47 protein-coding genes and 1 tRNA gene (1 of these 48 running past the window's edge) are annotated in these 57,671 nt (G+C 70.8%); 16 read left to right on the top strand and 32 right to left on the bottom strand.

Annotation, left to right across the window (positions count from 1 at the left end; all coding sequences use genetic code 11):
* Nucleotides 1-952: lytic transglycosylase domain-containing protein (locus G3I60_RS33835; protein ID WP_164608114.1), on the bottom strand; the 952-nt coding region annotated here is incomplete at its 3' end.
* Between the two features lie 138 nt (nt 953-1,090).
* Here G3I60_RS33835 and G3I60_RS33840 point away from each other — a divergent pair.
* Nucleotides 1,091-1,954: a DUF4184 family protein gene (locus G3I60_RS33840; protein WP_164608116.1), complete on the top strand. Its 864-nt coding sequence runs from the start codon at nt 1,091-1,093 to the stop codon at nt 1,952-1,954.
* Here the strand turns inward: G3I60_RS33840 and polA are convergent.
* Nucleotides 1,885-4,623 (bottom strand): DNA polymerase I, encoded by a 2,739-nt coding sequence (polA, locus tag G3I60_RS33845; RefSeq protein ID WP_164296093.1) that lies wholly within the window; start codon nt 4,621-4,623, stop codon nt 1,885-1,887. The genes G3I60_RS33840 and polA overlap by 70 nt on opposite strands.
* Before the next feature lie 113 nt (nt 4,624-4,736).
* Here polA and G3I60_RS33850 point away from each other — a divergent pair, with 113 nt between their 5' ends.
* The 8 genes from G3I60_RS33850 to G3I60_RS33885 all read left to right on the top strand — a co-directional run bounded on the left by G3I60_RS33850 (nt 4,737) and on the right by G3I60_RS33885 (nt 14,427).
* The gene (locus tag G3I60_RS33850) at nt 4,737-7,025 is read left to right on the top strand and encodes an FdhF/YdeP family oxidoreductase (protein WP_164296091.1); all 2,289 of its coding nucleotides are present in this window, start codon (nt 4,737-4,739) and stop codon (nt 7,023-7,025) included.
* Nucleotides 7,026-7,108: 83 nt separating this feature from the next.
* A complete protein-coding gene (locus tag G3I60_RS33855) occupies nt 7,109-7,582 on the top strand; it encodes a PaaI family thioesterase (protein ID WP_138359385.1) in 474 nt (157 codons plus the stop codon).
* 183 nt (nt 7,583-7,765) lie between these two features.
* Nucleotides 7,766-8,434 (top strand): hypothetical protein, encoded by a 669-nt coding sequence (locus G3I60_RS33860; protein ID WP_164296089.1) that lies wholly within the window; start codon nt 7,766-7,768, stop codon nt 8,432-8,434.
* Nucleotides 8,435-8,722: 288 nt separating this feature from the next.
* A complete protein-coding gene (locus G3I60_RS33865; protein WP_164296101.1) occupies nt 8,723-9,943 on the top strand; it encodes a branched-chain amino acid ABC transporter substrate-binding protein in 1,221 nt (406 codons plus the stop codon).
* Between the two features lie 117 nt (nt 9,944-10,060).
* Nucleotides 10,061-10,990 carry a branched-chain amino acid ABC transporter permease gene (locus G3I60_RS33870; protein WP_138359063.1) on the top strand — a complete coding sequence of 310 codons (930 nt, stop codon included), beginning with the start codon at nt 10,061-10,063 and terminating at the stop codon, nt 10,988-10,990.
* Nucleotides 10,991-10,994: 4 nt separating this feature from the next.
* Nucleotides 10,995-12,836, top strand: a complete 1,842-nt coding sequence (locus G3I60_RS33875; protein WP_164296087.1) for a branched-chain amino acid ABC transporter permease — start codon at nt 10,995-10,997, stop codon at nt 12,834-12,836.
* Nucleotides 12,837-12,844: 8 nt separating this feature from the next.
* Nucleotides 12,845-13,714: an ABC transporter ATP-binding protein gene (locus tag G3I60_RS33880; RefSeq protein WP_164296085.1), complete on the top strand. Its 870-nt coding sequence runs from the start codon at nt 12,845-12,847 to the stop codon at nt 13,712-13,714.
* Nucleotides 13,711-14,427 carry an ABC transporter ATP-binding protein gene (locus G3I60_RS33885; RefSeq protein WP_138359069.1) on the top strand — a complete coding sequence of 239 codons (717 nt, stop codon included), beginning with the start codon at nt 13,711-13,713 and terminating at the stop codon, nt 14,425-14,427. The genes G3I60_RS33880 and G3I60_RS33885 overlap by 4 nt, the downstream gene beginning before the upstream one ends.
* A gap of 63 nt (nt 14,428-14,490) precedes the next feature.
* Here the strand turns inward: G3I60_RS33885 and G3I60_RS33890 are convergent, their stop codons facing one another.
* A complete protein-coding gene (locus G3I60_RS33890) occupies nt 14,491-15,066 on the bottom strand; it encodes an ANTAR domain-containing response regulator (protein ID WP_232484844.1) in 576 nt (191 codons plus the stop codon).
* Nucleotides 15,067-15,204: 138 nt separating this feature from the next.
* Here G3I60_RS33890 and G3I60_RS33895 point away from each other — a divergent pair.
* Both G3I60_RS33895 and G3I60_RS33900 read left to right on the top strand, forming a co-directional pair.
* A tRNA-Leu gene (locus G3I60_RS33895) sits at nt 15,205-15,287 on the top strand.
* Between the two features lie 111 nt (nt 15,288-15,398).
* Nucleotides 15,399-16,181: a helix-turn-helix domain-containing protein gene (locus tag G3I60_RS33900; RefSeq protein WP_164296081.1), complete on the top strand. Its 783-nt coding sequence runs from the start codon at nt 15,399-15,401 to the stop codon at nt 16,179-16,181.
* A 19-nt stretch (nt 16,182-16,200) separates the two neighbouring features.
* Here the strand turns inward: G3I60_RS33900 and pyk are convergent, their stop codons facing one another.
* Both pyk and G3I60_RS33910 read right to left on the bottom strand, forming a co-directional pair.
* Nucleotides 16,201-17,634: a pyruvate kinase gene (pyk, locus tag G3I60_RS33905; protein WP_138359075.1), complete on the bottom strand. Its 1,434-nt coding sequence runs from the start codon at nt 17,632-17,634 to the stop codon at nt 16,201-16,203.
* Nucleotides 17,635-17,794: 160 nt separating this feature from the next.
* Complete coding sequence (locus G3I60_RS33910) at nt 17,795-18,508, bottom strand: SIMPL domain-containing protein (RefSeq protein WP_164296079.1); 714 nt, start codon at nt 18,506-18,508, stop codon at nt 17,795-17,797.
* Between the two features lie 130 nt (nt 18,509-18,638).
* On the opposite strand from G3I60_RS33910, the gene G3I60_RS33915 reads away from it, so the two are divergent.
* Nucleotides 18,639-20,468, top strand: a complete 1,830-nt coding sequence (locus G3I60_RS33915; RefSeq protein ID WP_164296076.1) for a bifunctional UDP-sugar hydrolase/5'-nucleotidase — start codon at nt 18,639-18,641, stop codon at nt 20,466-20,468.
* Here the strand turns inward: G3I60_RS33915 and G3I60_RS33920 are convergent.
* The 7 genes from G3I60_RS33920 to G3I60_RS33950 all read right to left on the bottom strand — a co-directional run bounded on the left by G3I60_RS33920 (nt 20,440) and on the right by G3I60_RS33950 (nt 32,208).
* The gene (locus tag G3I60_RS33920; RefSeq protein ID WP_164296075.1) at nt 20,440-21,858 is read right to left on the bottom strand and encodes a lysine N(6)-hydroxylase/L-ornithine N(5)-oxygenase family protein; all 1,419 of its coding nucleotides are present in this window, start codon (nt 21,856-21,858) and stop codon (nt 20,440-20,442) included. The genes G3I60_RS33915 and G3I60_RS33920 overlap by 29 nt on opposite strands.
* Nucleotides 21,855-23,243, bottom strand: coding sequence for an aminotransferase class V-fold PLP-dependent enzyme (locus tag G3I60_RS33925; protein WP_164296073.1), 1,389 nt, complete (start codon nt 23,241-23,243; stop codon nt 21,855-21,857). Before G3I60_RS33925 ends, G3I60_RS33920 begins: the two co-directional genes overlap by 4 nt.
* 245 nt (nt 23,244-23,488) lie before the next feature.
* Nucleotides 23,489-26,008, bottom strand: a complete 2,520-nt coding sequence (gene pepN, locus G3I60_RS33930) for an aminopeptidase N (RefSeq protein WP_164296071.1) — start codon at nt 26,006-26,008, stop codon at nt 23,489-23,491.
* Nucleotides 26,009-26,040: 32 nt separating this feature from the next.
* Complete coding sequence (locus G3I60_RS33935; protein WP_164296099.1) at nt 26,041-26,934, bottom strand: AraC family transcriptional regulator; 894 nt, start codon at nt 26,932-26,934, stop codon at nt 26,041-26,043.
* A gap of 82 nt (nt 26,935-27,016) precedes the next feature.
* The gene (locus tag G3I60_RS33940) at nt 27,017-30,115 is read right to left on the bottom strand and encodes an endo-alpha-N-acetylgalactosaminidase family protein (protein WP_164296069.1); all 3,099 of its coding nucleotides are present in this window, start codon (nt 30,113-30,115) and stop codon (nt 27,017-27,019) included.
* 267 nt (nt 30,116-30,382) lie between these two features.
* Entirely contained in the window at nt 30,383-31,528 is a 1,146-nt protein-coding gene (locus G3I60_RS33945) for a sensor histidine kinase (RefSeq protein WP_307811231.1), read from the bottom strand.
* Nucleotides 31,525-32,208, bottom strand: a complete 684-nt coding sequence (locus G3I60_RS33950) for a response regulator transcription factor (RefSeq protein WP_138358665.1) — start codon at nt 32,206-32,208, stop codon at nt 31,525-31,527. The genes G3I60_RS33945 and G3I60_RS33950 overlap by 4 nt, the downstream gene beginning before the upstream one ends.
* A gap of 208 nt (nt 32,209-32,416) precedes the next feature.
* On the opposite strand from G3I60_RS33950, the gene G3I60_RS33955 reads away from it, so the two are divergent.
* Entirely contained in the window at nt 32,417-33,319 is a 903-nt protein-coding gene (locus G3I60_RS33955; protein WP_138358666.1) for a hypothetical protein, read from the top strand.
* Nucleotides 33,320-33,433: 114 nt separating this feature from the next.
* Here the strand turns inward: G3I60_RS33955 and G3I60_RS33960 are convergent, their stop codons facing one another.
* From G3I60_RS33960 to G3I60_RS34010, 12 genes are all read right to left on the bottom strand, one after another.
* Nucleotides 33,434-34,894: a glutamate synthase subunit beta gene (locus tag G3I60_RS33960; protein WP_138358668.1), complete on the bottom strand. Its 1,461-nt coding sequence runs from the start codon at nt 34,892-34,894 to the stop codon at nt 33,434-33,436.
* The gene (gltB, locus tag G3I60_RS33965) at nt 34,887-39,425 is read right to left on the bottom strand and encodes a glutamate synthase large subunit (protein ID WP_164296068.1); all 4,539 of its coding nucleotides are present in this window, start codon (nt 39,423-39,425) and stop codon (nt 34,887-34,889) included. Before gltB ends, G3I60_RS33960 begins: the two co-directional genes overlap by 8 nt.
* Before the next feature lie 305 nt (nt 39,426-39,730).
* A complete protein-coding gene (locus G3I60_RS33970; protein ID WP_164296066.1) occupies nt 39,731-40,465 on the bottom strand; it encodes a VIT1/CCC1 transporter family protein in 735 nt (244 codons plus the stop codon).
* Between the two features lie 171 nt (nt 40,466-40,636).
* The gene (lgt, locus tag G3I60_RS33975) at nt 40,637-41,614 is read right to left on the bottom strand and encodes a prolipoprotein diacylglyceryl transferase (protein ID WP_164296065.1); all 978 of its coding nucleotides are present in this window, start codon (nt 41,612-41,614) and stop codon (nt 40,637-40,639) included.
* 109 nt (nt 41,615-41,723) lie between these two features.
* Nucleotides 41,724-42,530: a thioredoxin domain-containing protein gene (locus G3I60_RS33980; protein WP_164296064.1), complete on the bottom strand. Its 807-nt coding sequence runs from the start codon at nt 42,528-42,530 to the stop codon at nt 41,724-41,726.
* Nucleotides 42,531-42,612: 82 nt separating this feature from the next.
* Nucleotides 42,613-43,449 carry a tryptophan synthase subunit alpha gene (trpA, locus tag G3I60_RS33985; protein WP_164296062.1) on the bottom strand — a complete coding sequence of 279 codons (837 nt, stop codon included), beginning with the start codon at nt 43,447-43,449 and terminating at the stop codon, nt 42,613-42,615.
* Nucleotides 43,446-44,693 carry a tryptophan synthase subunit beta gene (trpB, locus tag G3I60_RS33990; RefSeq protein ID WP_138358677.1) on the bottom strand — a complete coding sequence of 416 codons (1,248 nt, stop codon included), beginning with the start codon at nt 44,691-44,693 and terminating at the stop codon, nt 43,446-43,448. The genes trpA and trpB overlap by 4 nt, the downstream gene beginning before the upstream one ends.
* 57 nt (nt 44,694-44,750) lie before the next feature.
* Nucleotides 44,751-44,894: a tryptophan biosynthesis modulator TrpM gene (trpM, locus tag G3I60_RS47135; RefSeq protein ID WP_368860168.1), complete on the bottom strand. Its 144-nt coding sequence runs from the start codon at nt 44,892-44,894 to the stop codon at nt 44,751-44,753.
* A 4-nt stretch (nt 44,895-44,898) separates the two neighbouring features.
* On the bottom strand, nt 44,899-45,708 hold the full coding sequence (gene trpC / locus G3I60_RS33995) for an indole-3-glycerol phosphate synthase TrpC (protein ID WP_138358678.1): 810 nt from the start codon (nt 45,706-45,708) through the stop codon (nt 44,899-44,901).
* A 304-nt stretch (nt 45,709-46,012) separates the two neighbouring features.
* Nucleotides 46,013-46,402, bottom strand: a complete 390-nt coding sequence (locus tag G3I60_RS34000; RefSeq protein WP_239070603.1) for a DUF2752 domain-containing protein — start codon at nt 46,400-46,402, stop codon at nt 46,013-46,015.
* A 191-nt stretch (nt 46,403-46,593) separates the two neighbouring features.
* Nucleotides 46,594-46,803 (bottom strand): HGxxPAAW family protein, encoded by a 210-nt coding sequence (locus G3I60_RS34005; RefSeq protein ID WP_138358680.1) that lies wholly within the window; start codon nt 46,801-46,803, stop codon nt 46,594-46,596.
* Nucleotides 46,804-46,938: 135 nt separating this feature from the next.
* Nucleotides 46,939-47,562, bottom strand: a complete 624-nt coding sequence (locus G3I60_RS34010; RefSeq protein ID WP_343241467.1) for a TIGR02234 family membrane protein — start codon at nt 47,560-47,562, stop codon at nt 46,939-46,941.
* A gap of 403 nt (nt 47,563-47,965) precedes the next feature.
* Here G3I60_RS34010 and G3I60_RS34015 point away from each other — a divergent pair, with 403 nt between their 5' ends.
* Nucleotides 47,966-49,276 (top strand): peptidase S8, encoded by a 1,311-nt coding sequence (locus G3I60_RS34015; protein ID WP_164296060.1) that lies wholly within the window; start codon nt 47,966-47,968, stop codon nt 49,274-49,276.
* Nucleotides 49,277-49,352: 76 nt separating this feature from the next.
* Here the strand turns inward: G3I60_RS34015 and G3I60_RS34020 are convergent, their stop codons facing one another.
* The 7 genes from G3I60_RS34020 to hisI form a co-directional block, all read right to left on the bottom strand.
* A complete protein-coding gene (locus tag G3I60_RS34020) occupies nt 49,353-50,876 on the bottom strand; it encodes an anthranilate synthase component I (protein WP_138356917.1) in 1,524 nt (507 codons plus the stop codon).
* 36 nt (nt 50,877-50,912) lie between these two features.
* Nucleotides 50,913-51,596, bottom strand: a complete 684-nt coding sequence (locus tag G3I60_RS34025) for an enhanced serine sensitivity protein SseB C-terminal domain-containing protein (RefSeq protein ID WP_138356918.1) — start codon at nt 51,594-51,596, stop codon at nt 50,913-50,915.
* Nucleotides 51,593-51,946 carry a hypothetical protein gene (locus G3I60_RS34030; RefSeq protein WP_138356919.1) on the bottom strand — a complete coding sequence of 118 codons (354 nt, stop codon included), beginning with the start codon at nt 51,944-51,946 and terminating at the stop codon, nt 51,593-51,595. Before G3I60_RS34030 ends, G3I60_RS34025 begins: the two co-directional genes overlap by 4 nt.
* 8 nt (nt 51,947-51,954) lie before the next feature.
* Nucleotides 51,955-53,778 (bottom strand): putative T7SS-secreted protein, encoded by a 1,824-nt coding sequence (locus tag G3I60_RS34035; protein ID WP_164296059.1) that lies wholly within the window; start codon nt 53,776-53,778, stop codon nt 51,955-51,957.
* Nucleotides 53,775-54,425 carry a hypothetical protein gene (locus G3I60_RS34040; RefSeq protein ID WP_164296058.1) on the bottom strand — a complete coding sequence of 217 codons (651 nt, stop codon included), beginning with the start codon at nt 54,423-54,425 and terminating at the stop codon, nt 53,775-53,777. Before G3I60_RS34040 ends, G3I60_RS34035 begins: the two co-directional genes overlap by 4 nt.
* On the bottom strand, nt 54,422-54,721 hold the full coding sequence (locus G3I60_RS34045) for a hypothetical protein (protein WP_138356922.1): 300 nt from the start codon (nt 54,719-54,721) through the stop codon (nt 54,422-54,424). The genes G3I60_RS34040 and G3I60_RS34045 overlap by 4 nt, the downstream gene beginning before the upstream one ends.
* Nucleotides 54,722-54,862: 141 nt before the next feature.
* Complete coding sequence (gene hisI / locus G3I60_RS34050) at nt 54,863-55,246, bottom strand: phosphoribosyl-AMP cyclohydrolase (protein WP_164296057.1); 384 nt, start codon at nt 55,244-55,246, stop codon at nt 54,863-54,865.
* 351 nt (nt 55,247-55,597) lie between these two features.
* Here hisI and G3I60_RS34055 point away from each other — a divergent pair, with 351 nt between their 5' ends.
* The gene (locus G3I60_RS34055; protein ID WP_138356924.1) at nt 55,598-56,278 is read left to right on the top strand and encodes a hypothetical protein; all 681 of its coding nucleotides are present in this window, start codon (nt 55,598-55,600) and stop codon (nt 56,276-56,278) included.
* Between the two features lie 33 nt (nt 56,279-56,311).
* On the top strand, nt 56,312-56,944 hold the full coding sequence (locus tag G3I60_RS34060) for a TIGR03085 family metal-binding protein (RefSeq protein WP_164296056.1): 633 nt from the start codon (nt 56,312-56,314) through the stop codon (nt 56,942-56,944).
* 40 nt (nt 56,945-56,984) lie between these two features.
* On the opposite strand, the gene G3I60_RS34065 is transcribed toward G3I60_RS34060, so the two are convergent.
* Nucleotides 56,985-57,671, bottom strand: the 3' portion of a protein-coding gene (locus G3I60_RS34065; protein ID WP_164296055.1) for a LysR family transcriptional regulator. It continues 201 nt past the right edge of the window; 687 of the gene's 888 nt are visible here — the last part of the coding sequence; its start codon lies off the right edge, out of view; it ends in the stop codon at nt 56,985-56,987.

The raw sequence follows: 57,671 nt of genomic DNA on the forward strand, positions 1-57,671 counted from the left end.
TCGGCCGGCCGGCGGTGGTCGGCGCCGGCGAGACGGTGCCGGTGGCCGTCGCGGACGGGCTGGCGCCCGGCTTCGGCACGCCGGTGGCCGGCGGCGAAGTCCTCGGGCCGACGCCGGCGCCGGGTGTGCGGCCGCTGTCCGGGACCGCGACGGCTCCCTGGTCCTTGAAGTGCTGGAACCAGGCCCGGACGGTGTGCAGGTACTCCTGCGAGTGGTTGTAGCCGAGGATCGCGCGGTCGATGTCCGCGGAGACCGAAAGGTCGCGGTTGTCGGCGCACAGGTAGTGGCCGGCGGCGAGGGCGGCGTCGTAGATGTTGTTCGGGTCCTTCACGCCGTCCGCGTTGCCGTCGGCTCCCCAACTGGCCCAGGTCGACGGGATGAACTGCATCGGCCCCACCGCGCGGTCGTGGACGGCGTCCCCGTCGTAGGTACCACCGTCGGTGTCCGAGATGTTCGCGAAACCGGCGCCGTTCAGCACCGGTCCCAGGATCGGCTTGTACGTGGTGCCCTTCGCGTCGACGGCACCGCCGCCGGCCTGACCGGATTCGACCTGCCCGATCGCGGCGAGCAGTTCCCAGGGCAGTTTGCAGCCCTGGTCGGAGGTGGCGATGGCCAGCTGCGCCCTGCGGTAGGCGTCCAGCACCGTGCCGGGCAGGCCCGTGCCGCCGGTGTCGATGCCCGTGCCGGTGCCGCCGGTGGGCGTGGGGGCCGAAGTGCCGCCGACGGCCAGGCCGCTGGAGCCGTCCTCGGGCGGCAGCGCGCTGTAGAACGGCGACCCGCCGTCGATCTGCGGGCCGGGCGGCGGCTTGGGGACGGCATTGCGGGCCCGCTCCGCCTGGGCGAAACCGGGTGCCTGCGAGGCGCTGAGCGCCGCGACCGCCAGGGCCGCGACCGCCGTGCCCGCCGCCCCCCTGCGCATCGCGCGTATCCGCCGTCCGTATCGCGCTGCCATGTCCGCGGTCCCTCCCACGTGCGAGCTGAGCGCGTTACCGCGCCGCAACCCCACGGACCCTACGGGAACTTCCGGCGCGCATCCACCGTGCGGTACTCCGCATACTGGTCGGAAAGGATCACTTCATGAGGGGGTTTGATGCCGTTCACCCTGAGCCACGCGGCAGCGGTCCTGCCGGGGCTGCGCCGGGACGGATCCGCCCGCGGGCCGCTGGTCGCGGCGGCGCTCGTCGCGGGTTCCTTCGCCCCCGACATCCCGTACTTCGCCGCGTCGGTGGTGTCCGGTGTCTTCCGGTTCGGTCACGTCACGCACTCGCCGGCGGCGGTCCCGACCCTCGATCCGCTGATCGCCGCGGGCCTGGTGGGCGGCTGGCTGTTCCTGCGCGATCCGCTGCTGGCGCTGCTGCCCGAGGGGTGGCAGGGGCGCGCCGCGACGCTGTTCAGCGGGGACCGGCGGCCGTGGTCGGCGCGCACGGCGGGCTGGTTCTGGCTCTCCGCGACCATCGGCGCGACCACCCACGTCGGATGGGACACTTTCACCCATTACGGGCGCTGGGGGGTGCGGATGCTGCCGGTGCTGAACACCGTGGTGCACGGGCAGCAGCTGTACCAGTGGCTGCAGTACGGCAGTTCGGCGGCGGCGCTGCTGGTGCTGGCCGCGTTCACCGCCCGCGCGCTGCGCGCCGCCCCGAAGGAGCCGCCGCCCGCCCGGCTGCCGCGGCTGACGCCCCGCGGGCGCGGCGGCGTGGTCACACTGCTGGCCGGCTGCGCGGTGGCCGGCTCCGTCGTCCGCTGTCTGCGGGAGTACGCCGTCAGGGCCCCGTCATCGCTCGGCGACGTCGTGCCCACGGCGGCCTTCGGCGCGGGGGCCGGGCTGGCGGGCGGCGCGCTGCTGTACGCGGCCGCCGCCCGTCTGCGCCGCAGGCGGCGCCGTCAGTGGGCCGCGGACTCCCAGTCCTTGCCGACGCCCACCGAGACATCGAGCGGGGCCCGCAGCGGGTAGGCGCCGGCCATCTCGCGGCGCACCAGCTCCTCGACGCGCTTGCGCTCGCCGGGCGCGATCTCCACCACGATTTCGTCGTGCACCTGCAGGAGCATCCGCGAGGCCAGCTTCTCCTCGGTGAGCGCCTCGCCGACCCGGAGCATCGCGAGCTTGACGATGTCGGCGGCCGAGCCCTGGATCGGCGCGTTCAGCGCCATCCGCTCCGCCATCTCGCGGCGCTGCCGGTTGTCGCTGTTGAGGTCGGGCAGATAGCGGCGGCGGCCGAGCAGCGTCTCGGTGTAGCCGGTGCCGCGGGCCTCCTCCACAACGCGCTGCAGATAGTCCCGCACCCCGCCGAACCGCTCGAAGTAGGTGTCCATCAGCGCGCCCGCCTCACCCGGGGAGATCCCCAGCTGCTGCGACAGGCCGAACGCGGACAGCCCGTAGGCCAGGCCGTACGACATGGCCTTGATCTTGCGGCGCATCTCGGCGTCCACCGCGTCCTTGGGGACGCTGAACACGTGCGAGCCGACGGTGGTGTGCAGGTCCTCGCCGGTGTTGAACGCGTCGATCAGGCCCGCGTCCTCCGACAGGTGGGCCATCACCCGCAGTTCGATCTGGCTGTAGTCCGCCGTCAGCAGCGACTCGAAGCCCTCGCCGACGACGAAGCCCCGCCGGATCTCCCGGCCCTCGTCGGTGCGGACCGGCACGTTCTGCAGATTGGGGTCGGTGGACGACAGCCGGCCGGTGGCGGCCACGGTCTGGCTGAACGTGGTGTGGATGCGTCCGTCGGGCGCGATCGTCTTGATCAGGCCCTCGACCGTCACCCGCAGCTTGGCCTGCTCCCGGTGGCGCAGCATGATCACCGGCAGCTCGTGGTCGGTCTGCGCGGCCAGCCACGCCAGGGCGTCGGCGTCCGTGGTGAACCCGGTCTTGGTCTTCTTGGTCTTCGGCAGGCCCAGCTCCCCGAACAGCACCTCCTGGAGCTGCTTGGGCGAGCCGAGGTTGAACTCGTGGCCCACCGCGGCGTGCGCCTCGGCCACCGCCTGCTGCACGGCGTCGGCGAAGCGCTGCTCCAGGCCCTCGAGGTGCTCGCGGTCGGCCGCGATCCCGGACCGCTCCATCCGGGCGAGCAGCGCCGACGTCGGCAGCTCCACATCCCGCAGCAGCCCCGTCGCGCCGTCCTGCTCCAGCCGGCCGGTGAACGCCGTGCCGAGGTCCAGGACGGTGCGCGCCTGCGCCATCAGGGCGTCCAGCGCGGCGGAGTCCTCCTGCTCCTCGCCGAACGCCAGCTGCCCGCTCTCGGCGCCGGCCGGTGCCAGCTCACGGCCCAGGTACTCCACCGACAGCGCGTCCAGGGCGAAGGAACGGCGGCCGGGCTTGATCAGATAGGCCGCGAGCGCGGTGTCCATGCTGACGCCGGCCACCGTCCAGCCGTGCTCGGCGAAGACCCGCATCACGTTCTTCGCGTTGTGCAGCACCTTGGGGCGGGCGGCGTCCGCGATCCAGGCCGCGAACACCTTTTCGTCCGCCTCGCCCAGCTGCGCGGGGTCGAACCACACCGCGGGGCCCTCGGCCCCGGCCAGCGCGACCTGGGTGACGGTGCCGCCGCCCAGCGCCCACGTGTCGACGGTGGCCATGCCGAGCGGCGCGCTGCCGTGCCCCTCCAGCCACTCCTGCAGGCCGCCCTCGGCGAGCTGCGCGCCCTCGACGGCGACGCCCTCGGCGACCTGGGCCTCTTCCTCCCGCGCGCCCGGATCCACCGCGAACAGCCGGTCCCGGAAGTTCTGGTTACGGAACTCCAGGGTGTCCAGCACGATGTGCAGCGCGTCGCGGTCGTACGACGCGCGCTCCAGCTCCACCGGGCCGCACGGCAGCTCCACGTCGCGCACCATCTCGGTCAGCCGGCGGTTGAGCTTGACCGCGTCCAGGTGCGCGCGCAGGTTCTCCCCCGCCTTGCCCTTGACCTCGTCGGCCCGCTCCATCAGCGCCGCGAACGACCCGAACTGGGTGATCCACTTGGTGGCGGTCTTCTCCCCCACCCCGGGGATCCCCGGCAGGTTGTCCGACGGGTCGCCGCGCAGCGCCGCGAAGTCCGGGTACTGCGACGGCGACAGGCCGTACTTCTCCTCGACCTTCGCCGGGGTGAACCGCGTCAGCTCCGAGACGCCCTTGGTCGGGTACAGCACCGTCGTGTGCTCGCTGACGAGCTGGAACGCGTCCCGGTCACCGGTCACGATGAGGACGTCGAACCCCGCGGCCTCCGCCTGGGTGGCCAGCGTGGCGATGATGTCGTCCGCCTCGTACTTCTCCACCGCGAACCGCTTGACGCCCATCGCGTCCAGCAGCTCGCCGATCAGCTCCACCTGGCTGCGGAACTCGTCGGGGGTCTTCGAACGGGTCGCCTTGTACTCGGGGAACTCGTCGAACCGCCACGTCTTGCGCGAGACGTCGAAGGCGACGCCCAGATGCGTCGGCTTCTCGTCACGCAACGTGTTCGCCAGCATCGACGTGAAGCCGTACACGGCGTTCGTCGGCTGGCCGGTGGCGGTGTTGAAGTTCTCCACCGGCAGGGCGTAGAACGCCCGGTACGCCAGGGAGTGTCCGTCGAGCAGGAGCAGCCGCGGCCGGTCTCCCGCCGTGGATGCCGTGCCGGTCGCTGCGCTCGTCTTCGATGCCTTTGCTGCCACGTTCTCGATACTCCCATGCCCCACTGACAACCCCGGCCAACCCCCGCCAACGCCCGGCGGCCGACCGGGACGCGCCGGAGCGGCCGCCCCTCCCGCGTGGCAGGATCGGAGACATGGCAGCGAAACCCCCCGCGGGCGACCCCGTACAGGACGCACCCGACGTCACAGCCCCGCAGCACGCCGCCGCAGGGCTTCCCGCGGTCGCGCACAGCCTGCGCATGGCCCAGCAGCAGATGGGAGTGCGCCGCACCGCGCTCACCCTGCTCAAGGTCAACCAGAAGGACGGCTTCGACTGCCCCGGCTGCGCCTGGCCCGAGCCCGAGCACCGTCACAAGGCGGAGTTCTGCGAGAACGGCGCCAAGGCCGTCGCCGAGGAGGCGACGCTGCGCCGGGTCACACCCGACTTCTTCGCCGAGCACCCTGTCTCCGACCTGGCACGGCGCAGCGGCTACTGGCTGGGCCAGCAGGGCCGGCTCACCCAGCCGATGTATCTGGCGGAAGGCGCCGACCACTACGTGCCGGTGCCCTGGGAGCGAGCCTTCGACATCGTCGCGCAGGAGCTGCACGCGCTCGCGTCGCCCGACGAGGCGGTGTTCTACACCTCGGGGCGCACCAGCAACGAAGCCGCCTTCCTGTACCAGCTCTTCGCCCGCCGGCTGGGCACCAACAACCTGCCGGACTGCTCCAACATGTGCCACGAGTCCTCGGGCTCCGCGCTCACCGAGACCATCGGCGTCGGCAAGGGCAGCGTGCTGCTGGAGGACCTGTACCGCGCCGACCTGATCATCGTCGCCGGGCAGAACCCGGGCACCAACCACCCCCGGATGCTCTCCGCCCTGGAGAAGGCCAAGCAGCAGGGCGCGCGGATCGTCACCATCAACCCGCTGCCCGAAGCGGGCCTGGAGCGCTTCAAGAACCCGCAGAACGCCCGCGGCCTGGCCGGCTCCGGCACCGCGCTGACCGATCTGTTCCTGCAGATCCGGCTCGGCGGGGACCAGGCGCTCTTCCGCGCCCTGAACCGGCTGCTGGTCGAGGCCGACGCCGTCGACCGGCCCTTCATCGACGAGCACACGCACGGCTACGAGGAGTTCGCCGCCGCCGCGCGCACCACCGACTGGGACGAGGTGCTGCGCGCCACCGGCCTGGAGCGCGCGGAGATCGACCGGCTGCTCGCCATGGTCCTGGACGCGAAGAGCGTCGTGGTGTGCTGGGCGATGGGCCTGACCCAGCACAAGCACGCCGTCCCCACCATCAAGGAAGTCGTCAACTTCCTGCTGCTGCGCGGCAACATCGGCCGCCCCGGCGCCGGGGTGTGCCCGGTGCGCGGCCACAGCAACGTGCAGGGCGACCGCACCATGGGCATCTTCGAACGCCCCGCCCCCGCCTTCCTCGACGCCCTGGAGAAGGAGTTCGGGTTCGCCCCGCCGCGCGAGCACGGCCTCGACGTCGTACGCGCCATCCGCGCGCTGCGCGACGGCACCGCGAAGGTCTTCTTCGCCATGGGCGGCAACTTCGTGGCCGCCTCCCCCGACACCGCCGTCACCGAGGCCGCGATGCGCAACGCGGCACTGACCGTGCACGTGTCGACGAAGCTCAACCGTTCGCACGTCATCACCGGATCGCGCGCCCTGATCCTGCCCACCCTGGGACGCACCGAGAAGGACACCCAGGCGGGCGGCGACCAGTTCGTCACCGTCGAGGACTCCATGGGCATGGTGCACGCCTCGCACGGCGCCCTGCGGCCCGCCTCCCCGCACCTGCTGTCGGAGACCGCGATCGTCTGCCGGCTGGCCCGCGCCGTCTTCGGCGACGACACCGCCGTCCCGTGGGCCGCGCTCGAAGCCGACTACGACCTGGTGCGCGACCGGATCTCCCGCGTCGTGCCCGGCTTCGACGACTTCAACACCAAGGTCCGGCACCCCGGCGGCTTCACCCTGCCGCACGCCCCGCGCGACAGCCGCACCTTCCCCACCGCCACCGGCAAGGCCAACTTCACCGCGTCGCCGGTCGAGTACCCGGCCGTCCCCGAGGGCCGGCTGCTGCTGCAGACACTGCGCTCGCACGACCAGTACAACACCACGATCTACGGCCTCGACGACCGCTACCGGGGCATCAAGGGCGGCCGCCGCGTCGTCATGGTCAACCCCGCCGACGCGGAAGCCCTCGGCCTGCCCGACGGCTCCTACGCCGACCTCATCGGCGAGTGGACCGACGGCACGGAACGCCGCGCCGACGGCTTCCGGGTGGTGCACTACCCGACCCCGCGCGGCTGCGCCGCCGCCTACTACCCGGAGACGAACGTCCTCGTTCCGCTCGACCACACGGCGGACACCAGCAACACCCCGGCGTCGAAGTCGGTGGTCGTCCGCCTGGAGCGGACGGCCCCGGTGCACGGATCGTGACTACCGTCAGGTAGAAAGCTGACCAGTACACCGATTCACTGATCCACCGACACCACCGAACGATGACGATCGGAGCCGGCCGCATGGGCGAGCAGACGAGCACGCAGTTCCCGCAGGAGATCCTGGCGCAGTGGTCCGGCCTCGGCCTCGACCTGCCCGCCCTGTTCTCGGCCGGCCACCTCGGTGACCGTATGAGCATCCAGATCACCGAGGCGTCCCCCGAGCGGGTGGTCGGCACCATGCCCGTCGAGGGCAACACCCAGCCCTACGGCCTGCTGCACGGCGGCGCCTCCGCCGTCCTCGCCGAGACGCTGGGCTCCGTCGGCGCCATGCTGCACGGCGGTCCCGGCAAGCTCGCCGTCGGCGTGGACCTGAACGCCACGCACCACCGCGGCATCCGCTCCGGCAACGTCACCGGCGTCGCCACCCCCGTCCACCGCGGCCGCTCCTCGGCCACCTACGAGGTCGTCATCACCGACGAGAACGGCAAGCGGGTCTGTACCGCCCGCCTCACCTGCATGCTGCGCCCCGCCAGCCCCGGCGCCACCACGGTCTGACCCACCGGCCGGGCCCGCACCGTTGTCGCGCGGGCCCGGAGGCCCTAGCGTTTTCGGCAGGGGGGCGGCCATGGCGGCAGCACGGATCCGGCACGTGCGGCGCCTCTGCGCGCCCGCCCACGCCCCCACTCCCGTCCACCGGCCCGACCCCGCTCCGGCCGGCCGCACCGGGGTCCTGGCGCGGTGAGCGGCATCGGCCCGGTGGAGGGTCCCGCCGGCGGAACACCCAGCGTCAACTCCCTCCACCCGCCGGTCCATTGGATGGACCGCTGGACCGACGGCCGGGTCGGGCGCTGGGCCGGCCGCTGGCAGGTGCGCCGGGCCGCACTGTCCGACCGGGGGCGCCGTACGGTCCTGGCCGCCACCGCGGCCCTCGCCACCGTCGCGGTCCTCTGCCTGGGCCACGCGATGCGCACCCCGGAGCCGGTGCCGGACCCCGGCCCGTGGCCTGCACAGGTCACCTACATCGCCTACGAGTCGGGACATCTGCAGCCCATGTCCGCACCCGCGTCGGGGGTGTTCGGATTCGTGGTCAGCGTGCGGGACGGAACTCCGGTGACGATTCTCCGCGTTACTCCCTCATTCGAGGGACTCGGTGCCGAAATCGACCCCTCGACACCATTAACGGTGAAGCAGGGAACTACCCGGCACATCACGATAAAGATGATCGTGCGCAAATGCGCGGGACTGCCACTCGACGTCGATCTGCCCGTGATCGACGTAACGCTGCGTAACACGCGCGCAATACAGAATCAGAGCTTCATCTTCGGCGGCGGCTACCCCCGCGACCTCTCGGCTTTCCTGCACCGAATCTGCCGCCCAACCCCCACCAGCGGCTCTTCCACCCCGTAGCGGAAGTGCGGGTTCTCGCTATCCGGACATCGCCATAAAACATGCGGACAGGGTGACAGATCTACGCAAATACCTCACCGAACCTCAACAAAACCTCAAGAGTTTCCATCCGGCATAACAAGACAGTCACACTCTTCCCGCACCGCTGCCCGAGTTCCCCACACAGGCCTAGAGTCACGGCCAGTCACCGCGCCACCGGATTTGTCAGTTCGGGTTCCAGCGCACGACTCGGCCTCTCACCAGAGCAGGCCGCGCCAGGGGAAAGGACTGATCGTGCGACACCGTTCCTTGCTGATACTGACCTCCGTGCTCACCACTGGGGCCCTCACACTTACCGCCTGCGGGTCCCGCAGCGACGACGGCAAGAAGGACGACGGCGCGACCACCACCGTCGTCATCGGAGTCGACGCCCCGCTCACCGGCGCGAACTCGGCGACCGGCCTCGGCATCCAGTACGGCGTGCAGATCGCGGTCGACGACGCCAACGCCAAGAAGCTCGTGCCCGGCGTGACGTTCAAGGTCAAGGCCCTCGACGACAAGGCCCTGCCCGCCTCCGGCCAGCAGAACGCCACCGCACTCGTCGCCGACAAGAGCGTCATCGGCGTGGTCGGCCCCCTGAACTCCGGCGTCGCCCAGTCGATGCAGCAGGTGTTCAGCACGGCGAACATGGTCGAGATCTCGCCGTCCAACACCAACCCCACGCTGACGCAGGGCAAGACCTGGGCGACCGGCGACAAGGTCCGCCCGTTCAAGACGTACTTCCGTACCGCCACCACGGACGCCCTGCAGGGCGGCTTCGCCGCCGACTACGCCTTCAACACGCTGCACAAGCAGAAGGCGTACATCGTCGACGACAAGCAGACCTACGGTGCCGGCCTCGCCGGCATCTTCAAGGGCAAGTTCACCGCGCTCGGCGGCAAGTCCGCCGGCGAGGACCACGTCAACACCGGTGACACGGACTACTCCACCCTCGTCACCAAGATCAAGAACTCCGGCGCCGACATCCTCTACTACGGCGGCCAGTACGACGAGTCCGAGCTGATCACCAAGCAGCTCAAGGCCGCCGGCGTCAAGATCCCGCTGATGGGCGGTGACGGAATGTTCTCCGACACCTACATCAAGACCGCCGGCGCGGCGGCCGAGGGCGACCTGTCCACCTCCGTCGGTGTCCCGGTCACCACCCTCCAGGGCGCCAAGGACTTCATCGCCACGTACAAGTCCAAGGGCTACCCGGGCGACTACGGCACCTACGGCGGCTACTCCTACGACGCCGCGACCGCCATCATCAAGGGCGTCAAGGCCGTCATGGACGCCAACAGCGGCAAGCTCCCCGCCATGGACGACGCCCGCGGCAAGCTCGTCGAAGCCGTCCAGAAGACCGACTTCGACGGCATCGCCGGACACGTGTCCTTCGACCAGTTCGGCGACACCACCAACAAGCAGCTCACCGTGTACCAGGTCAAGAGCGGCAAGTGGGAGCCCGTGAAGAGCGGCACCTACACCGGCTGACCGTCTCTCGCACCACCCGGGCCGCGCGGCTGGTCACCACCGACCGCGCGGCCCGCGCATACCCGGACCCACCTTCTGTTATCCCCCTGCTCCCCTCAGCGACATGGAGGCCATGCGGTGAACACCCTGCCGCAACAGCTGGCCAACGGGCTGTTCCTCGGCTCGATGTACGGGCTCATCGCCATCGGCTACACGATGGTGTACGGCATCGTCCAGCTCATCAACTTCGCCCACGGCGAGATCTTCATGACCGGCGGGTTCGGCGCCCTCACGGTCTACACGAGCCTCCCCGACGGCACATCCATCTGGGTCGCGCTGCCACTGATGGTGATCGGCGGCTCCCTCGTCGCCGTCCTCATCGCCATCGGCGCGGAACGCTTCGCCTACCGACCGCTGCGCGGAGCCCCACGACTCGCACCACTGATCACCGCCATCGGACTCTCCCTCGCACTCCAGCAGGCAGTCTTCAACTGGTACCCGAAGGCCGACAACGCCCTGTCCTTCCCCCAGCTGCCCGGCGGCCCGTTCCACGTCGGCTCCATCAGCATCCAGAGCGGTGACATCTTCCTCGTCGTCGTCGCCGTGATCTGCATGTCCGGCCTCGCCGCCTTCGTCCGCACCAGCCGCACCGGCCGCGCCATGCAGGCCACCGCGCAGGACCCGGACACCGCGCAGCTCATGGGCATCGACACCAACCGCATCATCGTCATCGCCTTCGCGATCGGCGGACTCTTCGCCGCCGTCGCAGCCGTCGCCTCCGGCCTCAAGTACGGCCAGGTCAAGTACGACATGGGCTTCCAGGCCGGCCTCAAGGCGTTCACCGCGGCCGTCCTCGGCGGCATCGGCAACATCTACGGCGCCATGCTCGGCGGACTCGTCCTCGGCATCGCCGAATCCTGCGCCTCCGCCTACATCTCCAACATCCCCGGAATGGAACAGCTCGGCGGCGGCAGCTGGGCCAACGTCTGGGCCTTCGTCCTCCTCATCGTCGTGCTGCTCGTCCGTCCCCAGGGCCTGCTCGGCGAACGCGTCGCGGACAGGGCGTGATCGTATGACCGACATCTCCCTCACCGCCGTGGACACCCTCCCGGCCGCGAAATCCAGGACCGCCCGGCTCATCCCGCTCCCCCTCGGCGCGGCACGAGCCGTCACCCTGGCCGGCGCCGTCATCAGCGCCGTCTCCACCTTCCTGTCCTGGACCTACACCACCGCCTTCCCCGGCGACCTCACCGTCACCGGCTACCCCGGCGGACTCCAGGTGCTCACCCTCGCCGGAGCCCTGCTCACCACGCTCTTCGCACTCTCCGCGTTCGGCGTCAAGGGCCTCGGCTGGCTGAACCCCAGCCACTCGCAGAACTCCGTACTGCTCCTCGCGCTCGGCACCTTCGTCACCACCTGGTACACGGTGATCGCCATCGCCTACGAGCTGAAGGGCCTCGCCAACCTCGACCCCGGCGGCGTCATCGCCGCCGTCGGCACCCTGGTGCTCGTGATCGGCGCCCTCGGCCTGCCCCTCGACCGGCAGCCCGCGCTGCCCGCCGACGGCGAGTTCTACGAACTGGGCCGGTTCGCCGAGAACGCGGCCGTCCGCCGCGGCTACCGGGCCCTGCGCGACCTGCGCCTCGCCCACAGCGACCGCCCCGTCAACGACCCGCGTACCCTCCCCGGCTGGGTCCAGCGCCTCATCATCACCCTCGCCGCGGCCATCGGCCTCAGCCTGCTCACCTTCGCCATCGGCACCGAGTACTCCGAGATCTTCATCGGCCTCCTCATCCTCATCGCCTTCGGCGCCTGGGGCCTGGGCGCCTCCGGACTCGTCCGGCAGTTCTCGCAGCTCACCGCCGAACACCGCAGCTTCGCCTCCGCGATGGGCTTCACCGCCGCCCTGGCCTACCCGTTCGTCCAGAACGACGAGCACTACGCCAACCTCGGCGTCAACATCCTCATCTTCGGCACCGTCGCCCTCGGCCTGAACATCGTCGTCGGCCTCACCGGCCTCCTCGACCTCGGCTACGTCGCCTTCCTCGGCGTCGGCGCCTACGCCGCGGCACTCGTCTCCGGCTCCCAGTTCTCCATCTGGTCCGGCGTCCAGTTCCCGTTCTGGGCCGCCGCCCTCACCGGCATGGCAGCCTCACTCGTCTTCGGCGTCCTCATCGGCGCACCAACCCTGCGACTGCGCGGCGACTACCTGGCCATCGTCACCCTCGGCTTCGGTGAAATCTTCCGCCTCGCCGTCAACAGCCTCGACGGTGTCTCAGGACCGAAGATCACCAACGGCCCCAACGGCATCGCCCAGATCCCCGACCTGGAGCTGTTCGGCTACAACCTCGGCGACGCCCACGACATCGGCGGCTTCACCCTCGGCCGGTACGCCAACTACTACCTGCTGATGCTCCTGATCACCGTCATCGTGGTCCTCGTCTTCACCCGCTCCGCCAACTCCCGGATCGGCCGCGCCTGGGTCGCCATCCGCGAGGACGAGACCGCCGCCACCGCCATGGGCATCAACGGCTTCCGCGTCAAGCTCATCGCCTTCGCCCTCGGCGCCTCACTCGCCGGCCTCGCCGGAACGGTCAGCGCACACGTCACCTACAACGTCGTGCCCAGCCCGTACCAGTTCGCCGGCGCCGCACCCCCCAACTCCGCCTTCCTCCTCGCCGCCGTCGTCCTCGGCGGCATGGGTACCGTCAGCGGCCCGATCCTCGGCGCCTCACTGCTCTACCTCATCCCCGAGAAGCTCGGCTTCCTGCAGAACTACGAGCTGTTCGCGTTCGGCATCGCCCTGATCCTCCTCATGCGATTCCGCCCCGAGGGCCTCATCGCCAACCGGCGCCGCCAGCTCGAATTCCACGCGGACGACGCACTGGTCCTCCCCGGCAAGGCAGGGGCGTGAAAGACACCATGACCACGACCACCCAAGCCCCCGCCGGGACCCCGCTCCTCGAAGCCAGCGGCGTCATCATGCGCTTCGGCGGCCTCACCGCCGTCCGCGACGTCGACCTCACCGTCAACACCGGTGAGATCGTCGGCCTCATCGGCCCCAACGGCGCCGGCAAGACCACCTTCTTCAACTGCCTCACCGGTCTCTACGTGCCCACCGAAGGCACCGTGAAGTACCAGGGCAACGTCCTGCCGCCCAAGCCCCACCTCGTCACCAAGGCCGGCATCGCCCGCACCTTCCAGAACATCCGGCTCTTCGCCAACATGACCGTCCTGGAGAACGTGCTCGTCGGCCGCCACACCCGCACCAAGGAAGGCCTGCTCTCCGCCCTCATCCGCGGACCCGGCTACCACCGCGCCGAAGCGAGATCCCGCGCACGCGCCATGGAACTCCTCGAGTTCACCGGACTCGCCGACAAGGCCGAGCACCTCGCCCGCAACCTGCCCTACGGCGAACAGCGCAAGCTCGAAATCGCCCGCGCCCTCGCCAGCGAACCCGGACTGCTGCTCCTCGACGAACCCACCGCGGGCATGAACCCCCAGGAGACCCGGGCGACCGAAGAACTCGTCTTCGCCGTCCGCGACCAGGGCATCTCCGTACTCGTCATCGAGCACGACATGCGCTTCATCTTCAACCTCTGCGACCGCGTCTCCGTCCTCGTCCAGGGCGAGAAACTCGTCGAAGGCACCAGCGAGGTCGTCCAGCGCGACGACCGCGTCATCGCCGCGTACCTCGGCGAACCCTTCGAAGGCGCACCCGAGGACGAAGCCGGCGCCGAGATCGAAGCCGCGGAAGCGCGCAACATCAGCAAGACGGAGGACGACCAATGACCGCACTTCTCGAAGTCGAGGACCTGCGCGTCGCCTACGGCAAGATCGAGGCCGTCAAGGGCATCTCGTTCAGCGTCGAGGCCGGCCAGATCGTCACCCTGATCGGCACCAACGGCGCGGGCAAGACCACCACGCTCCGGACCCTGTCCGGGCTGATCAAGCCCGTCGCCGGCCGTATCGTCTTCGACGGCCAGCCGCTCGCCCGGGTACCGGCGCACAAGATCGTCTCCCTCGGGCTCGCACACTCCCCCGAAGGCCGGCACATCTTCCCGCGCCTCACCATCGAGCAGAACCTGCAACTCGGCGCGTTCCTCCGCAAGGACTCCGCCGGCATCACCAAGGACATCCAGCGCGCCTACGAGCTCTTCCCCATCCTCGGGGAACGGCAGAAGCAGGCCGCCGGCACCCTCTCCGGCGGTGAACAGCAGATGCTCGCCATGGGCCGGGCCCTGATGTGCCAGCCCAAGCTGCTCATGCTCGACGAGCCCTCCATGGGCCTCTCCCCGATCATGATGCAGAAGATCATGCACACCATCGTGGAACTCAAGGCCCAGGGCACCACGATCCTGCTCGTCGAACAGAACGCGCAGGCCGCGCTCTCGCTCGCCGACCAGGGCCACGTCATGGAGATCGGCAAGATCGTCCTGTCGGGCACCGGGTCCAACCTCCTGCACGACGAATCCGTGCGGAAGGCGTACCTCGGCGAGGACTGACCCGCCACGACGAAGGGCCCGCACCGGGAAACGGTGCGGGCCCTTCGCCATGTCCAGCGCGCGCTACTTCTCCGGAACCTCGTCGATCACGGCCTGCGCGACCTGCTGCATCGACATCCGGCGATCCATCGACGTCTTCTGGATCCAGCGGAACGCCGCCGGCTCGGACAGCCCGTACTTCGTCTGCAACACACTCTTCGCCCGGTCCACCAGCTTCCGGGTCTCCAGCCGCAACGACAGATCCGCGACCTCGAGCTCCAGCGCCCGCAGCTCCTGGAAACGGCTCACCGCCATCTCTATGGCCGGCACCAGATCGCTCTTGCTGAACGGCTTCACGAGATACGCCATCGCCCCGGCATCCCGGGCCCGCTCCACGAGCTCCCGCTGGGAGAACGCGGTCAGCATCAGCACCGGCGCGATCTTCGCCTTCGCGATCAGCTCGGCGGCGGAGATCCCGTCCAGGACGGGCATCTTCACATCCAGGATCACCAGATCCGGCCGGTGCTCCTCGGCCAGCTTGACGGCGGTCTCACCGTCGCCGCAGTCGCCGACGACGGAGTAGCCCTCTTCCTCCAGCATCTCCTTGAGATCGAGCCGGATCAGTGCCTCGTCCTCGGCGATGACGACGCGCGTCGTCATCGGCGGTACGTGCGACTGCTCGTCTATGGGCTCGGCGGCGCTCAACGGGACTCCTCGATCATGGCGGGGTAATGCACCCATGAGCCTACCTAGCGACACCCGCGCGCGCCGACCCGGTACACTCCTGACCATCACCTAGCCGGGTTGGTGGAAGGGTATACACGGAGGTCTCAAACACCTCTGCCCGAGAGGGCTTGCGGGTTCGAATCCCGCACCCGGTACAAGTATCGCCTTTGATTCCAAGGTAAGCATTTCTTTGTAAAGAACGCTGCAGATGGTGAACCGTTACCTAAACGGCCCCTTTGTTCCTGCGCGAAGCCCATGCTCGGCATATGCACGATCTCGCGATTCGTCATCAGGCCGTCAATCTGGTCCGCTCCGGCATCACCAACGCCGAGGTCGGCCGCCGCCTCAGCGTTCCACTGGGCACCGTCAGCTACTGGGTGCATATGGACCGCGCCAAGCGCGGCGAATGCCCGGGGTCCCACAATCCGCTCTGCCCGCGCTGCGACGGGCGCGAGTTGGACGAGGCGGCGTACTCGTACCTGCTGGGTCTCTATCTCGGAGACGGCCATGTGATTCAGTACTCGGAGCACCGGGTGCCGAGCCTCATGATCACCTGCGGCGACGGCTGGCCCGGCCTCATGGACGCCGCCGAGGAGGCCATGCAGGCCGTCTTCCCCGACAACAAGACCTGCCGCGTCCGCAGGACGGGCTGCCACAACGTGAAGGTCTATTCGAAGCACCTGTGGTGCATGTTTCCCCAGCACGGGAAAGGCCACAAACACGAGAGGCGCATCGTCCTCGAACCCTGGCAGCAGGAGATCGTCGACGCCCACCCCTGGGCGTTCATCCGGGGGCTCATCCACTCCGACGGGTGCCGGATCACCAACTGGACCACCCGGATCGTCGGCGGCGAGCAGAAGCGCTACGAGTACCCGCGGTACTTCTTCACCAACAAGTCGGACGACATCCGCGCCCTGTTCAGCGACACCCTCGACAAGGTCGGCGTCGAATGGAAAGTCACCCGTCGCGGCAAGGACCCGTACAACGTTTCCGTCGCGCGCCGCGCGTCCGTCGCGTTGATGGACCTGCATGTGGGGCCCAAGTACTGAGCCCCACGGAGTGGTCCGGCTACTTCGGGGAGTCGTCCTCGCCGATGTGGTGCACGCGCACCATGTTCGTCGTGCCGGGCACGCCCGGCGGGGAGCCGGCGGTGATGACCACGACGTCGCCCTTGCGGCACTTGCCGATGCGGAGCAGCGCTTCGTCGACCTGGTCCACCATTTCGTCGGTGGTCTGGACCATGGGGCCGAGGAGGGTTTCGACGCCCCAGGTGAGGTTGAGCTGGGATCGGGTGGCGGGTTCGGGGGTGAAGGCGAGGAGGGGGATCGGGGAGCGGTAGCGGCTGAGGCGGCGGACGGTGTCGCCTGATTGGGTGAAGGCGACGAGGTACTTGGCGCCGAGGAAGTCACCCATTTCGGCGGCGGCGCGGGCGACGGCGCCGCCCTGGGTGCGGGGCTTGTTGCGTTCGGTGAGCGGGGGGAGGCCGGAGGAGAGGATCTCTTCCTCGGAGGCGCAGATGATGCGGCCCATGACCTTGACGGTTTCGATGGGGTGTTTGCCGACGCTGGTTTCGCCGGAGAGCATGACGGCGTCGGTGCCGTCCATGATGGCGTTGGCGACGTCGGAGGCTTCGGCGCGGGTGGGGCGGGATGCGTCGATCATGGAGTCGAGCATCTGGGTGGCGACGATGACCGGTTTGGCGTTGCGCTTGGCGAGTTTGATGGCGCGCTTCTGGACCATGGGGACGGCTTCGAGGGGCATTTCGACGCCGAGGTCGCCGCGGGCGACCATGATGCCGTCGAAGGCGTCGACGATCTCTTCGAGGTTGTCGACGGCCTGCGGCTTCTCGATCTTGGCGATGACGGGGACGCGGCGTCCCTCTTCCTTCATGATGCGGTGGACGTCGATGACGTCCTGGGCGCTGCGGACGAAGGAGAGGGCGATGATGTCGGCGCCGATGCGCAGGGCCCAGCGGAGGTCTTCGATGTCTTTTTCGGAGAGGGCGGGGACGGAGACCGCGACGCCGGGGAGGTTGAGTCCCTTGTTGTCGGAGACCATGCCGCCTTCGATGACGATGGTGTGGACGCGGGAGCCCTGGACTTCGGTGACTTCGAGGGTGACGCGGCCGTCGTCGACGAGGATGCGTTCGCCTTTGGTGACGTCGGCGGCGAGTCCTTTGTAGGTGGTGCCGCAGCGCTGGCGGTCGCCTTCGACGTCTTCGACGGTGATGGTGAATTCGTCGCCGCGTTCAAGGAGTACGGGGCCTTCGGTGAAGCGGCCGAGGCGGATCTTCGGGCCCTGAAGGTCGGCGAGGACGCCGACGCTGCGTCCGGTCTCTTCCGAGGCTTTGCGTACGCGGTGGTAGCGGTCCTCGTGGTCGGGGTAGGAGCCGTGGCTCAGGTTGAGGCGGGCGACGTCCATTCCGGCTTCGACGAGTGCCTTGATCTGGTCGTAGCTGTCGGTGGCGGGGCCCAGGGTGCAGACAATTTTTGCTCGGCGCATGTTTCGAGCCTATGACTTACTGACGGGTAGGCAGATGGGTGGAGGCGACTGTCCAACGTCGGCTGGATTAACGGTTGTTGACAAGTGTCGAACGTGCATGGCAGTGCTCATGTGAGCAGCGTGGCGGGTCCCGGTGGGGGCCGGGTGGTGGGCCGCCGGGTCAGCCGAGCGGGGGCGGGGTCATGGTGAAGTGTGCGGTGACGTGTGCGGAGACGTTCTGCCGTTCGGGTTCGAGGTCGAGGGACTGCGGGGCGAAGTCGGCCATGCCGGGGCCGCCGGCGGCGCGGGAGCTCATGGCGCCGAAGGCCTGTCGGGGGTAGGGGGTGGCCTGCTGGACGCCTTCGTCGGCGAGTTCGATGAGGGCGGTGAGGGTGGAGCCGAGGGCTTCGGCGTATTCGCGGGCGCGTTGGACGGCGTCGTGGACGGCTTGCCTGCGGGCTTCGCGGTAGACGGTCGACTGGGGGCGCAGCGACCACCAGGGGCCGTCGACGGAGGTGAGTTCGAGGTCGGCGAGGCGGGTGGTGAGTTCGCCGAGGGCGGTGAAGTCGGTGAGGGTGGCGCCGATGCGTACGACGCCGTGGTAGGCGCGGATCTTCTCGCCGCGGTCGCGGCCTTTTTCGCGGAGTTCCGGGGTGAGGCCGAAGGTGCCGGTTTCGATCTTCTCGACGGCTTCGCCGTAGCTCTTGATGAGGTCGAGGGCCTGGGTGTTGCGGCGGGTGAGGTCGTCGAGGGTGTGGCGGCGGTCGGCGCCGCGGGATCTGACGGTGACGGCGATGCGGGCGAGTTCGGGTTCGACCTCGAGGGTGGCTTCGCCGCGGACGCCGACGTGCGGGGCTTCGGCGGTCGGGTGGGTCCTGTCCGTTTCTGTGACCATGTGCCCCACTGTCGCAGGCGGGGCATTCTCCGGCGGGACATCTGATGGAAACGCCTGGGGGGTGTTGCGGGGTGGTGTTCCTACGCCAGAATCTACGCGCGTTACATCACCGGACAGACCAGGAGCCGACATGCCGCTCAACCGAAGGACCTTCCTCAACCGTTCCGCCGCCACGGGTGCGGGGGTGGCGCTCGCGGGCGCCACGGGGGCCGTTGCCGGCGCCGCGCCGGCGCAGGCGCACGACGAGGGGCGTGGGCACGGGCACGGCCCGAAGACGTACTCGCTGCGGGTGCTGGGCACGACGGATCTGCACGGCCATGTCTTCAACTGGGACTACTTCACGGACAAGGAGTACGACGACAGCACCCACAACGACGTGGGTCTGGCGAAGATCTCCACGCTGGTGGAGCAGGCGCGTGCCGAGAAGGGCTGCGACCGCACCCTGTTGATCGACGCGGGCGACATCATCCAGGGCACGCAGTTGTCGTACTACTACGCGCGGGTGGACCCGATCACCGGCACCGCCGGCAAGCGCGCACCGGTGCACCCGATGGCGCTGGCGATGAACCACATGCGGTACGACGCGGCGGCGCTGGGCAACCATGAGTTCAACTACGGCATTCCGGTGCTGCGCAAATTCCAGGAGCAGTGCGACTTCCCGCTGCTGGCGGCGAACGCGGTGGACGCGAAGACGCTGAAGCCGGCGTTCCCCCCGTACACGATCAAGCGGATCAGGGTGCACGGCGGGCAGGACATCAAGGTCGGGATCCTGGGGCTGACGAATCCGGGGATCGCGATCTGGGACAAGGCCAATGTGCAGGGGAAGATGGCGTTCCCGGGTCTGGTGGAGCAGGCGAAGATCTATGTGCCGAAGCTGCGGGCGCTGGGCTGTGACGTGGTGATCTGTACGGATCACTCGGGTCTTGACGGCAGTACGTCGTACGGGGACGCGCTGCCGTATCCGGAGAACGCGTCGTCGCTGGTGGCGGAGCAGGTGCCGGGGATCGACGCGATCCTGGTGGGGCACACGCACAAGGAGGTCGCGTCGCGCACGGTCGTCAACACGGTGTCCGGTAAGAACGTGGTGCTGTCGGAGCCGCTGATGTGGGGGATGCGGCTGAGTGTCTTCGACATCGGGCTGGAGTTCTCGCGGGGCCGCTGGTCGGTGACGTCGGTGGTGGCGGAGGTCCGCAACGCGAACGCGGTGGCGGAGGACCCGCATGTGGTGAAGCTGGTGAAGGCGGAGCACGACAAGGTCGTGGCGTATGTGAACCAGGTGGTCGGTACGTGCACGGTCGCGATGGCGGCGACCGAGGCGCCGTACAAGGACACGCCGATCATCGACTTCATCAACGCGGTGCAGAGCCAGACGGTGAAGGCCGCGTTGGCGGGGACGGCGTACGCGGCGCTGCCGGTGCTGTCGCAGGCGGCGTGTTTCTCGCGGACGGCGGCGATTCCGGCGGGTCAGGTGTCGTTGCGGGATGTGGCGGGTCTGTATGTGTACGAGAACACGCTGGACGCGCGGGTGCTCACGGGTGCGCAGGTGAAGGACTATCTGGAGTTCTCGGCGAAGTACTTCGTGCAGACCGCGGCGGGTGCGGTGGTGGATGTGTCGAAGCTGACGAACGCGGACAGCACTCCGGACTACAACTACGACGTGGTGGGCGGGGTGTCGTACGAGATCGACATCGCGAAGCCGGTGGGTTCGCGGATCACCAATCTGACGTTCCAGGGCGCGCCGCTGGATCCGGCGGCGAAGTTCGTGCTGGCGGTGAACAACTACCGGGCGAACGGTGGCGGCAATTTCCCGCATGTGGCGGCGACGCCGTCGGTGTGGGCGAATTCGGACGAGATCCGGAACACGATCATCGCGTGGGTGAAGGCGAACGGTTCGATCGATCCGTCCGCCTTCGGCGGTGACAGCTGGAAGCTCACCCGCGACGGAGTGCCGCTGTTCTAGTCGGCACGTTGGAGGCGGCCGTCCCGTCGAGGCCGAAGGTGGTGAACGACGTTCTGGCCGGCAGGGGGTAGGGCTCCTTGCCGGTCAGTGCGTTGAGGATGACGGCGGAGCGCCAGGCGACGAGGCCGAGGTCGGGGGCGCCGACGCCGTGGGTGTGGCGGTTGGCGTTCTGGATGTGGACGGCGCCGCTGATGGACGGGTCGAGGGCGAGCCGGTGGTCGGCGTCGATGCGGGGCCGGCCGGCGGCGTCGCGGCGCAGGTAGGGGTGGAGCGGGGCGAGCAGTTGGTCGATGGAGCGTTCGCGGTAGCCGGTGGCGAGGATGACGGCGCTGGTCTGCAGGCGGCTGCGGGTGCCTTGTTGTTCGTGTTCGAGGTGGAGTTCGATGCCGGTGCTGCCGAGGCGTCCCGCGGTGCGGACGGTGACGCCGGGGGTGAGGGTGGCGTCGGGCCAGCCGCCGTCGAGGGTGCGGCGGTAGAGCTCGTCGTGGATGGCGTTGATGGTGTCGTGGTCGATGCCTTTGTGGAGTTGCCACTGCTGGGGGACGAGCTGGTCGCGGACGGGTTCGGCGAGGCCGTGGAAGTAGCGGGTGTAGTCGGGGGTGAACTGTTCGAGGCCGAGTTTGCTGTACTCCATGGGTGCGAAGGCGGGGGTGCGGGCGATCCAGGTGAGGCGTTCGCGGCCGGCGGGGCGGGCGCGCAGCAGGTCGAGGAAGACTTCGGCGCCGGACTGTCCTGATCCGACGACGGTGATGTGGTCGGTGGCGAGGAGCCGGGCGCGCTGGTTGACGTAGTCGCTGGAGTGGATGACGGGGACGGTGGGGGCTTCGGCGAGGGGGCGCAGGGGTTCGGGGACGTAGGGGCTGGTGCCGATGCCGATGACGAGGTTGCGGGCGTGGGTGCGGCCGAGGGCTTCGGCTTCGCCGTTGCGGTCGAGGTGGGTGTGGTCGACCTCGAACAGGGCGCGGCCGGGGTTCCAGCGGACGGTGTCGACCTGTTGGCCGAAGTGGGTGGTGGTCAGGGTGTCGGCGACCCAGCGGCAGTAGGCGTCGTATTCGGCGCGGTGGATGTGGAAGCGCTCGGCGAAGTAGAAGGGGAAGAGGCGTTCGCGGGTTTTGAGGTAGGAGAGGAACGACCAGCGGCTGGTGGGGTCGGCGAGGGTGACGAGGTCGGCGAGGAACGGGACCTGGAGGGTGGCGCCGTCGATGAGCAGGCCAGGGTGCCATTGGAAGGAGGGCCGTTGGTCGTAGAAGGCGGCGGTGAGGTGGGGGATGCCGTCGGCGAGGGCGGCGAGGGAGAGGTTGAAGGGGCCGATGCCGATGCCGAGGAGGTCGAGGGGTTCTTCGGGGGTGGCGGGTTCGGTGGGTTCCGGGGTGGGGGGCGCTGTCGTCATCGGGCCGTGGTGCCTTCCGTGGTGAGGTGCAGGAGCGCTGTGAGGTCGGCGGGCCGGGTGTGCGGGTTGAGCAGGGTGGCTTTGAGCCAGAGGCGTCCGTCGGCGTGGGCGCGGCCGAGTACGGCGTGGCCTTCGTGCAGGAGGCGGCGGCGGATGGCGGCGACGTGGGTGTCGTCGGCGTGGGTGGGGCGGAACAGGACGGTGCTGATCTCGGGGCGGCCGCGCAGGGTGAGGGCGGGGTGGGCGTCGATGAGGTCGGCGAGGTGCTGGGCCTGGTCGCAGACGGTGTCGACGAGGGCGCCGAGTCCTTCGCGGCCCAGTGCGCGGAGGGTGACGGCGATCTTGAACACGTCGGGGCGGCGGGTGGTGCGCAGGGAGCGGCCGAGGAGGTCGGGGAGGCCCGCTTCGGTGTCGTCGTCGGCGTTGAGGTAGTCGGCCTGGTGGGCGAGCGGCCGCAGGGCGGTGGTGTCGCGTACGGCGAGCAGGCCGGCGGCGATGGGCTGCCAGCCGAGTTTGTGCAGGTCGAGGGTGACGGAGTCGGCGAACGGCAGGCCGTCGAGGCGGTGTGCCGCGCGGTCGCTGAACAGCAGGGGTCCGCCGTAGGCGGCGTCGATGTGGAGTTCGGCGCCGTGGGCGGCGGTGTGGTGGGCGATCTCGGGGAGCGGGTCGATGGCGCCGGTGTCGGTGGTTCCGGCGGTCGCGACGACGAGGACGGGGCCGGGGTCGCGGAGCTCGCCGAGGGCGGTGTGGAGGGTGGCCGGATCGAGGGTGCCGGCGGGGGTGGGCAGGACGTGGGCCGGTGGCAGGCCCAGGAGCCAGATGGCGCGCTGGATGCTGTGGTGGGCGTTGGCTCCGCACACGACCCGCAGGGCCGGTCCGCCGGGGTGGCGTTCGCGGGCGAGCAGCAGGGCGAGGTGGTTGGACTCGGTGCCGCCGCTGGTGACGAGGGCGTCGGGGGCGCGGTGGCCGGGGTAGACGAGGGCGGCGAGGGCGGCGGTGGTCTCGGCTTCGAGGGCGCTGGCGGCGGGTGCCTGGTCCCAGGAGTCGAGGGACTGGTTGAGGGCGCTCGCGGCGAGGTCCGCGGCGACGGCGAGGGCCAGCGGCGGGCAGTGCAGATGGGCGACGCAGCGCGGGTGCGCGGGGTCGGCGGCTCCGGCGGCGAGGGCGTGGACGAGGGTGCGCAGCGCGTGTTCCGCGCCGGTTCCGGTGTGTGGGATGACGGGGGCGCACGCGTCGCGTACGTGCCGGGCGACGGTGTCGGGGCCGCCGGCGGGGAGGGGTCCGCCGCGGGCGGTGGCGCCGGCGGTCAGTGCGTCGAGGACGGTGTCCAGCAGGGGGCGCAGGTGGCCGGGTCCTGTGATCCCTCCGGCGAGCTGGGGTGGCATGGGGTGGCCCCTTCGCGGTCGCTGCCTGTCGGGCGGGCGGTTCCGCCCGGTGTGCTCAACGAGAGCCACCGGTCAGGGGTATTGCGGGGCCGGTGCGGAGGATCGGATTCCGGCCGTGCGGGGGGGGTGGTCGGGGCGGTGTGATCGGGCAGGTCGGACGGTTCGCGGCAGGGTTTGGCGCAGGGTGCCCGCCCGGCCGGCGGGCACCCTGGTGGAACGGTCCTGGGCCGTGGCCTCGCCGTGGCCTAGCCGCGGACGGTGTCGTCGGCCGGCTCGGGGTATGTCGCCCGGATCTTCAACGCCCTTTGCAGGTCGTGGAGTTGGTCGGCGAGCTGGCGGCGCAGGGCCGGCAGCGGGTGCGCGTCGCGCAGGCATTCGCCGCCGACCCGCAGGGTGGACATGTCGGTGGCCGTGGTGGGGAAGGCGTGCCGGCCGGCGGCGGTGGCGAGCGCGGGTCCGCGGCGGGCGGCGACGGCGGTGGCCGCCGCGAAGTAGTGCGGTACGTATCCGTGCAGCAGATGGTGCTGTTCCGGCTGCCAGAAGCCCTGGGCGGTGGCGGTGAACAGATAGACCGACAGGGAGTCGTCGCCGAACATCGAGGTCCACGCGGCGTGTTTGGCCTGCGGGTCGGGGAGGGCGGCGCGGCAGCGGGCCGCGCCCTCCTCGCCGGAGGCGCTGGGGTCGCGGGCGAGTTCCGCGGCGATGTCCCCAGGGGTGGCGGCGCCGAGGACGGTGAGGCGGAGCAGCAGCTGCCAGCGCAGTTCGGGGTCGAGGGCGGGTCCGTCGGTGATCCGGCCGGCGGTGAGCCAGTCCCGCAGCCGTGCGGTGTCGGATCCGGTGACGGCGCAGTCGATGAGGGTGCGGGCGGCGCTGAGGTGCAGGGCGGTGTCGGCTGCGTACAGAAAGGTGCGGCAGACACCGGCGAGCAGGGTGAGGTCGGCGGTGCGGCGGGCGGGGCCGCGGTAGCGGTCGATGAGCTGGCCGCGGGTGAAGGCGAGGACGCCCTGGACGATGGCGGGGTCGGTCTCGGCGGGCAGGTGCCGCAGCACGAGCTCGAAGTAGTCGCCGGGCGGCAGTTCGCCGTCGCGTACCAGGTCGCGGGCGGCGTTCCAGACCACGGCGCGGGAGAGCGGGTCGGGCAGGCCGCTGAGGCATTCGGTGACGGTGGTCCACGACTGGTCGTCGAAGCGGATCTTGGTGTAGCTGAGGTCGCCGTCGTTGAGCAGCACCAGGTCGGGGCGGACGGGGCGGCCTTCGGGCAGCAGCGGGACGCGGGGGGCGGCGAGGTCCGCTGCGAGGCGTTCGCGCAGGACGAGCCGGCACGGGTCGGTCACGGCGCGGTCGTACAGGCCGACGCCGATGCGGTGCGGGCGGCTGCCGGTGCGGGCGATGAACGGTGCGGCGGGGCCGTCGAAGTGCGGCTGGAGGGTGTCGACGCCGGTGGTGCGCAGCCACTGCGCGGCCCATTTGCGGACGTCGCGGTCGGTGGCGCCGGCGAGGGACTCGATGAAGTCGTCGAGGGTGGCGTTGCCGAAGCGGTGCCGGGCCATGTGGTCGTTGACGCCCGCGAGGAAGTCCCTGGTGCCGAGCCAGGCGACGAGCTGCCGCAGTGCGGAGGCGCCCTTCGCGTAGGAGATGCCGTCGAAGTTCAGCATCGCGGAGGCGGTGTCGGGGACGGCTTCCGGGGCGACGGGATGGGTGGAGGGGCGCTGGTCGGCGTCGTAGCCGTAGATCTTGCGGGCGATGGCGAAGTCGGTCCAGGTGCTGGTGAAGCCGGTGGCTTCGGCGAGCACCTGGTAGCCGAGGTACTCGGCGAAGGACTCGTTGAGCCAGATGTCGTCCCACCAGCGCAGGGTGACGAGGTCGCCGAACCACATGTGGGCCATTTCGTGGGCGATGACGACGGCCCGGCTCTGGCGTTCGGTGTGGGTGACGGCGGAGCGGTAGACGTATTCGTCGCGGAGGGTGACGAGGCCGGGGTTCTCCATGGCGCCCCAGTTGAGCTCCGGGACGAACGCCTGGTCGTAGGAGTCGAAGGCGTAGGGCTCGTCGAAGATCTCGTGGTACCGGTCGAAGCAGCGGCGGGTGGTGTCGAGGAGCTCGGCCGCGTTGCTCTCCAGGTGCGGTCCCAGGCTCTTGCGGGCGTGCAGGCCGAAGGGCAGTCCGGCGTGTTCGGTGCGGATGCTGTACCAGGGGCCCGCGGCGACCGCGAGGAGGTAGGTGCTGATGGGCGGTGTCGTGGCGAGCTGCCAGTGCCCTTCGCCGGCGCGGGTGCGCTGCGCTATGCCGTTGCCGAGGACGGTCCAGGCGGGCGGGGCGGTGACGGTGACGTCGAAGACGGCCTTGAGGTCGGGCTGGTCGAACGTGGCGGCGAACGCGGGGCTGTGGTCGAGGCCGAGCTGGGAGTACGTGTAGACCTCGCCGTCGGCGGGGTCGGTGAAGCGGTGCATGCCTTCGCCGGTGCGGGAGTAGTGCATGTCCGCGTCGATCCGCAGTTCGTTGTCGGCCCGCAGCCCGGTGAGCGGGAGCCGGCCGTCGTCCAGGGTGCCGGGGTCGAGCGCGTGGCCGTTGAGTGCGGCGCTGTGCAGTGCGGCGGGCCTGAGGTCGATGAAGGTGGCGGCGCCGGCTTCACGCGCGCTGAAGCGGATCACCGTGGTGGAGCGGAAGGTCGCGTCGCCGCGGGTGAGGTCCAGGTGGATCGCGTAATGGTGAACGTCGATCAGGCGGGCGCGGGTCTCGGCCTCGGCGCGAGTCAGGGCTGGCATGCCGGACATGCTGCCGTACGGGGTGGTCCAGGTCACGGCCCGGGGTGATCTGCGGCCTGCCGGGTGATCCTCCGGGGGTCGAGGTGGTCGGTGGACCAGCCGCCGGGGACGGTGCGGTACTGCTGTTCGCGGAAGCGTACGGGGGCGGCGCCGACCCGGCGGGTGAACAGCCGGCTGAAGTAGGCGGGGTCCTCGTAGCCGACGCGGCGGGCGACGGCGGCGACCGGCAGGTCGGTGGCGGCGAGGAGTTCCTTGGCGCGGCCGAGCCGGATGCCGAGCAGGTAGTCCTTGGGGCTGCAGTCGGCGCTGCGGCGGACCGCGGCGCGCAGTTCGGCCAGCGTCATGCCGTGCCGGGCGGCGTGTTCCGCGATGGTCAGCGGCAGGAACGCGTCGCGGGCGAGGGCGTCGAGCACCCGGTCGCCGTCGCCGGTGGTGTCGGCGCGGGCGCGGCGCAGGGCGACGAGGAGTTCATGGACGGCTGCGGAGCTCTCGACTTCCAGGAGCGGGTTTCCGGGGCGGGCCGCGCGGGCGATGCGGGCGATGACGGCGCGCGGTCCCGTGGTGTCGCTGAGCGGGACGATGGGCCGGTCGGGCTCGATGTAGCCGAGTTCGGTGTAGGTGGCGGCGGCCGGTCCGGTGAAGTCGACGAAGCTCTCGTCCCAGCCGCTGCCGGGGTGCGGCGCGTAGTGGTGTTCGGCGTCGGGTGTGAGCCACAGCAGGGTGGGCGCGGTGATCTCCACGGCGTCGCCGCCGCGGTGCCGGAACCAGCCGGAGCCGGCGCTGATGACGACGGCGACGTGGTGGTCGATGGTGCGCGGCCCGACGGTGGGCAGCGCTCCGTGCTGCATGCCGACGCCGAGGCATACCAGGCCGAGCCGGTGGTGGACCGGGTTCGGGGAGAAGTAGCGCATCCATGTGTGGAACATCGAGGACTGATCTTGGCTCATGGAGTGCGGTGCTGGCCAGGGGGTCGGGGCCACGCCCCCGGCCCCCTGGCGGTTTGGGGTGTTATGCAGGACCGAGGTCCGTGACGGTGAAGGTGTCGAGGGAGAACTCGGCGGTGCCGCTGTCGCCGGCCTTGCGCAGCCCCACCCAGGCGTCGCCGTCGGCGGGGGTGGTGAACTCGTAGCTGTGGGTGGCGGGCGTCCGGGCGGCGGGCAGCAGCGTACGGGACAGTTCGGTGGTTTCCGGGCGGTCGGTGGCGGTGATCCAGGCGTACTGGCCGGCTTCCTCGTTCTCGTAGCGGAACGTGACGCGGTAGCGGCGGCCGGGGGCGAAGCGGGCGGTGTGCGGGACGGTCCGGTAGATCAGCCCGTCGTTCTCGCCGCGGGACTTGAGGGACTGGGTGCCGTCGATGATGTCGTCGATCACCTTGCCGTTCCAGCCGGCCTGGGTGAACGGGGAGTGCCGCTGCGCGATGTGGGTGCGGGGGTCGGTGACGTCGCCTGCGTCGCCCTTGACGAAGGCGCCCCAGCCCTGGGGGACGTTCTCGAAGTCCTCGTGGACGAGGGCGCCGGGGCTGCGGGTGGGGAGGGCGGCGACGACGCGGACGTTGTCGAAGGTGACGCGGGCCGCTCCCTCGTCGGCGCGCAGGGCGAGGGTGACCGGGCCGCCGCCTTCGGGGACGGTGAACCAGGTGAACATCCGCTGCATGCGGGAGCCGTGCTTGCGGTCGGCGGCGACGTAGTTGCCCGCGGTGGAGGTGTCGGTCCAGTTGACGGCGGTGACGCCGTCGGCGGTGCGGACCTCCAGGGCCGCCCTGCGCCACTCCCCCGCGGTGGCGCCGACCTCGACCTGGACGGAGGCCGCGTAGCTGCCGGGCCGCAGCCGCGACAGGCGCTGGCCGACGAAGGCGGCGGGGCCGGCGCCGATGACGAGTTCGTAGTCGCCGATGGGGTTGCGGACGACGGTCGCCGGCCCGTTGACGTGCCAGTCGTCGAGCCGGCCGGAGTGGAAGCCGGGGTCGTGGATCACGGTGCCCTCGCCCCAGCCGGGGGCGGCCTGGCGGGGCGCCCGGTCGCGGTACACGACGTAGGGCTGTCCGGCCTCGGCGGTCACGGTGACGGAGCCGGACCGGATTGGCAGGTCGCCTTCGAAGCGGCGGCCCTGGTCGGTGAGGCGGTAGAGGCTGACGGTGCGGGCCGCCGCCCAGCCGGCGGGCAGCCGCCAGGTGGAGGCGCCGCCCGCCGGGTTGTAGTGGTAGAGCTTCGGCGGGTTCTTGGCCTGCCGCGGCTCCCAGGGCAGCAGGTAGCTGCCGCCGCGGTAGACGGTGCGGCCGTCGGTGGTGATGGTCTTCGTGCCGTCGGCGTCGGTCACCGAGGTGGCGGTGGGTCCGGAGAAGGTGATCTCGTGGTCGGTCCAGGTGCTGATCGGGTACGCCTGGAGGTACTTGGCGGGCAGGTTCTCCGTCCAGACGGTGCGGTAGAAGGCGTTCCAGTCGGTCTTGCCGACCCAGCCCTCGAAGGTGCCGAGCTTGGCGGTGCCCAGCAGCGGCCACTTGTCGGCGAAGACGTCCTTCTGGTGGTGCCGCACCATGCGGATGAGCTGCGAGTTGATGCCGCGCGAGGTGTCGCCGCCGTAGTCGGTCTCGTTCGCCCAGTGCGACCACAGGGAGGAGCGCTCCAGGCCGTGGCCCCATTCGCTGGTGACGTTCCAGCCCTGGGCGCGCAGATGGCGCTGGAGCCGGTCGGAGGTCCAGCCCGACTCGCGGAACACGTCGAGGTAGATCGTGTTGAGCGCCGGGTGGGTCTCGTCGCGCAGCTGCTGGAAGCGGGCGGCGATGTCGCCGCTGATCAGGTCGCGGCGGGCGTTGATGCGATAGGACTGGTCGAGCCAGTCCCACTGCTGGTCGGTCTTGTCGACGAGCTGGTCGGAGAAGGCGTTGGCCACCGGGTAGGACTCGGTGGCGTTGACGTGGACGGCGAAGTCGCTGTTCCAGCGGGCGCCGCGGGCGACGAGGGTGTTGAGGTCGGCGAGGCCGCCCGCACGCCGGTTGTAGTTGCCGCCGTAGTCGGGGTGCGCGGAGTCGTGGCCCTCGGACTGGTAGCCCTTGAGGAGGGTGAACTGCCGCAGCCCGTCGGTGGCCAGGGAGATCCGCTTGACGTTGTCGAGGGTGGCCAGGAACGGGTTGGTGGCCTGGCTGGCGAAGTTGAACGGGATGTGCGGGACGACCCGCAGGTGCTGGGTGTCGGCGCCGAGCGGGGTGACGGCGATGTCCCGCAGTGCGATCGCCGCGTCCTGCCAGTCGGTCTTCCCGTCGCCGTTGCGGTCCCGGGTGACGATGACCTTGGCGTACGGCAGCGGCTCGGTGTCGGTGGTGGCGGCGCCGGCGGCCCGGTACGTCCACTGGCCGGGCGCCAGCCCGGATTCGATCCAGCCGTCGCCGGCCAGGGTCTGCCGCCAGAAGCGGCCGTTCTCCCAGGTGGTGCCCTGCGCGCCGACCGGCTTGTCGTAGACGGTGTTGCTCTCGATCGCGGCGCCGAGCGCGTCGGTGGCGACGACCGCGTACGCGCAGCCGGTGGCCGCCGCCTCGGCGGGCGTGGTGGCGGTGACGCGGACCAGGGTGTCGCCGCTGGTGGCCTTGTCGAGCTGCAGCTTCGCGGCGAGCAGGGTGGCCCCCGGCTGGTCGCTGCGCACGCTCAGCAGCCGCAGTCCGGGGATCTGCAGGGTGCCCACGCGCAGACTGTCGGTGTCGGCGATGGCGGTGACACGGAATTCGGCGGTCCAGCCGTCGACGGCGATCTGCGCTTCGATGCGCGTCCCGCCGTCGAAGGTGAGGGTGTACGCGATGCGGTCGGCGCGGACCGCGCTGGTGACCTGCGGGGTGTGGACGGCGCCGTCGATGAGGACGGTGCTCGCGGGGGCGGGCGCGCCGTGGATGACGGCGCCGGTGCCGCGGTCGGTGTAGGAGGCGATGCCGGGGAAGGCGGTGTGGACGCGGACGTCCAGCTGCGCCGAGCGGATCACCGCTCGGCCCGCGGCGGCCGTCGCGGCGGCGGCGCTGCCCTGTCCGGGGACGAGCGCCGCGGCCAGTCCGGCGGCTGCGGTGGAGAGCACCACCGCGCGGCGGCTGGGACCGGCTTCCATGCTGGTGTCGGGGGCGGACATCGCACTCCTCACTACGGCATAACTACGGCATCGCCACGGCATGGCGGTGCTGCTGGACGCACCGCCGGTTGCCGTGGGCGGCACAGCCGGTGACCACCGGCTGTACAGCTGCTTCACAGGTCGATCGCCCTACACCTTGCGTCGCGGGGACCCGGCGCGCCCATGGACAAAGGTGGGCCGCTGTTGGACTCATGGGTCGGGCCGGAATCGACTGCCCGCGCATCCGCCGGGTGCACGCTTCCGGCCGGGTCCACGCGGCCGGCGGGTTCACGCGTCGAGTGACAGCGTCGCCAGGATCTGCCAGCCGCCCTCGGGGGCCGGGCCCGCGGTGAGTTCGCCGCCCAGCGCCTCGGCACGCTCCTGGAGCCCGACCAGGCCGTAGCCGCCGCCGAACGCCTGCGCGGAGAGGCGGGCGGCGCCGGTGCCGTCGTCGGTGATGCGCAGTTCGAGCCCCGCGGGCACGGAGCGCAGGCCGATGCGGACGGCGGTGGCGTCGGCGGCGTGCTTGCGGATGTTGGTGAGCGCCTCGCGGACGATGCGGTGCACCCCGGCGGCGACGTCCGAGGGGATCCGTTCGTCCAGACCCCGCTCCACGTACAGCACGACGGGCGGCCCGACCTCGGAGAAGGCCTCGGCCAGCTCCCTGACCTGGACGATGCCGGCGACCGGCGTGGTCTCGGCGGCGCCTTCGCGCAGCACCCGCACCAGCCGCCGCATCGCCGCGAGCGCCTCGCCCGAGGAGTTCTCGATACGGGCGAAGGTGGCGTCCGCCTGCTCGCCCGACACCCCCGTGTAGCGGGCGGCGCGCGCCTGGACGGCGATGCCGGTGACGTGGTGCGCGACGAGGTCGTGCAGTTCGCGGGCGAGTTCCAGGCGCTCGGCTGAGCGGACGGCGGCGAGGTCGTTGACACGCTGGCCGGCCTGCTGGCGCTGGATGAGGGAGTACGCGGTGACGAGGACGGTCAGCACCCCGTACAGGACGGTGAAGGCGCCGGGGCTGACGTCCCGCATGGGGGCGGTGACGCAGGCGACGCCCAGCATCGGTCCGAGGATCGCCGCCGTGCGGGCGGGGCAGCGCTGCACCACGGCGGCGAGCAGCACGAGCAGGGCGATGCCCTCGCCCAGGCCCCAGGTGACCTCCGGGTGCTCCCCCGCCATGAGGATGATCGAGGCGGTCCAGGAGACGGCGACGGCCACGCAGGCCCGGGGGACGAGCGGGACGCGGGTGTAGGGCACGACGCACAGGCAGACGATGATGCCCGCGGCCCAGACGATCGCGTGCGGGCGGCTCGGCTGCTGGGCGAGGACCACGCCCTCGAAGCTGACCAGGAACAGCAGCACCGCGCAGAGCGTGATCTTGGCCGCGACGGCCAGCCCCGGGTGCCGGACCGCCCACCCGGGCAGGTTGTTCACGCGGGCCCGCCTCCCGGCCCGGCGGCCAGCCCGCTCTCCCACGCCCAGGCCGCGATCTCGACCCGGTTGCGGGCCTCGAGCTTGATCTGCACATGGCCCAGGTGGGTCTTGACGGTGGAGAGGGACACGAACAGCTCGGAGGCGATCTCCGCGTTCGTCATACCGCGGGCCAGGCACCGCACGACGTCCTGCTCGCGTTCGGTGAGCGGCTCGGCGGGCTGCCGTACGGGCCCGGCCCCCGGCGAGCCGGCGGCCGGTGCCATGTCGCGCAGCAGCCGCACGGTGATGGCGGGCGAGATCAGCGAGTCGCCGACCGCGGCGGCCCGCACCGCCTCGACGAGCATGGCGGGGCTGGAGTCCTTGAGCAGGAAGCCGCAGGCGCCGTTGCGCAAGGCGGTGTGCACGTATTCGTCCAGGTCGAAGGTGGTGACGATGACGACGCGGGGCGGCCGGACCACCTCGGGGGCGCACAGCAGCCGGGTCACTTCCAGGCCGTCGAGTCCCGGCATCCGGATGTCGAGGAGGCAGACGTCGGGGTGCAGCCGGCGGGCGGCGTCGAGGGCGGCCTCACCGTCGACGACATCGGCGACGACGTCGATGTCCGGCTCGCTGTCCAGGATCATCCGGAAACCGGTCCTGACCATCTCCTGGTCATCGGCGATGACCACGCTGATCGTCATGCGTTCCCTTCGGGCCGGTCCCGGGTTCCCGTGTTCCTCCATGGGACCGGGGGTCCTCGGCCCCCGCAACCGCAGAGCGGGCACACCGTACGGTCCCGCGATCTTTGTGCCCCCGCACGGAGGCACCACCAGTGGTTTCCGCGTCTCCCCCGGTGCGGACGCGTAATCTCGAAAGGCCACCGGTCCGCACGGTGGCCGGCGGGGGGAGATGGCTGTGACCGAGATCGAGCACGGGTTCCCGCACCTGGCCACGATCCAGAGCTCGCTCACCGCGCTGTACCGGCGGCTGTCCGCCGACACGGTCGAGCAGTACCCGGCGAGCGTGCGCCCGGAGTCGGTGGAGTTCCCGCCGGACGAGGACCCGTATCTGGGGGCGCAGCGCGTGGCGCGTGTGATGCTGCAGCACTTCCGGCTGCCGGACGCCCGGATGGTGGTGGGGTTCCGCGACATGGTGCACGCGGGCAGTGTCGAACTGGCGGCGGGCCCCGAGTACTTCGTCGAGCTGCACTCCCGCTTCAAGACGGACCGCCGCGATGTGGGCGCGGCGCTGGCGCACGAGGTCATGCACGTCTACCTGCACCGGCTCGGTCTGGAACTGCCCGGCACCCGCGACAACGAGATCCTCACCGACACCGCGACGGCGTTCCTCGGGGCGGGCTGGCTGCTGCTGGACTCGTACCGGGAGGAGCCGGCGATCCGGGAGGACCGGCTGATGATGTCCGCGTACAAGCTGGGCTATCTGACGCCGGAGGAGTACGGCTATGTGCTCGCGAAGCGGGCGCTGGTCTTCGGCGACGACATCGAGCCGTGGTTCAGCAGCCCGCTGGCGCGTGACGCCTACCGGGCCGGGCTGGTCCTCGCCGAGCAGGAGCGGCGGCAGCCGCCGCTGCTCGCCGCCGGCTGGACGGCCCGGCGGCGCTACGCCAGGGACCGGCGCGCGGGCACCGCGCAGCCCGCGGCACCGCTGGGCGGCTACTCCTTCGAGGCGACGAACCCGCCGCGGGTCTCCTTCCCCTGCCCCACCTGCCATCAGCGGATCCGGGTCCCGGTGCGCGGCCGCGTCACCGCCCGCTGCACGCTCTGCCGGACGGTGCTGGAGTGCGACACCTGAGATCGGCCGGCGGGTCCAAAAAAGGTGCGCGGCGCCTGCCCCCGTGGTCGGGGTGGGCAGGCGCCGCGTCATGTTCCGCACTTCGTTGTGCGGGACAGCTCGGGGTGGAGCGGATCAGACGGAGACCGGGCGGTCCGTCGGGCGGACCGGGGACGGCAGGGTGCTGGCGCCGGTCAGGAAGCGGTCCACCGCGCTGGCGGCCGAGCGGCCCTCGGCGATGGCCCACACGATGAGCGACTGGCCGCGGCCCGCGTCACCGGCGACGAACACGCCGCCGACGTTGGTCGCGTAGTCCTGGTCGCGGGCGATGTTGCCGCGCGCGTCCAGTTCCAGGCCGAGCTGGTCGATCAGGCCGTTCTTCTGGTCGGTGCCGGTGAAGCCCATGGCCAGCGTGACGAGCTGGGCCGGGATGGAGCGCTCGGTGCCCGGCTGCGGCACGAACTTCCCGTCCTGGAACACCACCTCGACCAGGTGCAGCGACTGGACGTTGCCGTCCTCGTCGCCCTCGAACTTCACGGTGTTGACGGCGTAGACGCGCTCGCCGCCCTCCTCGTGCGCCGAGGTGACCTTGTACGTCATCGGCATCGTCGGCCAGGGCTGGTTCTCCGGGCGGTCGTCGGACGGCCGCGGCATGATCTCCAGCTGGGTGACCGAGGCCGCGCCCTGGCGGTGGGCGGTGCCGACGCAGTCGGCACCGGTGTCGCCGCCGCCGATGACGACCACGTGCTTGCCCTCGGCGGTGATCGGCGGAGCGACGAAGTCGCCCTCCTGCACCTTGTTGGCGAGCGGCAGGTACTCCATCGCCTGGTGGATGCCGCCGAGCTCACGGCCGGGCACCGGCAGATCGCGGGCCTGGGTGGCGCCGGCGGCGATGACGACGGCGTCATAACGCTTCTTGAGCTTGTCGCCCAGCAGGTCGGTGCCGATCTGGACACCGGTGCGGAACTTGGTGCCCTCGGCGCGCATCTGCTCGATACGGCGGTTGATGTGCCGCTTTTCCATCTTGAACTCGGGGATGCCGTAGCGCAGCAGGCCGCCGATGCGGTCGGCGCGCTCGTACACCGCGACCGTGTGGCCGGCGCGGGTCAGCTGCTGGGCGGCGGCCAGACCGGCCGGGCCCGAGCCGATGACGGCGACGGTCTTGCCGGACAGCCGCTCCGGCGGCTGCGGCGTCACGTCACCGCTGTCCCAGGCCTTGTCGATGATGGTGACTTCGACATTCTTGATGGTGACGGCGTCCTGGTTGATGCCCAGCACACAGGCGGACTCGCAGGGCGCGGGGCACAGCCGCCCGGTGAACTCCGGGAAGTTGTTGGTCGCGTGCAGCCGCTCGCTGGCCGCGGTCCAGTCCTCGCGGTAGGCGTAGTCGTTCCACTCGGGGATGAGGTTTCCGAGCGGACAGCCGTTGTGGCAGAACGGGATACCGCAGTCCATGCAGCGGCCGGCCTGCTTGCTGATGATCGGCAACAGCCCGCCGGGGATGTAGACCTCGTTCCAGTCCTGCTTGCGCTCCTCGACGGGACGCCGGTCGCACAGCTGGCGGGGCGTGGTGAGGAAGCCCTTGGGGTCAGCCATTAGCCGCCTCCATCATCTTCGCGGTGGTCTCGGACTCGGAGAGTCCGGCCTGCTCGGCGGCGTTCTTGGCGGCGAGCACTGCCTTGTAGTCCCTCGGCATGACCTTGCCGAAGCGGGTGAGGGTGGTTCCCCAGTCGCCGAGCAGCTTCTCGGCGACGGTGGAGCCGGTCTCCTCCTGGTGGCGGCGCACGACATCGTGCAGCCACGTGATGTCCTCGGCGTCGAGCGCCTCGACATTGACCATGCCGGTGTTGACGTTGTCCGGGTCGAGGTCCAGGACGTACGCGATACCGCCGGACATGCCGGCCGCGAAGTTGCGGCCCGTCTCGCCCAGGACGACGGCCCGGCCGCCGGTCATGTACTCGCAGCCGTGGTCGCCCACGCCCTCCGAGACGACGGTGGCACCGGAGTTGCGGACGCAGAACCGTTCGCCGGTCCGGCCGCGCAGGAACAGCTCGCCGCCGGTCGCACCGTACGCGATGGTGTTGCCCGCGATGGTGGAGAACTCGGCGAGGTGGTCGGCACCGCGGTCCGGGCGGACGATGACGCGGCCACCGGACAGGCCCTTGCCGACGTAGTCGTTGGCGTCGCCCTCCAGGCGGAGCGTGATGCCCCGGGGGAGGAAGGCGCCGAACGACTGGCCGGCGGAGCCGGTCAGGGTGACGTCGATGGTGTCCTCGGGCAGGCCCGCGCCACCGTACTTCTTCGTCACCTCGTGGCCGAGCATGGTGCCGACCGTGCGGTTGACGTTGCGGATCGGGAGCTGGATACGGACCGGGGCGCCGGTGGCCAGCGCCTCCTCGGCGAGCTGGATCAGCGTGTTGTCGAGCGCCTTCTCCAGACCGTGGTCCTGCACCGTTACCTGGTGCCGGACCGCGCCGTCGGGCAGCTCCGGCACGTACAGCAGCGGGGCCAGGTCCAGGCCCTGCGCCTTCCAGTGGTCGACGGCGCGGCCGGCGTCGATGAGCTCGGCGTGGCCGACGGCCTCCTCGATGGTGCGGAAGCCCAGCTCGGCGAGGATCTCGCGGACCTCTTCGGCGATGAACTCGAAGAAGTTGACGATGTACTCGGCCTTGCCGCTGAAGCGCTCGCGCAGCACCGGATTCTGGGTGGCGACGCCGACCGGGCAGGTGTCCAGGTGGCAGACGCGCATCATGATGCAGCCCGAGACGACCAGCGGTGCGGTCGCGAAGCCGAACTCCTCGGCGCCCAGCAGGGCGGCGATGACGACGTCACGGCCGGTCTTGAGCTGGCCGTCGGTCTGCACGACGATACGGTCGCGCAACCCGTTGAGCAGCAGCGTCTGCTGGGTCTCGGCCAGGCCGAGCTCCCAGGGGCCGCCCGCGTGCTTGAGCGAGGTGAGCGGCGAGGCGCCCGTTCCGCCGTCGTGGCCGGAGATCAGGACGACGTCCGCGTGTGCCTTGGAGACACCGGCGGCGACGGTGCCGACGCCCACCTCGGAGACCAGCTTGACGTGAATGCGCGCCTTGGGGTTGGCGTTCTTCAGGTCGTGGATCAGCTGGGCGAGGTCCTCGATCGAGTAGATGTCGTGGTGCGGCGGCGGCGAGATCAGACCGACCCCGGGCGTGCTGTGCCGGGTCTTGGCGACCCAGGGGTAGACCTTGTGGCCGGGCAGCTGGCCGCCCTCGCCGGGCTTGGCGCCCTGCGCCATCTTGATCTGGATGTCGTCGGAGTTGACCAGGTATTCGCTGGTCACGCCGAAGCGGCCGGAGGCGACCTGCTTGATGGCGCTGCGCCGGGCCGGGTCGTAGAGCCGCTCGGCGTCCTCGCCGCCCTCACCGGTGTTGGACTTGCCGCCCAGCTGGTTCATGGCGATGGCGAGGGTCTCGTGCGCCTCCATGGAGATGGAGCCGTACGACATGGCGCCGGTGGAGAAGCGCCGGACGATCGAGGAGACCGGCTCGACCTCGTCGATGGAGATCGGGGTACGGCCCTCCTTGAAGTTGAACAGCCCGCGCAGCGTCATCAAACGCTCCGACTGCTCGTCGACGCGGCTGGTGTACTGCTTGAAGATGTCGTAGCGGCGGGTGCGCGTGGAATGCTGCAGCCGGAAGACCGTGTCCGGGTCGAACAGGTGCGGCTCACCCTCGCGGCGCCACTGGTACTCGCCGCCGATGTCGAGGCGGCGGTGCGCGGCGGCGATGCCGGAGACCGGGTAGGCCTTGGCGTGCCGGGCGGCGACCTCCTGGGCGACCACGTCGAGACCGGAGCCGCCGAGCTTGGTGTCGGTGCCGTGGAAGTAGGTGTCCACGAACTCGGTGTCCAGGCCGATGGCCTCGAAGACCTGAGCGCCGCGGTAGGAGGCGACGGTGGAGATGCCCATCTTGGACATGACCTTCAGGACGCCCTTGCCGAGCGCCTTGATGAGGTTGCGGATCGCGTCCTCGGCCTCGATGCCCTGCAGGAAGGTGTCCGCGCGCGCCAGGTCCTCGACGGACTCCATGGCCAGGTACGGGTTGACGGCCGCGGCACCGTAGCCGATGAGCAGCGCGACGTGGTGCACCTCGCGCACATCGCCGGCCTCGACGATCAGGCCGACCTGGGTGCGCTGCTTGGTGCGGATCAGGTGGTGGTGGACGGCCGAGGTGAGCAGCAGCGACGGGATCGGCGCGTGCTCGGCGTCGGAGTGCCGGTCGGACAGCACGATGAGGCGCGCGCCGTCCTCCATCGCGGTGTCGACCTCGGCGCAGATCTCGCTGAGGCGCGCCGCGAGGGACGCGCCGCCGCCCGCGACCCGGTACAGGCCGGACAGGGTCGCGGCGCCGAGGCCGGGCAGGTCGCCGTCGGCGTTGATGTGGATGAGCTTGGCCAGCTCGTCGTTGTCTATCACCGGGAAGGGCAGCACGACGTTGCGACAGGAGGCCGGTGACGGCTCCAGCAGGTTGCCGCCGGGGCCGACCGTGGAGATCAGCGAGGTGACGAGCTCCTCGCGGATGGCGTCCAGCGGCGGGTTGGTGACCTGCGCGAAGAGCTGGGTGAAGTAGTCGAAGAGCAGCCGGGGGCGGTCGGACAGCGCCGCGATCGGCGAGTCGGTGCCCATGGAGCCGAGCGGCTCACCACCGGTCTTGGCCATCGGGGCGAGGATGACGCGCAGCTCTTCCTCGGTGTAGCCGAAGGTCTGCTGGCGGCGGGTGACCGAGGCGTGGGTGTGCACGATGTGCTCACGCTCGGGCAGGTCCTCCAGGGCGATCAGCCCGGCGTCGAGCCACTCCGCGTACGGGTGCTCGGCGGCCAGCGCCGTCTTGATCTCGTCGTCCTCGATGATGCGGTGCTCGGCGGTGTCGACGAGGAACATCTTGCCGGGCTGCAGCCGTCCCTTGCGGACGATCTTGCCGGGCTCGATGTCCAGGACGCCGGACTCCGAGGCGAGCACGACGAGGCCGTCGTCGGTCACCCAGTAGCGGCCGGGGCGCAGACCGTTGCGGTCCAGGACCGCGCCGACCTGGGTGCCGTCGGTGAAGGTGACACAGGCCGGGCCGTCCCAGGGCTCCATGATCGTGGAGTGGTACTGGTAGAACGCGCGGCGGGCGGGCTCCATCGAGGCGTGGTTCTCCCATGCCTCGGGGATCATCATCAGCACGCTGTGCGGCAGCGAGCGGCCGCCGAGGTGCAGCAGTTCCAGCACCTCGTCGAAGGACGCGGTGTCCGAGGCGCCCGGGGTGCAGACCGGGAAGACCCGCTCCAGGCTGCCGTCGAACAGGTCGCTGTCGAGCTGCGACTCGCGGGCCCGCATCCAGTTGCGGTTGCCCTTGACGGTGTTGATCTCACCGTTGTGCGCCACGAACCGGTACGGGTGTGCCAGCGGCCAGCTCGGGAAGGTGTTGGTGGAGAAGCGGGAGTGCACCAGGGCGATCGCGGTGGCGGTCCGCCGGTCCGACAGGTCCGGGAAGAACGGCTCCAGCTGCCCGGTGGTGAGCATGCCCTTGTAGATGATCGTGCGCGCGGACAGCGACGGGAAGTAGACGTCGGCCTCGCGCTCGGCGCGCTTGCGCAGCACGAAGGCGGGCCGGTCCAGCGCCAGGCCGGACCTGGTGCCCGAGGCGTCGGCGACGAAGAGCTGGGTGAAGTGCGGCATCGTCGAGCGGGCCGTGGCACCCAGCAGCTGCGGCGCGACGGGGACCTCGCGCCAGCCGAGGACGCTGAGGCCCTCTTCGACGGCGATCCTCTCGATCGCGTCGACGGCCTTGGTGCGGTCCTCGGTGTCGACGGGCAGGAATCCGATGCCTACGGCGTAGTGGCCGGCCCCGGGGAGGGCGAACCCGGCGGCTTCGCGCAGAAACGCGTCCGGGACCTGGAGGAGGATGCCCGCGCCGTCACCCGAGTCGGGTTCGGAACCGGTGGCACCGCGGTGCTCCAGATTGCGCAGAACGGTCAGTGCCTGCTCGACCAGCGCGTGGCTGGCCTCGCCCGTCAGGGTGGCCACGAAGCCGACGCCACAGGCGTCGTGCTCGTTGCGGGGGTCGTACATTCCCTGCGGGGCGGGTCGCCCGTCCATGAACGCGGAACGCATCGGCTCTCCCGTCGTCGTCATTGGCATATATGCAGTGCCTGTCATAGGCATGCGCAATAGGGACGACGTTGGCCCTCTGCGATTTCGTGCAGGTTACATGATGACCGAGTGTTCGAGAAGCGGATACTCAGTTCCATCATGTGGACAAGGTGCGGTGTATGCAGGGAGTACGCAGTACCTACGGACCATGTCGTTACAGAGTTGCCCGGGGCGGATCCCGCCCGGCGCCACGGTCTGATGCCCGGTGGCGCGGTACCTGAAACGAGAGGGAAACAACAGGAGGCTTGTGGCCTCGATCACGCGGCTCAGCCGACGGCGGTGCCGATGAATGAACCCAGTACGAAGGTAACCCCGGCAGCCGCTCCGCCCAACAGGAGCTGCCGGATTCCGCTGAACCACCACGAGCGGGCCGTCACCCGGGCCACCGCGGCACCGCAGCCGAACAGCCCGATCAGCGCCAGCACCAGCGCGGGCCACAGCGCCGTGGCGCCCAGCAGATAGGGCAGCACCGGCAGCAGCGCGCCGAGCGCGAAGGACACGAACGAGGAGCCGGCCGCCACCAGCGGCGACGGCAGGTCCGCCGGGTCGATGCCCAGTTCCTCGCGGGCGTGTATCTCCAGCGCCTGCTCGGGGTCGGCCGACATCTGCCGGGCCACCTCCATCGCCAGCTCGGGCTCCACACCGCGGGACACGTACAGCGCGGCAAGCTCCCGCAGCTCGTCCTTGGGGTGCCGGCTCAGCTCCAGCCGTTCGATGGCCAGCTCCGCCTCGACCAGCTCGCGCTGCGAGGCCACCGAGGTGTACTCCCCCGCCGCCATCGAGAACGCGCCGGCCGCCAGCCCCGCCAGCCCGGTGACCACGATCACCTTCGTGTCGACGTCACCGCCGGCGACACCGGTCATCAGCGCGAGGTTCGACACCAGTCCGTCCATCGCCCCGAACACCGCGGGCCGCAGCCAGCCACCGCTGACGTCCCGGTGGGTGTGGTGCGCGACGTGGTACGGCGCGGGCTTCTCTTCGGTCTCGACGGCCGTCGACATGTGGCGGTACTCCCTCCGACCGGAGCACGCGCCCCGGTCCCCTCCCTGCGAACACCCCGAAGGTACGCGCGAATTCCGCCGCATTCCAGCTAGGAAAGGCTGTCCTACCTGCGAAAACACCGCGGCCGCCAGACTCGGAAGAGCCGGCGGCCGCGGGAGGAGCGAGGGGGTTCAGGAGGATTTGGACGCCTCTGCGCCGTCGTTCTCCGACACCTTCGCGCCAGAGTTCGAGGCTTCGGAATCCTCGGCGTCGGAGGCCTGGGAATCGGCGTCCTTGCCGTTCTTCCCGGCGTCCGCGTCCGCGGTGCCCTTGTCCAGGCTCACGTCGCCGCCCGCCGCCGGCTCCACGACCGTCTCGACGCCCGGGTGCCACCGCGCCGACAGCACCATGTAGACCACGGCGCCGATGAAGACGACGATCGAGGTCCAGTCGTTCAGCCGCAGACCCAGGATGTGGTGGGCGTCGTCGACGCGCATGTACTCGATCCAGAAGCGGCCCACACAGTACGACGCGACGTACAGCGCGAAGGCCCGGCCGTGGCCGAGGCCGTACTTGCGGTCCGCCCAGATCACCAGCAGCGCGACACCGACGCACCACAGCGACTCGTACAGGAACGTCGGGTGGTAGGTGCCGCCCGGGTGGCTGTCGGTGGCGCTGATCTTCAGCGCCCACGGCAGGTCGGTGGCGCGCCCGTAGAGCTCCTGGTTGAACCAGTTGCCCCAGCGGCCGCAGGCCTGCGCCAGCGCGATGCCCGGGGCGAGGGCGTCCGCCCAGGCCGGCAGCGGGATGCCCCGGCGGCGGCAGCCGATCCAGGCGCCGACCGCACCGAGCGCGATCGCGCCCCAGATGCCGAGGCCGCCCTCCCAGATCTTGAACGCGTTGACCCAGTCCTTGCCGTCACCGAAGTAGAGCTCGTAGTCGGTGATGACGTGGTAGAGCCGGCCGCCGACGAGTCCGAAGGGCACCGCCCACACGGCGATGTCCGCGACGGTCCCCTTCTGGCCACCGCGGGCCACCCACCGCTTGTTTCCGAGCCAGACGGCTACGAAGACGCCGATGATGATGCAGAACGCGTAGCCGCGGAGCGGGATGGGTCCGAGGTACACCACACCGCTGGACGGACTGGGAATGAAAGCGAGGATCTCCATAGCAGGGCCGACGCTACCGTGCCGGGCGGGTGGAGTGGCAACCAGCCCGGCTACGGACGCGTAACGGCCCTGCCGTCGTGATGCGGTCGTGATGCGGTCGGGACGGGCGTCAGGACGTGGGGATCGGCGTGACGGTGCCCGCCTTCTTGCCCTTGTTGGCCGCCTCGACCTGCTGCTTGAGCTTGTCCGGGGTCAGCGGGTCGGTCTGGTTTCCGTAGACGCTCTTGCCGTTGAGCAGCACGGTCGGGGTGGAGCTGAAGCCGGAGCCGCCGAAGGCGGCGGCCGACTTCTTGATCCAGCTGTCGTACCTGCCGTTGTTCACACACGCGGTGAAGGTGTCGGTCTTCAGCCCCGGCACCTTGTCGGCGAGCTCCAGCAGATACGCCTTGTCCCCGAACTTGTCCTCCCGCTCGTCCGGCTGGTTCTCGTAGAGAACGTCGTGGAACGCCCGGAACTTGCCCGCGTCCTGCGCGCAGACGGCGGCGTTGCCCGCGTTCAGCGAGCCGGTACCGCCCATGTTGCCGTCGATGATCGTCACCAGGTGGTAGTCGGCCTTCAGCGCGCCGCTGTCCTCCAGGGAGTGCACGGTGTCGCGGAAGGTCTTCTCGAACATGCCGCAGCCGGGGCAGCGGAAGTCCTCGTAGACGGTCAGGGTGGACGGCGCGTCGGCCGCGCCGGTGGGAATGACGAGGTTGTCGTTGCCGGTCGCGCCCTTGGGGGACGCCACCGGTTTGGCCGGTTCGCTCTTGTGGTTGGCCAGCACCCCGGCCACCACCCCGGCAATCGCCAGGACCACGACGACGGCACCGCCGACGATCAGTGTCCTCTTGCGTTTGTCGCGCGCCTTGTCCTTCTCGCGCTGTTCATGCATCGCCTCACGGGCGGTGCGCTTTCCCTCACGGTTCTTCTGGCTCACACCCCTGGACAACGAACCGGGGAGGCGCCGCTGCGCCTCCCCGGTCCTGATTCGCCCTAATGAGGGACTAAAACGATCTGTCCTACCGTCTCTGCCGGACCGCCCCGGTGCGCTTGCGGACGCCCGCCGCCAGCTCGCCGGCCAGCTCCCGCACCCCGGCCAGACCCGCTTCCAGGTCGGGCGCGTCCAGAAGCCGCATGACGAACGCGGAGCCGACGATGACGCCGTCCGCGAAGGCGGCGACCTCGGCGGCCTGCTCGGGGTTGGAGACGCCCAGGCCGACACAGACCGGCAGGTCCGTGGTGGCGCGGGTGCGCAGGACGAGGTCGGCCGCCTGCTCGCCGACGCTCACCCGGGTGCCGGTGACGCCCATCAGCGACGCCGCGTAGACGAAGCCGGTGCCCACCGCGGTGATCTTGGCGAGCCGCGCGTCGCGGCTGCTCGGCGCGACCACGAAGACGGTGGCCAGACCGTGCAGCTCCGCGGCCTTGCGCCACACCTCGGACTCCTCGACCGGCAGGTCGGGCAGGATGCAGCCGGCGCCGCCCGCCTCGGCGAGGTCGGCGGCGAACCGCTCGGCGCCGTACCGGTCGACGGGATTCCAGTACGTCATGACCAGGACCGGCGCTCCGGTGGCGGCGTGCGCCTCGCGGACGGTGCGCAGCACGTCCTTGATCCGGACGCCGCCGCGCAGCGCGATGTCGTCGGCGGTCTGGATGACCGGTCCGTCGAGCACCGGGTCGCTGTGCGGCAGGCCGATCTCGACGACGTCGCAGCCGCCTTCGAGCATCGCCTTGACGGCTTCGATGCCGCCGTCGACGGTGGGGAATCCGGCCGGGAGGTAGCCGACCAGCGCGGCCCGGTTCTCGGCCTTCGCCGCGGCCAGGGCCGCGTTCAACAGCGCGATGTTGCCGCTCACTTGGCTTCCCCCTGCTCGTTCTCGTTCTCGTACAAACCGAAGTAGCGGGCCGCGGTGTCCATGTCCTTGTCGCCGCGTCCGGAGAGGTTCACCAGGAGCAGGGCGTCCGGGCCCAGTTCGCGGCCGATCTCCAGCGCTCCGGCGAGCGCGTGCGCGCTCTCGATCGCGGGGATGATGCCCTCGGTGCGCGACAGCAGGCGCAGTGCCTGCATCGCGTCGTCGTCGGTGACCGCGCGGTACTCGGCGCGGCCGGTGTCCTTGAGGTAGGAGTGCTCCGGGCCGACGCCCGGGTAGTCCAGTCCCGCCGAGATCGAGTACGGCTCGGTGATCTGCCCCTCGTCGTCCTGCAGGACGTAGGAGCGGGAGCCGTGCAGGATGCCGGGCTCGCCCTGGCTGAGGGTCGCGGCGTGCTCGCCGGTCTCCACGCCGTGGCCTGCGGGCTCGCAGCCGACGAGGCGTACGCCCGCGTCGGGGAGGAAGGCGTGGAAGAGCCCGATGGCGTTCGAGCCACCGCCGACGCAGGCGACGGCGACGTCCGGGAGCCGTCCGGTGCGCTCCAGGATCTGCCGGCGGGCCTCGACGCCGATGACCCGGTGGAAGTCACGGACCAGCGCCGGGAAGGGGTGCGGTCCGGCCACCGTGCCGAAGAGGTAGTGGGTGCGGTCGACGTTGGCGACCCAGTCGCGGAACGCCTCGTTGATGGCGTCCTTGAGGGTGCGGCTGCCGGACGTCACGGAGACGACCTCGGCGCCGAGCATCCGCATCCGTGCGACGTTCAGCGCCTGGCGCTTGGTGTCGACCTCGCCCATGTAGATGGTGCACTCGAGGCCGAAGAGCGCGCACGCGGTGGCGGTGGCGACGCCGTGCTGGCCGGCGCCGGTCTCGGCGATGACGCGGGTCTTGCCCATCCGCTTGGTGAGCAGCGCCTGGCCCAGCACGTTGTTGATCTTGTGCGAGCCGGTGTGGTTGAGGTCCTCGCGCTTGAGGAACACCCGGGCGCCGCCCGCGTGCTCGGCGAACCGCGCGACCTCGGTGAGCGCGCTCGGCCGACCGGTGTAGTTGACCATCAGGTCGTTCAGCTCGGCGGCGAAGGCCGGATCGGCCTTGGCCTTCTCGTACTCCGCGGCGACCTCGTCCACGGCGGCGACCAGCGCCTCCGGGATGAACTTGCCGCCGAACGCGCCGAAGTAGCCTTCGGCGCTCGGGATCCGACCCTCAGGATCGGGAATGAAGAATTCTGACATGGCAGACACAGGAGTCCCCTGACAGTGAAATGCGATGGCTGATGGAAGTGTCGCGGCTCAGCCGCGACGCCATCGCATTCCGTTGACCTGTCCGGGCTCGCCGCCGATCACATAACGCACCCGACGGCCCAATACGCGACGCGCCGGCGCCCGGCAGCCGCGGGGGCGGCAACCGGGGGCGAGGCGCGTCGAGATCGACATGGGGTTACTTCCGCCCGAACCGCAGGGCGGGGTGAGCGCCGGCGGCCACGAGGTCGGCGACGGCCGCCCGCGGGTCCTTGCCGGTCACCAGGGACTCGCCGACGAGCACGGCGTCGGCGCCGTCGTTGGCGTACGCGATGAGGTCGTGCGGGCCGCGGACACCGGACTCGGCGATCTTCACGATCTCGTCCGGGATCTCGGGCGCGATGCGCGCGAAGTTGCCGCGGTCGACCTCGAGGGTCTTGAGGTTCCTGGCGTTGACGCCGATGATCCGGGCGCCGGCGTCGACCGCGCGGGCGACCTCCTCCTCGTCGTGCACCTCGACGATCGGGGTGAGCCCGATCGAGGTCGCACGCTCGATGAGCGAGACCAGCGCGTCCTGCTCCAGGGCGGCGACGATCAGCAGGGCGAGGTCGGCACCGTAGGCGCGGGCCTCCCACAGCTGGTACGCGGTGACGATGAAGTCCTTGCGGAGCACCGGGATGTCGACCTTGGCGCGGACCGCTTCGAGGTCGGCGAGGGAGCCGCCGAACTTGCGCTGTTCGGTGAGGACGCTGATGACCGCGGCGCCGCCCGCCTCGTAGTCGGCGGCGAGCCCGGCCGGGTCGGCGATGGCGGCCAGCGCGCCCTTGGAGGGGCTGGAGCGCTTGACCTCGCAGATGACCTTGACGCTGTCACCGCGCAGCGCGGCGACTCCGTCCATCGCTTCGCGTGCCTTGGCGGCCCGCTCCTTGAGCTCGTCGATGGAGACCTGAGCCTGCCGGTCGGCGAGGTCGGCGCGGACTCCGTCGATGATCTCGTCGAGCACACTCACGCGAGCGGTCCCCTTCCGGGCTGGGTGGTGGAGCACGGTCCGTACACCGAAACGATCAAGCCAGTCAACGATCAAGCCGGCAAATGCCTGCTTCGGCTCACTGATGGTATCCGGCCGAGGGCGGAGGGCGCGCATCCGGTCGATCCCGGTCCCACTACCTGGACAAATGCGGCCACCGGGGGTATCCGTCCGCCCTGCGTGGCACGGTTCCTCCGGCCGCCAGGGGGGCGGACCGGACAGCAGATGGCCGGTTCCTGCCATCGCCCGGCGTGCCGGCGCACCGGCGTACCGGGGCGCTGGAGCGCTACGGGGCGAGCGCCGATCCGAACGGAAGGTTCCGGGCGACGCTGAAGAACAGCGCGACCGCGCCGATCGCCCACCAGTACGCGGGCCGCAGCCGGATCTCGAACGGACGGCCGCGCAGCGTCCGCGACAGCCACACCACCCAGACCACGGCGAAGAGCACATAGGCCGCCACCGCCAGTGCGTTCAGACCGAGGGCCGCGCCGAAGTCACCGTGCGCGACCGCGTGGGCGCTGCGCAGCCCGCCGCAGCCGGGGCAGTAGATCCCGGTGTACTTCAGCAGCGGGCAGACCGGGTAGTGGCCGGGGGTGTTCGGGTCGACCGCTCCGACGTACGCGAAGGCGGCGACGACTCCCGCCAGCACCCCCAGCGGGACGGCGGCCCGCCGCAGCCCGCCGGCGGGCGGCGCGGGCTCCGGGGCGGACCACGGCTCGTGATGCGGCGCGGCGGTGCCGGCGGGCGGCGGCACGGCGGTCAGCTTGTCGGTCACGTGCCTGATTGTGCCCCGGGACGTACGAAGGCGCAGCCCCGGATCAGCCGGGGCCGCGCCTGTCGTGCGTGTCGTGCCGTTGGAGCCGGACGTCAGCTGTGGGCGGGCTTCCGGGGCTGGCCCAGGCCCATCGCGCGCATCACGAGGCCGACGACGCCGCCGAGCAGGACCACGACCAGGCCCGCCCAGAATCCGAGCGGCTCGGCCATCACCATGAAGGCACCCGAGACGCAGAATCCGATGAAGGCGATTATGACGCCGGTCCAGGCGGCAGGGGTGTGGCCGTGGTTGGTGCCCGCCATGAGTGCTCCCATTATGTTCTCGGTCGGGGAAGTTGTCCTCGACCATTCTTGCGCGCTCCCGGAGCGCCTTGTGCACGGGGGTGCGGCGTGGGCCGGCCCCAGGTCTGCCCCACGCCGGCCCCCGGTCAGCCCCGGTCAGCCCCCGGTCGGGTCCTCGCCGCGGTCGAGGGCCTTCCACAGCTCCTCGGGGCGCTCGGGGTCCGGGGCGGGGCGCTGCGCCTTGCGGGACGGCAGGCCGGTGGCCCCGTCCCGGTCGTAGCGGTTGGACATCCCCGGCCAGTGGCGGCCGCGCAGCACGGCCAGCATTCCGGCCGCGAGCAGCAGCGCTCCCCCGGTGGCGGCGGCCCATGGCCATGTGGTGGAACTCTCACCGACGACGGTCGTACTGGCCAGCGTCGTGGCGGCCGTGGCGGCCGTGTCCAGGGCGGAGCCGGGGCCGTCGGTGAGGGCTGCGGTCACGATGCCCGCGCCGCACAGCACGAGCAGTCCCGAGACGACGGCGCGGCCGATCCCGCGGACGGCGAACACGGCGACCAGCGCGGCGAGGCCGACGAGCGCGAGCGCGCCGGGCACGCCGGTGATCTCGCTGCCGGAGACGGTGAGCGCCACCGAGCCCTCGGCGTACTTCGCGGTCCCGTGGGCCCAGGTCTTGCCCACCGCGAGCAGCGTGAGGGCGGCGCCGGCGACGCCGAGCAGCAGCGCGAGGGCCAGGCTGCGGCGGCCCGCGGCGCGGGTGCGCGCCGGCGGCCCCGTCACCACGGGGTCGGCGGCGGGTTCCGGGGCGGGCGCGGTGGGTTCCGGGGCGGTCCCGGGCGGAACCGGGGCGGTCGCGGTGGTCGCGGATTCTTCGGCGGGGCGGGGCTGGGGCACGGCAGTCACGTAGACCACTATCGCGCGTCGGCCCGCGGGCGGCACAGGCGGGGGACCGATCAGGGACAGACCACCACGAGTCGATTTCATGCACCGACCAGCCCATGAGTGAGCAAGTTTTCACCCATGCGATCACTGCCGAAAGCAAAGCGGAGGTAGAGACTCCGTCTGCCGTCTTGTTGACGTGCGCCCGTCACCATACGTTCGCGCCGATCCCCCGTGCGACCACCTCGCTCCAGCGGATCAATTCCCCCCGCACAGCCCCCGGTTTACCGCCACAGGAGGCAGTACGTTGCGCACAACCCTTACTCCGGCGTCGCTTCGGCGCGCCGGACTCTCCCTCACCGCCGTCGCGGCACTGGCCCTGGCGGGCTTCGCCATCGCCCCGTCCGCCGACGCGCAGCCGGTCGCGCGGACCGCCGCGACCGCCCGGAACGTCGCAGTGAACGCGGACCAGGCCGTGCACACCGCGCGCGCCTGTGCCCTGCCCAAGGCGGGCGAGATGGCGTGCAGGGCGCTCCGCGTCACCAGCGGCACGGTGCACACCACCAACGTCCGAGGCACGACGATCACCCCCGATGCGGCCGCCGCCACCCCCACAGGTTACGGCCCGAGCGATCTTCAGAAGGCCTACGGGCTGACCTCCGCGGCGGCCGCCAACGGCGCCGGGCGGACGATCGCGATCGTCGACGCCTACGACGACCCGAACGCCGAGGCGGACCTCGGCGTCTACCGCGCGCACTACGGACTGCCGGCCTGCACCACGGCCAACGGCTGCTTCAAGAAGGTCGGTCAGACCGGCAGCACCACCGCGCTGCCCACCGCCGACGCCGGCTGGTCGGAGGAGATATCCCTCGACCTCGACATGGCCAGCGCGATCTGCCCCAAGTGCAAGATCCTGCTCGTCGAGGCCAAGACCCCCTCGATGGCGAACCTCGGCACCGCGGTGAACCGTGCCGTCACCCTGGGCGCGAAGTACGTCTCGAACAGCTACGGCGGCGGGGAGTCCTCCTCCGACGCCTCCTACGACAGCAGCTACTTCAACCACCCGGGTGTGGCGATCACGGTCAGCGCCGGTGACTCCGCCTACGGCGCCGAGTACCCCGCCGCCTCCAAGTACGTGACCTCGGTCGGCGGCACCGCCCTCAAGACCGCCTCCAACGCCCGCGGCTGGACCGAGACCGTCTGGTCCACGAACAGCACCGAGGGCACCGGCTCCGGCTGCTCCGCCTACGACGCCAAGCAGTCCTGGCAGCAGGACACCGGCTGCGCCAAGCGGACCATCTCCGACGTCTCGGCGGTCGCCGACCCGGCCACCGGTGTCGCGATCTACGACTCGTACGGGATCGCCGCCGGCTACTACACCTTCGGTGGCACCAGCGCCTCGGCGCCGATCATCGCGGGTGTGTACGCCATCGCCGGCGCCCCGTCGTCCGGTTCGTACCCGACCTCGTTCCCGTACGCCCACACCTCGGCGCTCAACGACGTGACGAGCGGCTCCAACGGCAGCTGCTCGGGCTCGTACCTGTGCACCGCCAAGGCCGGCTACGACGGCCCGACGGGACTCGGCACCCCGAACGGCACCTCGGCCTTCACGGGCTGACGGCCCCGTGAAGCACGGCGGGGCGGCCCGATCCGGGCCGCCCCGCCTTCGCGTGTTCCCACCGGCGTTCCGGCGGTCACGCCTGCGCGTCGGTGTGCAGCCGGCTCGCGGTCGCCACCGCGCGCAGCACCGCCGCCGCCTTGTTGCGGCACTCGGTGTCCTCGGCGACCGGGTCCGAGTCGGCGACGACACCGGCGCCCGCCTGGACGTACGCCGTGCCGTCGCGCAGCAGCGCGGTGCGGATGGCGATCGCGGTGTCGGAGTCGCCGGCGAAGTCCAGATAGCCGACGCAGCCGCCGTACAGACCGCGGCGGACCGGCTCCAGCTCGTCGATGATCTGCATCGCGCGCGGCTTGGGGGCGCCCGAGAGGGTGCCGGCCGGGAAGCAGGCCGTCAGCACGTCGAAGGCGGTGCGGCCCTCGGCCACCCGGCCGGTGACGGTCGAGACGATGTGCATGACGTGGCTGTAGCGCTCGACGGACATGAAGTCCACGACCTCGACGCTGCCCGGTTCGCACACCCGCCCCAGGTCGTTGCGGCCCAGGTCCACCAGCATCAGATGCTCGGCACGCTCCTTGGGGTCCGCCATCAGTTCCTCCCCGAGCGCCGCGTCCTCCTGCGGGGTCGCACCGCGCGGCCGGGTGCCGGCGATCGGGTGCACCAGCGCCCGGCCGTCCTCGACCTTGACCAGCGCCTCGGGGCTGGAGCCCACGACGTCGAAGCCGTCGAAGCGGAACAGGTACATGTACGGACTCGGGTTGGTCGCCCGCAGCACCCGATACACGTCCAGCGCGCTCGCCGGACACGGGGTCTCGAACCGCTGCGAGGGCACCACCTGGAACGCCTCGCCCGCCCGGATCCGCTCCTTGATGTCCTCGACGGCCGCCTGATAGGCCGCCGATCCCCAGCGCCCGGTGAACTCCGGCAGCTCCGAGGCGGGCAGCTCGACGGCGGCCGACCCGGCCGGCCGGGCCAGGTCCGCGGCCATCGCGTCCAGCCGGGCGACGGCGTCGGCGTACGCCTCGTCGATGCCGGTGGCCAGGTCGTTGTGGTTGATCGCGTTCGCGATCAGCAGCACGCTGCCGTCCCAGTGGTCCAGCACCGCCAGGTCCGAGGTGAGCAGCATCGTCAGCTCGGGCAGCCGCAGTTCGTCCTCGCCGTGCTCGCCGATCTTCTCCAGGCGGCGCACGATGTCGTAGCCGAGGTAGCCGACCATCCCGCCGGTGAACGGCGGCAGCCCGCCGCCCGCGTGCAGGTCGCGCGGGGTGTGCAGGGTCTCGACCGTGACCCGCAGCGCCTCCAGCGGATCGCCGCCGGTCGGCACGCCCACCGGCGGGGTCCCCTGCCAGTGCGCCTGCCCGTCGCGCTCGGTCAGCGTCGCGGCGCTGCGCACCCCGACGAACGAGTACCGCGACCACGAGCGGCCGTTCTCCGCCGACTCCAGCAGGAACGTCCCAGGACGCTCGCCCGCGAGCTTGCGGTACAGCCCGACCGGGGTGTCACCGTCCGCCAACAGCCTCCGGCTGACGGGGATCACCCGGCGGTCCTCCGCCAGCTTGCGGAACGTTTCGAGGTCGGGCGCGACAGTAGCGGTGGTCATAGCGGCAGCGTAATGGGCCTGCGGGCGGGCGCCCGCTCAGCCCCGCAGATCCGGCCGCACGTACGCGGGCTCGACGTCGGCGAGAACGACGGCGCGCAGGTCCTCCGGAACGTCGCCGAGGGCCACGATCTGCATCGGGTCGGCCAGGGCGATGTCGGCCGCGGCGGCCATCACCGCGTCCGCGGCCGCGGTGTCGGCTCCCGGCACCGCGTCGACCTCGTACACCACCAGGATCTTCTCCCGGGCGTCCGCGACCCGGTAGCGCGTGAGGTACAGCCGCCGCACCGCGGCCAGCGCCTCGATCCGCGGCAGTGCGGCGGCCAGCAGCCGGGGCTGCGGGTCCGCGGACGCCTTGACCTTGATGTACGCGCCGGCCGGGAACGGCAGGCCCGCCGCGATCACCACATCGCGCTCCTCGGCGGCCACGTGGATCGGCGAGGCGGCGCGCGGATCGATGATCAGCCCGGCCGCGGGCGGCAGTTGGGCGAGCAGTTCGGGAACGGTGATCTGGAACAGCCGGTAGCCCTCGGGCAGATCGCGCCGGATCTCCTCCGGGTCGGTGTACGCGACGGCGCACAGGGCTCCGGAGACATCCGTGTAGAGCGGTTCCGGGCCGCGGTCGCCCGTCCGCACACCGATCAGCACGACGCTGTCGGCCAGCCGGTAGATCAGCGGGGAGACCTCGATCGGCCGGGGACCCTGTTCGGCGTGCTCGCTCATAGCTCGATCTCCGCGTTGACGGCGGGCAGGTCCTTGGACAGCGGCGCCGAGATCCCGAGCCTGTTCAGGTTGTCGCTCAGGAACATCCTGGCACCGAGGCCGTTCGGCTGCGCCTCGACGGTCATCAGTTGAATGCTGGGGGGAAAGATGAACGTCTCCCTGAGCCGGGCCACGTGGAAGGGCTTGTCAAAGGTGAGTTCCCAGTCCCCGAAGTGCGGGTCGACGACATACCAGTACTTCTTGACCCGGTTTCCCCAGGACACCTCGGCGGCCACCAGCGCGTCCAGGTGCGCCCACTCGGTCCCGCCCGCACTCGAAGCCGCGATACGCAGCCGGGGGTCTTCCGTCATCTCTTCGCTCACCTGCTCGGCTCGGTGATTCTGGCGCCGTGGACCGCTCCTTGGGTGATCCCGCCGACGATGGTGATACCGCCCCGGGCCGTAGCGGCCGTGACGTTGTTGGTCAGGATGGGCGAGCCGGGCACCCGGTCGAAGTTGTTCAGCGGGATGTTCTGCCCGGGACCGACCGTGGCGACACCGTTCGGCGCGACCGGCAGGACGTTGCCGCTGTGGTCGATGACCGAGATGGCGCCGGAGTCGATGTGCGACATCACGTCGGGAACGAAGTACTGCGGCAGGCCGCCTCCTCCGAACTGCGGGTTGGCGTTCGCGTAGGCGCCGGCCGCCGGCACGTCGGAGTTGAACCGCAGGGTGACGCCCTCGGTCCGGTACTCATGCAGGATGAAGCCGCCCTTGTCGGACGGTCCTACTTGAACTCCCTTGCTGATCTCGGTGGAATCCGCGCCCAGGGACGCCATCGTCCCCTCCGGCATCACGAATCCGGTGATGCGCGGGTGCAGCGCCTCCGTGTTGGTGCCTGCCGGGATGACGGTGTCGTGCCACAGGTCGATCCCCGGGTAGCCGCCCGAGCCCTGCCAGGCGCGCGCTCCCTGGGACGGCAGTTCCGACGCCGCCTGGGTGCCGCCGCGCCAGCCCTGGAGGCCCTCGGAGAGGCTGGACCGGAACGAGCCGAAGAGCCCCGCCCCGTCACCGAAGCCGGCCCCGAACCCGGTCAGCGCGCCGGAGGCCCCGTACCGCAGCTCGGTGGCCATCGACGTCAGCTTGCCCAGTGCGGTGAACGGCAGGGCGCGCAGCAGTCCCGGGATGGCCGAGCGGCCCTTCCACAGGGCCATCGCGCCGGTGCCGATGCCCTTGATCGCACCCCATCCGGCACCCAGCAGATGGCTGCCCACGCCGAGCAGCCCCTCGGCCGCGAAGGCGCCCTTCAGCGCGCCCAGCGAGGTGAGGCCCTTCGTCATGGGAATGCAGCTCAGCGCCGCGAGGGCCACATCCCACAGGGTCGCTTTCCCCTGGGTGTACTTGGCGATGGTGTCCGCGAGCACCAGCAGTGCCGCCGCGAAGACGATCCACGCGATCGGGCCGCCGATGATGAGCGCGATGATGCCGCCGACCGCGACCACGATCTTCGCGACGACGATGAGGCCGTTCCACGCCTTGGCGGCGAGGTCCCCGAGCTTGTGCCAGAACGAGTCCGGCGGGATGCCCGCGTCGGCGGCCTCGTGCAGTGACCTGCTCGCGGTGTCGGCGGCGGTGTTCCGCAGCTCCGCCGCCTGCCCGGCGAGCCGCTTGGCGGCGTCCAGCTGCGCCTGGGGGCCGCTGAGCTGCGACTGCAGGGACGTGACCTGGCCCTGGGCGGCGGTGTGCTTGCGGGCCTGCTCCTTGACCTGGTCGGGGTCGGGCGGGGCGACCGCCTTGTCCAGCGTCGTGAGCGAGCCGTGGGCCGTGACGAGCTGCGCGTGCAGGCTCTTCACCTGGTCGTAGACCTGGCGGCCCTGGGAGAGCGCCCGGTCCGCCTGGCTCTGCGCCGAGTCGAGGGACGTCGCGTAGCCGTCGAGTGCGTCGGCGGCCAGGTGGTGGGAGTGCGCGACCTTGTCGAGCTGCCCGGGGAACTTGCCGATCGCCTCCTTGAAGACGTCACCGGCGGCGCCCACCCACGTCATCGTCGCGTGGTCACCGGCGAGGGCCCGGACGTTGCGGGACGCGGCCTCCGCGTCGTCGGCGATCCGGCGGGTGGTGGTGGCGAGTTGGCGGACCCGGAAGACGTCCCCCGGGGTCGGGTCCTCGTGCAGGTCGAGGATGTACCAGTCGGCCGGGCGGCTCACGATGTGGTCTCCACGAGGTCGGCTGCGCGGAACAGGCGGAAGGTGGAGCTGATCGCGTCGAAGACGTCGAGCAGCGCCGGCGCCACCTCCACGGCGGGACTGCTGCACGAGACGATGGCGACGCGGTTCACGTCCCGCAGCGGTACGAAGGTCTGCATGGTGACGACGCGCATCGGGCGGCCCGACTCGTCCTCGATGTCCTCGACCCCGTGGCTGCGGGCGGCGGGCCCGGCGTCCGGGAGTTCGACGGTGGACAGCTCGGTCCAGGTGTCGCCCTCGGCCTTGGCCGTCTTCGCGGTGAGCGGTGCGAGCAGCGGGGACAGCCGGTCCTCGGCGTCGCTGCTCGCGTCGGCCGGGCCGGCGACGAAGGAGACGGTGACGCAGGCGGGCAGCAGGCCGTCCGCGACCGATTCCGCCATCACCGCGCAGTAGACCGCGCCGGCGTTCCAGGCGGCCGCCGCCTGGTTGCGCAGCAGCCGGACGATGTCGGAGCGGCGCTCGCGCAGTTCGGGCAGATCGGTGAGGCGCCGGCTGACGAGGTCGGCCGCCGAGGCGGCGCGGGTCGCGGGGCGGACGTCGACCTCGAACCAGCTGCCGGGGACGCGCAGGGTGTAGCCGACGCCCGTGTCGAACCTGGGGCCGCTCACTGCGGTGCCTTGGTGCCGTCGCGCAGCTGCTTGGCGAGGTCCTCGTCGACCTTGGTGTAGGCCTTCACGGCCTCGGTGACCATGGAGGACAGGACGCCGGCCGTGTTCTCGACATGGCCGCGCCCGTCGCGCCAGCGCTTCTCGAAGTGGTGCATCGCGTCGCGGACCCGGCCGTCGCCGTAGTCGGAGTCGAAGGAGTCGATCACCGAGTGGCTGGATTCGAGCCCCTGTTTGATCCGGGTGAGCTGGCCGGTGAACGCGTCCAGTGCCCCCAGGTCGTACCCCAGGTCCGTCATCGAACCCTCCCATCGATCCGCGGACCGACAGCTTGCCACAGTGGCCGATAACGTTTACGGCCAGGCCGGAAGGTCACCGGGATGGTGGGACGGACGAGGGCGGACCGGGACGGACGAGGGCGGAACCCCCGCATCAGGGGGTCAGGGGCCCAGCGGCAGCGGGTCGGCGTCGAAGCAGGTGCGGTCGCCGGTGTGGCAGGCGGCACCGGTCTGGTCGACCTTGACGAGCAGGGTGTCGCCGTCGCAGTCGAGGGCGACGGACTTGACGTGCTGGACGTGCCCCGAGGTGTCGCCCTTGACCCAGTACTCGCCACGGCTGCGGCTCCAGTACGTGCAGCGGCCGGTGGTGAGCGTGCGGTGCAGCGCCTCGTCGTCCATCCAGCCGAGCATGAGCACCTCGCCGGTGTCGTACTGCTGCGCGATGGCGGGGACGAGCCCGTCGGCGGTGCGCTTGAGGCGGGCGGCCACGGCCGGGTCGAGCGGGGAGGACGGGGACGCGGGAGACGGTGCGGCGGTGTCGGGCATGCCTCTATTGTGCCGCCGGTCCTTCCGGCCTTTTGCGCCGCCCAAAAGGTGCGTTCGGTGATGAACGCGGCAGGTTCACCGACCTTGATTCCCTAGTCGCTCGCTGTTGTCACCCGTATGGGGCATCCTTCGTGCATGGGTTTTCCTCCGCCTCCGCCGAACGGTCAGCCGCCACCAGGGCAAGGTGGCGGCTTCGGTCCGCCGCAGAACTTTGGTCCGCCGACACCACCTCCTCCGCCGGGTGACGGCTACGGCTATCCGCAAGGCGGCCAGGGCGGTTACGGATATCCGCAGGGTGGTGGCCAAGGAGGCCAGGGCGGCTACGGCCCGCCCGGTCCTCCCGGACCGCCGGTGCCCCCCGGCGGCTACGGCTATCCGCCGGGTGGCGGCGGCTATCCTCCGCCGCCCGGTGGCGGCAACAACAACGGCCGGAACGCGGCGATCGCGATCGGTGCGGTGGTCGTCGTCGGGGCGATCATCGGCGGCATAGTCCTGGCCAGCAGCGGTGGCGACGACAAGAAGCCGGACGCGCTGACGAGCTCCAGCTCGTCGTCGTCCACCTCCGCGTTCCCGACGCCGACGGTGACGCTGCCGACCGACCTGCCGACGCTCGACATTCCCACCGACCTGCCGACCACCGGCTCCACCAGCAGCAGCCCGACCCCGGACCTGGTGCCGTACGTCGTGCTGAACCCGGGCAAGTGCTTCGACCACCCCGGCCTGGACAGCAGCGTGTCCGTCGTCACGACCCGCTCGTGCAGTTCGCCGCACGACGGCGAGGTCGTCGCGAACGAGACCCTGACCGGCAGCTTCACCACCGAGACCGAGCTCCAGAGCAAGGTACTGAAGCTGTGCGAGCCGGACGCCAAGAAGCGTCTCGCCCGTATCCCGGCCGACGGCAAGACCTACTACTACTACGCGCTGTACCCGTCGCTCATGACGTACCAGATCCAGAAGAAGGACACGATCTCCTGCTCGCTGACCCTCAGCAACAAGGTCGACGGGAAGAAGCTCACCAAGGCCCTGCCGTAGCCGCGCGGCGAGGAGTGGACCTAACCTGACGTCATGTCGACTCATGCGCAGCGTGAACGTCTGCTCCTCGCCGATCTGCTGGAGAGCGCCGGGGCGGGTGCTCCGACGCTCTGCGACGGCTGGACCGCCCGCGATCTGGCCGCGCACGTCGTCATCCGCGAACGCCGCAGCGACGCCGCCGCCGGGATCGTGATCCCGCAGCTCGCGGCCCGGATGGAGCGCGTCCGGCAGGAGTTCGCGCGGAAGCCGTTCGAGGAGCTGGTGCAGCTCATCCGCACCGGGCCGCCGCGGATGTCGCCGTTCTCCCTCAAGCAGGTCGACGAGGCGGCCAACACCGTCGAGTTCTTCGTCCACGCCGAGGACGTCCGCCGCGCCCAGCCGGAGTGGACTCCCCGCGAGCTGGACAGCGTCTTCTCCGACGCCCTCTGGAAGCGCCTGGAGCGCATGGCCCGGGTCGCGGGCCGCAGGTCCCCGGTCGGGCTGGTCCTGCGCCGCCCCGACGGCCAGACCGCCGTCGCCCACAAGGGCACACCGGTCGTGACGGTCACCGGTGAACCGGGCGAGCTGACGATCTTCGCCTTCGGCCGCCAGGAGGCGGCGCGGGTCGAGACCGAGGGCGACAAGGCCGCCGTGGCCAAGGTGTACGACACCAAGCTCGGCCTCTAGGGCGGGTCCGTCGCGCAGCCGTCGGCGGGGCCGGAAGCAGTCACCGGTCCCGTGTGGCGTCCAGCAGGATGCGGCGCAGTTCGCGGGCGGCGCGGGGCGGGGAGACGTCGCCGCGGTGCGCGACGGAGATGGTGCGGTGCAGGCCCGGGGCGGCGAACGGGGTGATGCGCAGGCCGGAGCGCTCCGCGACCATGCTGGGGACCACGGCGAGGCCCAGGCCGGCCCGGACGAAGCCGAGAACCGCGTCCATCTCACCGCCCTCGACGGAGAAGGACGGCTCGAAGCCGGCCGCCCGGCAGGCCGCGAGGGTGTACTCCCGCAGGTCGTAGCCACGGCGGAACATCACCATCGGACGGCCGCGCAGGTCCTCGATCCGCAGCTGCTTGCGGCGCACCGGAGCGGGATCGGCCGGCGAAGAGACCGTCACCAGCTCCTCGCGCAGGAGCTCCTCGGTGGCCAGGGCGGGGGCCTGGACGGGGAGCGGAGTGATGATCAGGGCGAGGTCGAGCTCCCCTGCGGCCAGTACCCGCACGAGGTCCTGCGAGCCGTCCTCGTGGACCACCAGGTCGACACCGGGGTACCGCCAATGGAAGTCCTTCAGGACATCGGGGACCAGGCTGGCGCACAAGCTCGGCGGCGCCCCGAGCCGCACCCGGCCGCGCTGGAGGTGGGCCACCTCCTGGACCTCGCGGCGCGCGGTCTCGGCGTCGGCGAGGATCCGGCGGGC

Source organism: Streptomyces sp. SID13666 (assembly GCF_010548325.1).
In the GTDB taxonomy this organism is placed as follows: domain Bacteria; phylum Actinomycetota; class Actinomycetes; order Streptomycetales; family Streptomycetaceae; genus Actinacidiphila; species Actinacidiphila fildesensis.

Coding starts and splice junctions, on each gene's coding strand:
- G3I60_RS33840 (WP_164608116.1), top strand. CDS start 1,091: ATGCCGTTCACCCTGAGCCACGCGGCAGCGGTCCTGCCGGGGCTGCGC.
- G3I60_RS33850 (WP_164296091.1), top strand. CDS start 4,737: ATGGCAGCGAAACCCCCCGCGGGCGACCCCGTACAGGACGCACCCGAC.
- G3I60_RS33855 (WP_138359385.1), top strand. CDS start 7,109: ATGGGCGAGCAGACGAGCACGCAGTTCCCGCAGGAGATCCTGGCGCAG.
- G3I60_RS33875 (WP_164296087.1), top strand. CDS start 10,995: ATGACCGACATCTCCCTCACCGCCGTGGACACCCTCCCGGCCGCGAAA.
- G3I60_RS33880 (WP_164296085.1), top strand. CDS start 12,845: ATGACCACGACCACCCAAGCCCCCGCCGGGACCCCGCTCCTCGAAGCC.
- G3I60_RS33885 (WP_138359069.1), top strand. CDS start 13,711: ATGACCGCACTTCTCGAAGTCGAGGACCTGCGCGTCGCCTACGGCAAG.
- G3I60_RS33890 (WP_232484844.1), bottom strand. CDS start 15,066: ATGACGACGCGCGTCGTCATCGCCGAGGACGAGGCACTGATCCGGCTC.
- G3I60_RS33900 (WP_164296081.1), top strand. CDS start 15,399: ATGCACGATCTCGCGATTCGTCATCAGGCCGTCAATCTGGTCCGCTCC.
- pyk (WP_138359075.1), bottom strand. CDS start 17,634: ATGCGCCGAGCAAAAATTGTCTGCACCCTGGGCCCCGCCACCGACAGC.
- G3I60_RS33910 (WP_164296079.1), bottom strand. CDS start 18,508: ATGGTCACAGAAACGGACAGGACCCACCCGACCGCCGAAGCCCCGCAC.
- G3I60_RS33915 (WP_164296076.1), top strand. CDS start 18,639: ATGCCGCTCAACCGAAGGACCTTCCTCAACCGTTCCGCCGCCACGGGT.
- G3I60_RS33920 (WP_164296075.1), bottom strand. CDS start 21,858: ATGACGACAGCGCCCCCCACCCCGGAACCCACCGAACCCGCCACCCCC.
- G3I60_RS33925 (WP_164296073.1), bottom strand. CDS start 23,243: ATGCCACCCCAGCTCGCCGGAGGGATCACAGGACCCGGCCACCTGCGC.
- pepN (WP_164296071.1), bottom strand. CDS start 26,008: ATGCCAGCCCTGACTCGCGCCGAGGCCGAGACCCGCGCCCGCCTGATC.
- G3I60_RS33935 (WP_164296099.1), bottom strand. CDS start 26,934: ATGTTCCACACATGGATGCGCTACTTCTCCCCGAACCCGGTCCACCAC.
- G3I60_RS33940 (WP_164296069.1), bottom strand. CDS start 30,115: ATGTCCGCCCCCGACACCAGCATGGAAGCCGGTCCCAGCCGCCGCGCG.
- G3I60_RS33950 (WP_138358665.1), bottom strand. CDS start 32,208: ATGACGATCAGCGTGGTCATCGCCGATGACCAGGAGATGGTCAGGACC.
- G3I60_RS33955 (WP_138358666.1), top strand. CDS start 32,417: ATGGCTGTGACCGAGATCGAGCACGGGTTCCCGCACCTGGCCACGATC.
- G3I60_RS33960 (WP_138358668.1), bottom strand. CDS start 34,894: ATGGCTGACCCCAAGGGCTTCCTCACCACGCCCCGCCAGCTGTGCGAC.
- gltB (WP_164296068.1), bottom strand. CDS start 39,425: ATGCGTTCCGCGTTCATGGACGGGCGACCCGCCCCGCAGGGAATGTAC.
- G3I60_RS33970 (WP_164296066.1), bottom strand. CDS start 40,465: ATGTCGACGGCCGTCGAGACCGAAGAGAAGCCCGCGCCGTACCACGTC.
- lgt (WP_164296065.1), bottom strand. CDS start 41,614: ATGGAGATCCTCGCTTTCATTCCCAGTCCGTCCAGCGGTGTGGTGTAC.
- trpB (WP_138358677.1), bottom strand. CDS start 44,693: ATGTCAGAATTCTTCATTCCCGATCCTGAGGGTCGGATCCCGAGCGCC.
- trpM (WP_368860168.1), bottom strand. CDS start 44,894: ATGTCGATCTCGACGCGCCTCGCCCCCGGTTGCCGCCCCCGCGGCTGC.
- G3I60_RS34005 (WP_138358680.1), bottom strand. CDS start 46,803: ATGGCGGGCACCAACCACGGCCACACCCCTGCCGCCTGGACCGGCGTC.
- G3I60_RS34020 (WP_138356917.1), bottom strand. CDS start 50,876: ATGACCACCGCTACTGTCGCGCCCGACCTCGAAACGTTCCGCAAGCTG.
- G3I60_RS34025 (WP_138356918.1), bottom strand. CDS start 51,596: ATGAGCGAGCACGCCGAACAGGGTCCCCGGCCGATCGAGGTCTCCCCG.
- G3I60_RS34030 (WP_138356919.1), bottom strand. CDS start 51,946: ATGACGGAAGACCCCCGGCTGCGTATCGCGGCTTCGAGTGCGGGCGGG.
- G3I60_RS34045 (WP_138356922.1), bottom strand. CDS start 54,721: ATGACGGACCTGGGGTACGACCTGGGGGCACTGGACGCGTTCACCGGC.
- hisI (WP_164296057.1), bottom strand. CDS start 55,246: ATGCCCGACACCGCCGCACCGTCTCCCGCGTCCCCGTCCTCCCCGCTC.
- G3I60_RS34060 (WP_164296056.1), top strand. CDS start 56,312: ATGTCGACTCATGCGCAGCGTGAACGTCTGCTCCTCGCCGATCTGCTG.